At 64.8% G+C, this 57,544-nt stretch carries 48 protein-coding genes and 1 pseudogene (2 of these 49 only partly in view); 23 read left to right on the top strand and 26 right to left on the bottom strand.

What is annotated here, in order from left to right; genetic code table 11:
- Positions 1–363 carry the start of an acetyl-CoA hydrolase/transferase C-terminal domain-containing protein gene (locus tag HU230_RS05565; RefSeq protein WP_176532548.1) on the bottom strand. It extends 1,500 nt beyond the left edge of the window, so the window shows 363 of its 1,863 coding nt (coding positions 1–363); it begins with the start codon at positions 361–363; the stop codon falls past the left edge of the window.
- 242 nt (positions 364–605) lie between these two features.
- On the opposite strand from HU230_RS05565, the gene HU230_RS05560 reads away from it, so the two are divergent.
- Positions 606–2,024, top strand: coding sequence for a TolC family outer membrane protein (locus tag HU230_RS05560; RefSeq protein ID WP_176532549.1), 1,419 nt, complete (start codon positions 606–608; stop codon positions 2,022–2,024).
- Between the two features lie 138 nt (positions 2,025–2,162).
- Positions 2,163–3,131, top strand: coding sequence for an amidohydrolase family protein (locus tag HU230_RS05555; RefSeq protein WP_176532550.1), 969 nt, complete (start codon positions 2,163–2,165; stop codon positions 3,129–3,131).
- On the opposite strand, the gene HU230_RS05550 is transcribed toward HU230_RS05555, so the two are convergent.
- The 3 genes from HU230_RS05550 to HU230_RS05540 form a co-directional block, all read right to left on the bottom strand.
- Positions 3,124–6,258 (bottom strand): efflux RND transporter permease subunit, encoded by a 3,135-nt coding sequence (locus tag HU230_RS05550; protein ID WP_176532551.1) that lies wholly within the window; start codon positions 6,256–6,258, stop codon positions 3,124–3,126. The two genes, HU230_RS05555 and HU230_RS05550, sit on opposite strands and share 8 nt — an antisense overlap.
- Before the next feature lie 88 nt (positions 6,259–6,346).
- Positions 6,347–7,594, bottom strand: coding sequence for an efflux RND transporter periplasmic adaptor subunit (locus HU230_RS05545; RefSeq protein ID WP_176532552.1), 1,248 nt, complete (start codon positions 7,592–7,594; stop codon positions 6,347–6,349).
- Positions 7,595–7,745: 151 nt separating this feature from the next.
- Positions 7,746–9,137, bottom strand: a complete 1,392-nt coding sequence (locus HU230_RS05540; RefSeq protein ID WP_176532553.1) for a CoA transferase — start codon at positions 9,135–9,137, stop codon at positions 7,746–7,748.
- Between the two features lie 153 nt (positions 9,138–9,290).
- Here HU230_RS05540 and HU230_RS05535 point away from each other — a divergent pair, with 153 nt between their 5' ends.
- The gene (locus HU230_RS05535) at positions 9,291–9,578 is read left to right on the top strand and encodes a hypothetical protein (RefSeq protein ID WP_050626238.1); all 288 of its coding nucleotides are present in this window, start codon (positions 9,291–9,293) and stop codon (positions 9,576–9,578) included.
- A 275-nt stretch (positions 9,579–9,853) separates the two neighbouring features.
- Positions 9,854–9,934 (top strand): annotated as a pseudogene (locus HU230_RS43825) (3-ketoacyl-ACP reductase); the annotation flags it as partial.
- A 65-nt stretch (positions 9,935–9,999) separates the two neighbouring features.
- Here the strand turns inward: HU230_RS43825 and HU230_RS05530 are convergent.
- From HU230_RS05530 to HU230_RS05515, 4 genes are all read right to left on the bottom strand, one after another.
- The gene (locus HU230_RS05530; RefSeq protein WP_176532554.1) at positions 10,000–10,215 is read right to left on the bottom strand and encodes a hypothetical protein; all 216 of its coding nucleotides are present in this window, start codon (positions 10,213–10,215) and stop codon (positions 10,000–10,002) included.
- A 79-nt stretch (positions 10,216–10,294) separates the two neighbouring features.
- Positions 10,295–13,792 carry an error-prone DNA polymerase gene (locus HU230_RS05525; protein ID WP_176532555.1) on the bottom strand — a complete coding sequence of 1,166 codons (3,498 nt, stop codon included), beginning with the start codon at positions 13,790–13,792 and terminating at the stop codon, positions 10,295–10,297.
- The gene (locus HU230_RS05520; protein ID WP_420840842.1) at positions 13,789–15,567 is read right to left on the bottom strand and encodes a Y-family DNA polymerase; all 1,779 of its coding nucleotides are present in this window, start codon (positions 15,565–15,567) and stop codon (positions 13,789–13,791) included. The genes HU230_RS05525 and HU230_RS05520 overlap by 4 nt, the downstream gene beginning before the upstream one ends.
- Positions 15,461–16,252: an ImuA family protein gene (locus HU230_RS05515; RefSeq protein WP_176532556.1), complete on the bottom strand. Its 792-nt coding sequence runs from the start codon at positions 16,250–16,252 to the stop codon at positions 15,461–15,463. Before HU230_RS05515 ends, HU230_RS05520 begins: the two co-directional genes overlap by 107 nt.
- Positions 16,253–16,507: 255 nt before the next feature.
- On the opposite strand from HU230_RS05515, the gene HU230_RS05510 reads away from it, so the two are divergent.
- Both HU230_RS05510 and HU230_RS05505 read left to right on the top strand, forming a co-directional pair.
- On the top strand, positions 16,508–17,971 hold the full coding sequence (locus tag HU230_RS05510) for a UdgX family uracil-DNA binding protein (protein WP_176532557.1): 1,464 nt from the start codon (positions 16,508–16,510) through the stop codon (positions 17,969–17,971).
- Between the two features lie 593 nt (positions 17,972–18,564).
- Positions 18,565–20,187: an inorganic phosphate transporter gene (locus tag HU230_RS05505; RefSeq protein WP_176532558.1), complete on the top strand. Its 1,623-nt coding sequence runs from the start codon at positions 18,565–18,567 to the stop codon at positions 20,185–20,187.
- A 197-nt stretch (positions 20,188–20,384) separates the two neighbouring features.
- On the opposite strand, the gene HU230_RS05500 is transcribed toward HU230_RS05505, so the two are convergent.
- The gene (locus tag HU230_RS05500) at positions 20,385–21,293 is read right to left on the bottom strand and encodes a LysR family transcriptional regulator (protein WP_176532559.1); all 909 of its coding nucleotides are present in this window, start codon (positions 21,291–21,293) and stop codon (positions 20,385–20,387) included.
- Positions 21,294–21,430: 137 nt separating this feature from the next.
- On the opposite strand from HU230_RS05500, the gene HU230_RS05495 reads away from it, so the two are divergent.
- Both HU230_RS05495 and dapD read left to right on the top strand, forming a co-directional pair.
- Positions 21,431–22,612, top strand: coding sequence for a cytochrome P450 (locus HU230_RS05495; RefSeq protein ID WP_176532560.1), 1,182 nt, complete (start codon positions 21,431–21,433; stop codon positions 22,610–22,612).
- A 357-nt stretch (positions 22,613–22,969) separates the two neighbouring features.
- Positions 22,970–23,941, top strand: coding sequence for a 2,3,4,5-tetrahydropyridine-2,6-dicarboxylate N-succinyltransferase (dapD, locus tag HU230_RS05490; protein WP_176532561.1), 972 nt, complete (start codon positions 22,970–22,972; stop codon positions 23,939–23,941).
- Positions 23,942–24,263: 322 nt separating this feature from the next.
- Here the strand turns inward: dapD and HU230_RS05485 are convergent, their stop codons facing one another.
- On the bottom strand, positions 24,264–25,436 hold the full coding sequence (locus HU230_RS05485) for a M20 aminoacylase family protein (protein ID WP_176532562.1): 1,173 nt from the start codon (positions 25,434–25,436) through the stop codon (positions 24,264–24,266).
- 283 nt (positions 25,437–25,719) lie between these two features.
- Between HU230_RS05485 and HU230_RS05480 the strand changes: the two genes are divergently transcribed.
- Positions 25,720–26,145, top strand: a complete 426-nt coding sequence (locus HU230_RS05480) for a hypothetical protein (RefSeq protein WP_176532563.1) — start codon at positions 25,720–25,722, stop codon at positions 26,143–26,145.
- 111 nt (positions 26,146–26,256) lie between these two features.
- On the opposite strand, the gene HU230_RS05475 is transcribed toward HU230_RS05480, so the two are convergent.
- The 3 genes from HU230_RS05475 to HU230_RS05465 form a co-directional block, all read right to left on the bottom strand.
- A complete protein-coding gene (locus HU230_RS05475; protein WP_176532564.1) occupies positions 26,257–26,940 on the bottom strand; it encodes a pyridoxamine 5'-phosphate oxidase family protein in 684 nt (227 codons plus the stop codon).
- Positions 26,941–26,988: 48 nt separating this feature from the next.
- On the bottom strand, positions 26,989–28,326 hold the full coding sequence (locus tag HU230_RS05470) for an amidohydrolase (RefSeq protein ID WP_176532565.1): 1,338 nt from the start codon (positions 28,324–28,326) through the stop codon (positions 26,989–26,991).
- A 118-nt stretch (positions 28,327–28,444) separates the two neighbouring features.
- Complete coding sequence (locus tag HU230_RS05465) at positions 28,445–29,215, bottom strand: IclR family transcriptional regulator domain-containing protein (protein WP_176532566.1); 771 nt, start codon at positions 29,213–29,215, stop codon at positions 28,445–28,447.
- Between the two features lie 169 nt (positions 29,216–29,384).
- Here HU230_RS05465 and HU230_RS05460 point away from each other — a divergent pair, with 169 nt between their 5' ends.
- From HU230_RS05460 to HU230_RS05435, 6 genes are all read left to right on the top strand, one after another.
- Complete coding sequence (locus HU230_RS05460) at positions 29,385–29,876, top strand: MaoC family dehydratase (protein WP_176532567.1); 492 nt, start codon at positions 29,385–29,387, stop codon at positions 29,874–29,876.
- A gap of 11 nt (positions 29,877–29,887) precedes the next feature.
- Positions 29,888–30,337 (top strand): MaoC family dehydratase, encoded by a 450-nt coding sequence (locus HU230_RS05455; RefSeq protein WP_176532568.1) that lies wholly within the window; start codon positions 29,888–29,890, stop codon positions 30,335–30,337.
- A gap of 240 nt (positions 30,338–30,577) precedes the next feature.
- The gene (locus HU230_RS05450) at positions 30,578–31,885 is read left to right on the top strand and encodes an MFS transporter (protein WP_224943013.1); all 1,308 of its coding nucleotides are present in this window, start codon (positions 30,578–30,580) and stop codon (positions 31,883–31,885) included.
- A gap of 197 nt (positions 31,886–32,082) precedes the next feature.
- The gene (locus HU230_RS05445) at positions 32,083–33,702 is read left to right on the top strand and encodes a GMC family oxidoreductase (protein ID WP_176532570.1); all 1,620 of its coding nucleotides are present in this window, start codon (positions 32,083–32,085) and stop codon (positions 33,700–33,702) included.
- Between the two features lie 7 nt (positions 33,703–33,709).
- On the top strand, positions 33,710–34,612 hold the full coding sequence (locus HU230_RS05440) for an alpha/beta fold hydrolase (RefSeq protein WP_176532571.1): 903 nt from the start codon (positions 33,710–33,712) through the stop codon (positions 34,610–34,612).
- 86 nt (positions 34,613–34,698) lie between these two features.
- Positions 34,699–34,965, top strand: coding sequence for a hypothetical protein (locus HU230_RS05435; protein WP_176532572.1), 267 nt, complete (start codon positions 34,699–34,701; stop codon positions 34,963–34,965).
- Between the two features lie 108 nt (positions 34,966–35,073).
- On the opposite strand, the gene HU230_RS05430 is transcribed toward HU230_RS05435, so the two are convergent.
- Positions 35,074–35,481 carry a GFA family protein gene (locus tag HU230_RS05430; RefSeq protein WP_176532573.1) on the bottom strand — a complete coding sequence of 136 codons (408 nt, stop codon included), beginning with the start codon at positions 35,479–35,481 and terminating at the stop codon, positions 35,074–35,076.
- A gap of 239 nt (positions 35,482–35,720) precedes the next feature.
- On the opposite strand from HU230_RS05430, the gene HU230_RS05425 reads away from it, so the two are divergent.
- The 4 genes from HU230_RS05425 to HU230_RS05410 all read left to right on the top strand — a co-directional run bounded on the left by HU230_RS05425 (position 35,721) and on the right by HU230_RS05410 (position 38,436).
- The gene (locus tag HU230_RS05425) at positions 35,721–36,674 is read left to right on the top strand and encodes a metallophosphoesterase family protein (protein ID WP_176532574.1); all 954 of its coding nucleotides are present in this window, start codon (positions 35,721–35,723) and stop codon (positions 36,672–36,674) included.
- A 25-nt stretch (positions 36,675–36,699) separates the two neighbouring features.
- Positions 36,700–37,023, top strand: coding sequence for a cupredoxin domain-containing protein (locus tag HU230_RS05420; RefSeq protein ID WP_176532575.1), 324 nt, complete (start codon positions 36,700–36,702; stop codon positions 37,021–37,023).
- A gap of 94 nt (positions 37,024–37,117) precedes the next feature.
- Positions 37,118–37,675, top strand: coding sequence for a sigma-70 family RNA polymerase sigma factor (locus tag HU230_RS05415; protein WP_173641736.1), 558 nt, complete (start codon positions 37,118–37,120; stop codon positions 37,673–37,675).
- A complete protein-coding gene (locus HU230_RS05410) occupies positions 37,672–38,436 on the top strand; it encodes an anti-sigma factor family protein (protein ID WP_176532576.1) in 765 nt (254 codons plus the stop codon). Before HU230_RS05415 ends, HU230_RS05410 begins: the two co-directional genes overlap by 4 nt.
- A 146-nt stretch (positions 38,437–38,582) precedes the next feature.
- Here HU230_RS05410 and hpnO read toward each other — a convergent pair whose 3' ends face one another.
- Positions 38,583–39,974 (bottom strand): aminobacteriohopanetriol synthase HpnO, encoded by a 1,392-nt coding sequence (gene hpnO / locus HU230_RS05405; RefSeq protein ID WP_176532577.1) that lies wholly within the window; start codon positions 39,972–39,974, stop codon positions 38,583–38,585.
- Between the two features lie 102 nt (positions 39,975–40,076).
- On the opposite strand from hpnO, the gene HU230_RS05400 reads away from it, so the two are divergent.
- Complete coding sequence (locus HU230_RS05400) at positions 40,077–40,733, top strand: DUF2147 domain-containing protein (RefSeq protein ID WP_176532578.1); 657 nt, start codon at positions 40,077–40,079, stop codon at positions 40,731–40,733.
- Positions 40,734–40,820: 87 nt separating this feature from the next.
- Here the strand turns inward: HU230_RS05400 and hpnN are convergent, their stop codons facing one another.
- A complete protein-coding gene (gene hpnN, locus HU230_RS05395; RefSeq protein ID WP_176532579.1) occupies positions 40,821–43,436 on the bottom strand; it encodes a hopanoid transporter HpnN in 2,616 nt (871 codons plus the stop codon).
- A gap of 453 nt (positions 43,437–43,889) precedes the next feature.
- On the opposite strand from hpnN, the gene ispH reads away from it, so the two are divergent.
- Both ispH and hpnH read left to right on the top strand, forming a co-directional pair.
- Positions 43,890–44,816 carry a 4-hydroxy-3-methylbut-2-enyl diphosphate reductase gene (gene ispH / locus HU230_RS05390; protein ID WP_176532580.1) on the top strand — a complete coding sequence of 309 codons (927 nt, stop codon included), beginning with the start codon at positions 43,890–43,892 and terminating at the stop codon, positions 44,814–44,816.
- 45 nt (positions 44,817–44,861) lie between these two features.
- Positions 44,862–46,022, top strand: a complete 1,161-nt coding sequence (gene hpnH, locus HU230_RS05385; protein WP_176532581.1) for an adenosyl-hopene transferase HpnH — start codon at positions 44,862–44,864, stop codon at positions 46,020–46,022.
- 71 nt (positions 46,023–46,093) lie between these two features.
- Here the strand turns inward: hpnH and HU230_RS05380 are convergent, their stop codons facing one another.
- The 10 genes from HU230_RS05380 to HU230_RS05335 all read right to left on the bottom strand — a co-directional run bounded on the left by HU230_RS05380 (position 46,094) and on the right by HU230_RS05335 (position 56,744).
- On the bottom strand, positions 46,094–46,993 hold the full coding sequence (locus HU230_RS05380; RefSeq protein WP_176532582.1) for a Rossmann-like and DUF2520 domain-containing protein: 900 nt from the start codon (positions 46,991–46,993) through the stop codon (positions 46,094–46,096).
- Entirely contained in the window at positions 46,990–47,832 is an 843-nt protein-coding gene (locus HU230_RS05375; protein WP_176532583.1) for a class II aldolase/adducin family protein, read from the bottom strand. The genes HU230_RS05380 and HU230_RS05375 overlap by 4 nt, the downstream gene beginning before the upstream one ends.
- Positions 47,833–47,845: 13 nt before the next feature.
- Positions 47,846–49,534 carry an acyl-CoA dehydrogenase family protein gene (locus HU230_RS05370; protein ID WP_176532584.1) on the bottom strand — a complete coding sequence of 563 codons (1,689 nt, stop codon included), beginning with the start codon at positions 49,532–49,534 and terminating at the stop codon, positions 47,846–47,848.
- Entirely contained in the window at positions 49,531–50,175 is a 645-nt protein-coding gene (locus HU230_RS05365) for a TetR/AcrR family transcriptional regulator (RefSeq protein WP_176532585.1), read from the bottom strand. The genes HU230_RS05370 and HU230_RS05365 overlap by 4 nt, the downstream gene beginning before the upstream one ends.
- 391 nt (positions 50,176–50,566) lie before the next feature.
- Positions 50,567–51,322, bottom strand: a complete 756-nt coding sequence (locus HU230_RS05360; protein ID WP_420840841.1) for a phosphorylase — start codon at positions 51,320–51,322, stop codon at positions 50,567–50,569.
- The gene (gene shc, locus HU230_RS05355; protein WP_176532587.1) at positions 51,319–53,280 is read right to left on the bottom strand and encodes a squalene--hopene cyclase; all 1,962 of its coding nucleotides are present in this window, start codon (positions 53,278–53,280) and stop codon (positions 51,319–51,321) included. The genes HU230_RS05360 and shc overlap by 4 nt, the downstream gene beginning before the upstream one ends.
- A gap of 66 nt (positions 53,281–53,346) precedes the next feature.
- Positions 53,347–54,597, bottom strand: a complete 1,251-nt coding sequence (hpnE, locus tag HU230_RS05350; protein ID WP_176532588.1) for a hydroxysqualene dehydroxylase HpnE — start codon at positions 54,595–54,597, stop codon at positions 53,347–53,349.
- Positions 54,597–55,433 carry a presqualene diphosphate synthase HpnD gene (hpnD, locus tag HU230_RS05345; RefSeq protein ID WP_176532589.1) on the bottom strand — a complete coding sequence of 279 codons (837 nt, stop codon included), beginning with the start codon at positions 55,431–55,433 and terminating at the stop codon, positions 54,597–54,599. Before hpnD ends, hpnE begins: the two co-directional genes overlap by 1 nt.
- Entirely contained in the window at positions 55,430–56,308 is an 879-nt protein-coding gene (gene hpnC / locus HU230_RS05340; RefSeq protein ID WP_176532590.1) for a squalene synthase HpnC, read from the bottom strand. Before hpnC ends, hpnD begins: the two co-directional genes overlap by 4 nt.
- A 196-nt stretch (positions 56,309–56,504) precedes the next feature.
- Entirely contained in the window at positions 56,505–56,744 is a 240-nt protein-coding gene (locus tag HU230_RS05335) for a hypothetical protein (RefSeq protein ID WP_173641725.1), read from the bottom strand.
- A 405-nt stretch (positions 56,745–57,149) separates the two neighbouring features.
- On the opposite strand from HU230_RS05335, the gene HU230_RS05330 reads away from it, so the two are divergent.
- Positions 57,150–57,544, top strand: the 5' portion of a protein-coding gene (locus HU230_RS05330; RefSeq protein ID WP_176532591.1) for a hypothetical protein. It continues 109 nt past the right edge of the window; only the first 395 of its 504 coding nucleotides appear in the window; the start codon lies at positions 57,150–57,152; its stop codon lies beyond the right edge, outside the window.

Here is a 57,544-nt window from a genome sequence, read left to right as displayed (position 1 = left end):
GAATGGCTGATGCAGCCATTGCCCGGCGAGGAAGAAGAACTCGATCACCTTGATGTTGGGCGGAAGCGCGCCGCGATGCAGCGCCTCCGCATAGGCGAGATCCGGATAGAGGCCGAACAGGCGATCGATCACGGGACCGATGAAGCGCTGTTCGAGCAGGCTCTTCGGCTTCGGCTTTTCCAGCGTCAGCGCCGAGAACAGCGTCAGATTGATCGAGCGGTCGGCGACCGCCCGCGCGTACAGCGCGTTGACGATGTGGTTGGCCTTGCCGAGGCCGAGCGGCAGCCCCACCACAAGTTCGGTTCCGACGTCACGAACGATGTGCTCCGCGATCGCCTCGGGATCAGAGAAGAGTTTCGGCATCTGCGATGAACCCGGGGCAGGCAGGGGATGACCGGCATTGCTGAATCGGCGGCCGGCGGTTCGAACTTATACTTCATATGACAGTTGCGTTCGCCTGTGACGAACCGGCAACAGACAACGACCGAAATGATGTGCAGATGTCGCGTGGCGGTTTGCCTGTGGCGGCACCGCCCCGTAAACAGGTAGATGTGTCGACGGCATCGGCGAGGGCGGACTGCCGGGGTTTTGGTTTGCGGGATCACATGGTTGGGCGTGCCGCGAGGGTTGGTGACGTAGCGAGGCGCGTGCTTTTGTCGGGCATCGGCCTTGGCGCGCTGGCCTGCGCGCTGCTGACTGACACCGCAGCCCGCGCCGAGAGCCTGCCCGAAGCCATGGCCAAGGCGTATCAGACCAATCCGCAGCTCAATGCCGAGCGGGCACGCCAGCGCGCGACCGACGAGAACGTGCCGCAGGCGCTGGCCGGCTACCGCCCCCAGATCACCGCCGGCCTGTCGCTCGGCCTGCAGGCGGTGCGCGACCAGCTGCCCGGCAACGTGATCCAGGGCGCGACGCTGAAGCCCTGGCAGATCGGGGTCACCGTGACCCAGACCCTGTTCAACGGCTTCAAGACCGCCAACAGCGTCCGCGTCGCCGAGTTGCAGGTGCAGTCCGGGCGCGAGGCCCTGCGCAATGTCGGCCAGGGCGTGCTGCTCGACGCCGTCACCGCCTATACCAACGTGCTGGCCAATCAGACCCTGGTCGAGGCGCAGCGCGCCAACGTCGCCTTCCTGAAGGAGACCCAGGCGATCACCCAGCGCCGCCTCAATGCCGGCGACGTCACGCCGACCGATACCGCGCAGGCCGAGGCCCGGCTCAACCGCGGCCTGTCCGATCTCAACGCCGCCGAGGTCAACTTCGCGATCAGCCAGGCGACCTATGCGCAGGTGGTCGGCAGCGCGCCGTCGCAATTGCGTCCGGCCGAGACCATCGACCGGCTGCTGCCGCGCAGCCGCGAGGATTCGATCGCGCTTGCGGTGCGCGAGCATCCGGCCGTGATGGCCGCAGGCTTCGACGTCGACGTCGCCTCAACCTCGATCCGCGTCGCCGAGAGCAGCCTGATGCCGAACGTCACCCTGCAGGGCAGCGTCAGCCGCAGCCGCGACAGCGACCCCACGCTCGGCACGTTCGGGACCGACCAGGCCTCGGTGATCGGCCAGGTCACGCAGCCGATCTATGACGGCGGCACTGCGGCCTCGCAGACCCGGCAGGCCAAGGAAGTCGCGGCGCAGAGCCGCCTCGTGCTGGACCAGGTCCGCAATCAGGCCAAGACCGCCGTGGTCAGCGCGTGGGTCGCCAATGAGGGCGCCAAGATCGCGGTGTCGGCCTCCGAGTCCGAGGTGAAGGCCGCGGAGGTCGCGCTCGCCGGTGTGCAGAAGGAAGCCGCCGGCGGCCAACGCACCACGGTCGACGTGCTCAACGCCCAGCAGGATCTGATCACGGCGCGCGCCCGGCTGATCGGTGCGCAGCGCGACCGCGTGATCGCCTCCTACACGCTGCTCAGCGCGGTCGGACGCCTCGACGTCAAGACGCTCAATCTCAAGACGCCCGACTATCTGCCCGAGGTGCACTACCATCAGGTGCGCGACGCCTGGCATGGCCTGCGCACGCCGTCGGGACAATAGCCTTTGCGGAACCGTTCGCACCGCGAACCGGCCCTTTCCGCCCGCTCTCTCCGCCGATAACCTCCGCCCCCGCCGGCCATCAACAATGCCGGTGCGCGGAGTGCGCGCATAACAGCCGAGCACGCAGGGAGACGTCCAATGCTGACGCGACGCAGTATGATGCTGGCTTCCATCGCAGCGGGAGTGACCATGACTGGCAGCAACGCATTTTCCAAGGCATCGCAACCATCGACCCCGGTGAACTTCGACGTGCCTGCCGGCGCCTGCGACTGCCACACCCACATCCATGGCGACCCCGCGAAATTCCCGTTCTTCGCCGGCCGCGTCTACACGCCGGAGCCGGCCTCTCCGGAGGAGATGAGCGCGTTGCACGAGGCGCTGCATATCGAGCGCGTGGTGATCGTGACGCCGAGCGTCTATGGCCCCGACAATTCGTCGACCCTGTTCGGCATGACGGCGCGCGGTCCCACGGCGCGCGGCGTCGCCGTGATCGACGACAAGACCAGCGAGGGCGATCTCGACGCCATGCAGAAGGCCGGCTTCCGCGGCATCCGCCTCAACCTCGCGACCGGCGGCGTCAACGATCCCAATGTCGGCCGGCAGCGCTTTTCGGCCGCGATCGAGCGGATGAAGGCGCGCGGCTGGCACGTGCAGCTGTTCACCAGCCTCGCCATGATCTCGGCGATCAAGGACCTGGTCGCGGCAGCGCCGGTACCCGTGGTGTTCGACCATTTCGGCGGCGCCGAGGCCGCGCTCGGCACGAGCCAGCCGGGATTTGACGACCTGCTCGCGCTGGTCAAATCCGGCAAGGCCTATGTCAAGATTTCCGGCGCCTACCGCGCCTCCAGGCTCGCGCCCGACTATACCGACGCCGCGCCGCTGGCCCAGGCGCTGATCGCGGCCAATGCCGAGCGCATCGTCTGGGGCACCGACTGGCCGCACCCGGATTCGGTGACGCCCCAAGGCAAGAAGGTCACCGACGTGACGCCGCTGTACCAGATCGACGACGGCCGCCTCCTCAACCAGCTTCCGCTCTGGGCGCCGGACGCCGCGGTGCGCAAGGCGATCTTGGTCGACAATCCGGCGCGGCTCTACGGCTTTACCTGACGTTGTCCTTCGGCCGGCGCGAGAAGTAGGAGATCAGCACCGGCAGCGTGATCAGGATCACCAGCGGCGCCAGCATCATGCCGGTGACGACGACGATGGCGAGCGGCTTCTGCACCTGCGAGCCGATGCCCTCCGACACCGCCGCCGGCAACAGGCCAATGCCGGCGACGACGCAGGTCATCAACACCGGACGAAGCTGCAATTCGCCGGTGCGGATCACCGCGCGCATCCGGTCATAGCCCTCGTCGATCAGCTGGTTGAACTGCGACAGGATGATGATGCCGTCCATCACGGCGATGCCGAACAGCGCGATGAAGCCGATCGCCGCCGACACGCTGAACGGAATGCCCGAGATCAGCAGCCCGAGCACACCGCCGAAGATCGCCATCGGGATCACGCTCATCGCGAGCATGGTGTCGACCATCGAGCCGAAATTGAAGAACAGCAGCACCGCGATCAGCACGAGGCTGATCGGCACCACGATCGACAGCCGCTTGATCGCGTCCTGCAAATTGCCGAACTCGCCCACCCATTCGATACGCGAGCCGGGCGGCAACTGGACCTGCTCGTTGACCTTCTGCTGCGCTTCCAGGATCGCGCTGCCGAGGTCGCGATCACGCACCGAGAACTTGATCGGCAGATAGCGCTCCTGCTGCTCGCGATAGATGTAGGCCGCGCCCGAAATCAGCTTGATCGAGGCGACCTCGCTCAGGGGGATCTGCGTGACCCCGCCATTCGGATTCGTTGCCCCGATCCGCAGATTCTGGATCGCCTCCGCGCTCTTGCGATATTCCGGCGCAAGGCGGACGATGATCGGGAAGTGCCGGTCGCTGCCGGGTTCATAGAGATCGCCCGCGGTGTCGCCGCCGACGGCGACCTTGATCGTGGCGTTGATGTCGCCCGGGGACAGGCCGTAGCGCGCCGCCCGCGCGCGGTCGACGTCGATCTGGACGGTCGGCTGGCCGAGCGAGGTGAACACTGCGAGGTCGGTGACACCCTGCACGGTCGACAACACGGATTTGATCTTGTTGGCGGTGTCGGTCAGCGCCTGCAAATCGTTGCCATAGAGCTTGATCGAGTTCTCGCCCTTCACGCCGGAGACCGCCTCCGACACGTTGTCCTGCAGGTACTGCGAGAAGTTGAATTCGACGCCGGGGAACTTGTCTTGCAGCTGCGCGAGCAGTTGCGCGGTGAGGACGTCCTTGTCATGCGTGCCCGGCCATTCGCCGGCGGGCTTCAGCGGCGCGAAGAATTCGGCATTGAAGAATCCGGCGGCGTCGGTGCCGTCGTCGGGGCGGCCGTGCTGCGACACCACCGACACCACTTCGGGACGGCTGCTGATCAGCTTCCGCATTTCGTTGACATAGGCGTTGCCCTCCTGCAGCGAGATCGTCGGCGGCAGCGTGGCGCGGATCCAGAGATTACCCTCTTCCAGCTTGGGCAGGAATTCGAGGCCGAGGAACCGCACGAAGATGATCGTCATGACCACGAGGCCGGCCGCACCGGCCATCACGATCTTGCGGTTGGCGATCGCCCAGTTCAGCGCCGGAACGTAGATCGCATCGAGCCTCTTGACGATCCAGGTTTCGGTCTCGTGAATATGCGCCGGCAGGATGAGCGCGCTCAGCGCCGGCGTGATCGTGAACGTCGCCAGCAATCCGCCCGCCAGCGCATAGGCATAGGTTCGCGCCATAGGCCCGAAGATGTTGCCCTCGACGCCACCCAGCGTGAACAGCGGCAGGAACGCGGCGACGATGATGGTCGCGGCGAAGAAGATCGAGCGCGATACGTCGGCCGCCGCCGACAGGATCGCATGGCTCTTCATGCCCATCACCGTATCCTCGGAGATGTGGCTTCGCTCGTCTTCCGACAGCGCGGTAGTCTGCGACAGCCGCCGGAAGATCGCCTCCACCATGATCACGGTGGCGTCGACGATCAGGCCAAAATCGATCGCGCCGACCGACAGCAGATTGGCGGATTCGCCGCGCAGCACCAGGATGATCACGGCGAAGAACAACGCGAACGGGATCGTGGCGCCGACGATCAGCGCGCTGCGGAGATCGCCGAGGAATATCCACTGCAACAGCACGATCAGCAGGATGCCGACCACCATGTTGTGCAGCACGGTGTGGGTGGTGAGCTCGATCAGATCCTTGCGGTCGTAGATGCGCTCGATCTTGACGCCCGGCGGCAGGATCGAGGAATTGTTGATCTGGTTGACCAGTTGCTCGACGCGGGCAATGGTCGGCGAGCTCTGCTCGCCGCGGCGCATCAGCACGATGCCCTGCACGATGTCGTCGTCATTGTCGATGCCGGCGATGCCGAGCCGCGGCTTCTCGCCGATCGTGACGGCGCCGATGTCCCTGACCAGCACCGGATTGCCGCCTGATTGCGAGATCATGGTGTTGGCGAGATCGTCGATCGAGCGGATCAGGCCGACGCCGCGCACCACGGCCGATTGCGAGCCGATGTTCACGGTGTTGCCGCCGACATTGATGTTGGCGTTGGAAACCGCCTGCAGCACCTGCGGCAACGTCAGGCCGTTGGCGACCAGCTTGTTGAAGTCGACCTGGATCTCGTAGGTCTTGGTCTTGCCGCCCCAGCCGGTGACGTCGATCACGCCCGGCACTGCGCGGAAGCGGCGTTGCAGCACCCAGTCCTGCAGCGTCTTGAGGTCGAGCACGCTGTAGTTCGGCGGCCCCTTCAGCCGGTAGCGGAAGATTTCGCCGATCGGGCTGGTCGGGGAGATGCCGGGCTGCACGTTGCCGGGCAGCGGCGCGAGCTGCGACAGCCGGTTCAGCACCTGCTGCAGCGCCTCGTCATAGGTGTAGTCGAAGGAGAACTGCAGCTTGACGTCGGAGAGGCCGTACAGCGAGATGGTGCGGATGGTCTTGAGGTTCTTGATGCCGGCAACCTGGGTCTCGATCGGGATCGTGATGTAGCGCTCGATCTCCTCGGCCGAGAGGCCCGGGCTCTGCGTCACGATGTCGACCATCGGCGGGGTCGGATCGGGATAGGCCTCGATGTTGAGCTGCTTGAACGCAAGCAGGCCGCCGATGAAGACGACCACGAACATGGCCACCATCAAGTAGCGGCGATTGACGGCAAGGGCGACGAGGCGATCCATTCAGATCGGCACTTTCAACGGTGAGGATTTTTCTTGGTGAGCATGGTCGATCCGGAAAGCCGGTTTCCCCTTTTCCGGATCATGCGTCTTAAGTGCCAGATGCGGCGCGGTCGATGAAGAGGCTTCCCTTCGTCACGATCTGCTCGCCCGGCTTGAGATTGCCGGCGACCTCGACGAGGTCGCCATTGATGAGGCCGGGCTTGATCTGGCGCAGCTCGATGGTCTTGTCGTCGGCCTTCGCGACCCAGACGCGAACCTGGTCGCCCTCGTAGATCAGCGCCTGTTTCGGCACGCCGACCGCCGGGTGGTCGCCCTTCGAATACAGCGTCACATTGGCGAACATCTCGGGCTTCAGCCGATTGTCGGCGTTGTCGATGGTGGCGCGGACCAGGAGCCGGCGCGAGGTCGCGTCGATCGCGGCGGCGACATAGTTGACCCGCGCGTTCAGCACCTTGCCCGGCAGCGCCATCACGCTGAAGCTCAGGTCCTGCCCGACCGCGACATTGTCGGCGTCGGATTCGCGGACAAAGGCGATCAGCCAGACCGTCGAGAGATCGCCGATTACATAGACCGGGTCGCTGGCGCCGGTCGAGACATACTGGCCGGGGCCGGCCTTGCGCTGGACCACGGTGCCGCCGATCGGCGCGAACACCGTCGTCTCCGGATTGAGGCGGCCCTTCTGCTGCAAGGTCGTGATGGCTTCGTCGCCGAAACCGAGGATGTGCAGCTTGTTCTGCGCGGCCTCCAGCAGCGTCTGCGCCGAGCGCGCATCGTTCTGCGCCTGCACCAGCGCCGCTTGCGCAGTCTGATAATCCTTCAGCGGGATTGCCTTGCCCTCGGACAGGTCCTTGGCGCGCCTCTCCTGGATCTGCGCCAGGTCGAGCGCCGACTGGGCCTTGTTGAGGCCGGTCATCGCGGCGACGTAGTCGTTCTGCGCCTGCACGGTGTCGGCCGCTTCGATCACGAACAGCGGCTGCCCCTTCACCACGGTATCACCCGGCCGCACCAGGAGGCGGGTCACCCGCCCGGTATAGGGCGAGTAGACCGGGGTGGAGCGGTCCTCGTCGATCCCGATCTTGCCCTCGGTCACCAGTTCGGAGCGGAAGGTGTGCTCGGCCACGGTCTGCAAGGTCAGGCTGGCCCACTCGGCGGGCGATGGCGCATAGCGCGTGCCGCCCTTGCGGGACTGGCTGGAGACCTCCGACGGCGTCTGCTTGTCCGAGCCGAACCGGGTGTAGCCATAGGCGCCCGCGCAGGCGACCACCAGCACCGCCGTGGCCACGAGCAGGCGCGGGCGGCTAAAGCTCTGCATTCGCTTGGTAAACTCTTTCAGCATGCGGTCCGCGGGGTCGATCGTTGCAGCTTCCGGCGGGACAGCCCCAGCGGTGCGCTAATAGTGCCGATTTGGCGTTTCAAACAACCTAAAAATCGCACTTCGGCGGTGCGCGTCGTTAAAGTTCGGATAGCCTGAACGGCGACTGAACGTCTCATCCGGGAAACTCCGGGGGATTGCTGCCGAGCGGCATCGCCGGACGGGACCAATGGGCCGGGGTGCGCGACAGGATGGCGGCGTGCCGGACCGAACTCAGCGTGCCAAAGCCGGACGGAAGCCGCTCGATGTAGGGCTGCACCGCATCCGCCTTCAGATCCTCGGTGGCAAGGCCCCCTTCGAGCCGGCCGAGATTCCACAGCCAGCGCCCGGTTTGCGCCAGCGACACCCGGACATGCCAGCTGCCGCCCTCGCGTGCCTGGCGTGCCCTGGCCATCATGGCGCCGAACGCCATGAAGTATCCCGTGGCGTGGTCGAGCATCTGGGCCGGCAATTCCTTCGGTCCATCGACGCCGGCGGCCTGCCCCTCGGCATGATTGAAGCCGGTCGTGGTCTGCACTAGCGAGTCGAAGCCGCGGCGCTCCGCCCATGGACCGGCATGGCCATAGGCCGAGAGCGTCACATAGACGATCCCGGGATTGATGCGGGCCGCTTCCTCCGGCGAGAAGCCGAGCCGCGCAATCGCCTGGGGGCGATAGCCCTGCGAGAGAACATCGGCCTGCGCGACGAGACCGCGCATCACGGCGCGCCCCTCCTCGCTGCGCAGCTCGAGAAAGCTCGTCAGCTTGCCGCGGCCGGTGTCGATGGTGAGCCAGGGGATATCAGGCAGATCGGGACCGGAGATCAGCAGCACGTCGGCGCCATGCGCGGCGAGCGTGCGGCCGGCGACGGGACCCGCGATCACGCGCGACAGATCGAGCACCCGGATGCCGGCCAGCGGCCGCTTCCCAGCGGGCCACGGCCTTGGCGCAGCCTCGCCGATCTTCTCGATCGAGATCAGCGGCAGTCTTGCAAGTTCTCCCGCATGCGGCGTTGCTGACCACTCGTCATATGAGCGCATCAAGGCGACGACGCCGCCGGCCGCATAGGCCGCGGTCTCGAACGCCTCGCCGTCCCATTGCAGCAGCGCGGCCTGGACCTCGTCGCGCTCGGCGTTGCAGCCCAGCACCTTGCAGACGGCGTCGCGGTGATGCGGGAAATTGGTGTGCAGGCGGACGAAGCGGTTGTCGCGGACACGGTAGACGCCGGCGATCTTGTCCCAGGCCGGCGGCGGCGGCTTGTCGTCGACCCGCAGATAACGCTCGCTGCGGCATTCGACGACGGCATGGCGCATGTCGACCGCGACATCCTGCTGCTCGCCGCTGCGGGCTTTCCAGATCTCGGCCGCCGCAAGGCCCGCCGCGGCAATCGGTACCTGCGCCGCCGCTGCGACCCGAAACGACGACGGCAACTGCGGCTCGCTGCCGGTCAGCGTGACCGCATCGAGCGCGGACGGCGCGCCACCGGTGCCGGTCCAGACATCGGAAAGGATTTCACGGATGTCCTGCATGCGCATTCCTGTTTGCGATTATTCTATGCCCGAGCATGATGACAAAATGGCAATGCCCAATCTCAACCCGTATTTGGCATCATCTTCTCGGAAAACCGTTTCACACTTTTCCGGACCATGCCTTAGCTCTGCCCGACCCGAACAGGAGTTGCAATGGCTGCCATCGATCCCCTCACCGCCGGCGGCGTCTTCCTCGCGACCGCGGCGACCGACGCGGTCTACGTCATGTTCACCTCGGCGGTCGTCGCGCGCAAGCGCGTGCCGGCTGCGACCTGGAGCAGCGTCTGGTACGTGCTCTCCTCCTATGCGGTGATCAGCTACACCGAGAACTGGCTCTACGTCGCCTTCGCAGCGGCCGGCTCGTGGGTCGGCGCCTATGCGTCGATCACCTTCCTGCACCGCCCGCCGGGCGGACCGCCGGTGGGGGCCGCGGTGGAATAGCATGCAGCTGCCGAAGAATTCATCCGCTTGCGAACGCAAGACCGATCGGATGGCAGCCGGTTGTAAGCTTCGTGTAAGCATTCGCACGTAAGCCGCGGATGAGCACTCTCGCGGCGTGATCCGCCCGAGGTTTGCTTCGTGTGTCGCCCTCTCGTGAACAGAGGGCGCAGGGAAAGCCGGGTGCCGATCGCACCCATGGGCCCCGAGCAAAAGGTAGAAAGCTCGGGGGTAGGACCACAGGTGTAACCGGAGCAATCCGGCTTTCCCTGCGCGTGTTGGCGAGCCCGGCCTCCTCGTTCACGACCGGCTCGAACCTCGTCGTCGACGGCGCGATCTCGAACCGGGTGAATTTCTAGAGAGAAAGTTCGTAGAACCATAGGGCGGATTAGCCGAAGGCGTAATCCGCCCTCCGCTTCATGTGCTACGGGCGCATGAACGCGAAGTCCGTGTCAGGGTCGCAATTGTCGGCGACGAAGCGAAGCTCCGACTGGACGTCGGAGACGCTCCTGGCTTCAAGATATTTCGAGACGACGAGGCCAAGCAGCGAGCGGCAGAGGCTGTCTTGATCCAGCCCGGCCGCCTCCGCTTCGGCAAGTGCCGCTGAGAAATGAAGCTTCGCGATCTCGGCTGCGGACATCCCGGCCTCCTTTTTTCCTTTGTCTTACGGGAGCTCCGCGGTGCCTTTGATCTGCGTCAAATCGAGGCCCGCGCCGGCCTCAATGAAAATCCCGTGACGGCGGCAGGATGCGGACGTTGCGGGGGTGGCGGATCCTTTGCGGCGAGTTGTCGCCGTGATCGCGGCGATCGTCGTTGAGCGGCTCGATCAGCGCCGGGCCCGCCGGCACCGGGTGCTTGCTGCTGAGAGATTCGTTGGCGAGGCCGATCAGATCGTGGGAACGGTCGGTCATGCGCTGCGCCACCAGATGCGTCACGCCCTCGGGGCTGCTCTGGATATAGCCCTCGACCAGGATCAGGCGCGCACCCATCACCTCTTTCCGATACTGCTCCATCACCTTCGGCCACACCACGATGTTGGCGATGCCGGTCTCGTCCTCCAGCGTCATGAACACGACGCCCTTGGCGCTGCCCGGCCGCTGCCGCACCAGCACGACGCCGGCGCAGCTGACGCGGCGGCGGTCGTTGCTGCGGTTGATGGTGTGGCAGGCGACGACGCGCTCTCTGGTGAACATCTCGCGCAAGAATTCCATCGGATGGCCCTTGAGCGACAGGCGGATGGTCTGATAGTCGGCGACCACCTGCTCGGGACGCGGCATCTCCGGCAGCGGTTTTGCGCCCTCATCCGGCTGCTCGCGCGCGGTGGCGACCTCGAACAGCGGCAGCGGCACATCGTCGGGCAGCCGCCGCACCGCCCACAGCGCCTCGCGGCGATCGAGCCCGAGCGAGCGGAACGCATCGGCGTCGGCGAGCAGGATCAGCGCGCGCTTGGGGAGAGCGGTGTCACGGGCGAAGTCCTCCAGCGACGTGAACGGCCGGCGATTGCGCGCGGCGACGATGCGGTCGGCCCAGTCGAGTTCTTGCTTCGCCTCTCCCGCTTGCGGGAGAGGCCGCAGCGCGGATGCGCTGCGGGTGGGGGCTCTCTCCTCAGCGTGACTCGTGGAGAGACCCCCACCCCACCCCTCCCCCGCAAGGGGGAGAGGAAGCACAGCCTCTTTGTGGCTGGCCTGCATCCGCTTCAACCGCTCCTCGTCCTCATCCAGCCAATGAAAGCCGTCGATCTGGCGGAAGCCGAGCCGCACTGCGCAATGCTTCCCGTCGCGCTCCTCCAGCGTGTTCTGCGCAAAGCTGAAGGAGACATCGACCTCGCGCACCGTGACGCCGTTCTTGCGGGCGTCGCCGACGATCTGCGCCGGGGCATAGAAGCCCATCGGCTGCGAGTTGAGCAGGCCGCAGCAGAACGCATCGGGATGATGGTGCTTCAGCCATGAGGAGATGTAGACGAGCTGCGCGAAGCTCGCGGCGTGGCTTTCCGGGAAGCCGTAGGAGCCAAAACCCTTGATCTGGTCGAAGCAACTGCGGGCGAAATCCGGATCGTAGCCGCGCGCCACCATGTTGCCGACCAGCTTCTCCTCGTAGGTGCCGATGGTGCCGAGGTTGCGGAAGGTCGCCATCGAGCGGCGCAGGCCGTTGGCTTCCTCCGACGTGAAATGCGCCGCCTCGATCGCGATCCGCATCGCCTGCTCCTGGAACAGCGGCACGCCGAGCGTCTTGTGCAGGACATTGTAGAGCTCATCCGGTGAGCCGTGCTCGGGCGACGGAGCCGGATAGATCTCCTGCTCCTGCTTGTTCCGCCGCCTGAGATAAGGATGCACCATGTCGCCCTGGATCGGACCCGGACGCACGATCGCAACCTCGATGACGAGATCGTAGAAGGTGCGCGGCCTCAAGCGCGGCAGCATGTTCATCTGGGCGCGGCTCTCGACCTGGAACACGCCGAGCGACTCGCCGCGGCACAGCATGTCGTAGACTTCTTTTTCGTCCTGCGGGACCGAGGCGAGCTCCCAGCGCTTGCCCTTGTGGTCATCGATCAGGTCGAAGCATTTGCGGATGCAGGTCAGCATGCCCAGCGCCAGCACGTCGACCTTCATCATGTGAAGCGCGTCGACGTCGTCCTTGTCCCATTCGATGAAGGTGCGGTCGTCCATCGCGGCATTGCCGATCGGCACATAGGTGTCGAGCCGGTCCTGGGTCAGCACATAGCCGCCGACATGCTGCGAGAGATGGCGCGGAAACTCGATCAGCTCGGTGGCGAGTTCGACCGCGAGATTGATCATCGCATTCTTCGGGTCGAGCCCGGCCTGCCGCACCTGCATGTCGTTGAGGCCCTTGCCCCAGCTGCCCCACACGGTGTCGGCGAGTGCGGCGGTGACGTCCTCGGTCAGCCCGAGCGCCTTGCCGACGTCGCGGATCGCGCTGCGCGGGCGATAATGGATGATGGTGGCGATGATGGCGGCGCGGTGGCGGCCGTAGCGGCGATAGACATATTGCATCACCTCCTCGCGCCGCGAATGCTCGAAATCGACGTCGATGTCGGGCGGCTCCAGCCGCTCCTTGGAGATGAAGCGCTCGAACAGCAGATCGACCTTGGTCGGATCGACCGAGGTGACGCCAAGTACGTAGCACACCGCCGAATTGGCCGCCGAGCCCCGGCCCTGGCACAGGATGTTCTGGCTGCGTGCATAGTGCACGATGTCGTGCACGGTGAGGAAGTAATGCGCGTATTTCAGCTCGGCGATCAGCGCGAGCTCCTTGTTCAGGGTGGCGCGAAGTTTTTCGTCGATCGTGCCGCCGAAATATTTATCGACGCCGGCCCAGGTCAGGTCCTCCAGATGCTGCTGCGCGGTCTTGCCCGGCGGCACCGGCTCGTCGGGATACTGGTATTTGAGCTGGTCGAGCGAGAAAGAAATGCGTTTGGCAAAGCGCATGGTCTCCGCGATCGCATCCGGCAGATCGCGGAACAGCCTCGCCATCTCATGCGCCGGCTTGAGATGCCGCTCGGCATTGGCCTCGAGCCTGCGACCGACAGCCTCGATCGTGGTCTTTTCGCGGATGCAGGTCAGCACATCCTGCAACGGGCGGCGGGCGGGATGGTGATAGAGCACCTCGTTGGTAGCGAGCAGCGGCACGCCGGCATCAGCAGCGAGGCCATGCATCCGCGCGAGGCGGCGCCTGTCGTCGCCGCGATAGAGCAGGCTTGCCGCGAGCCAGACGCCATCGGCGGCACTGGCCTTGAGTTGCGCGAGCACATCGAGCGCTTTCTCCGCCTCGAACCGATGCGGCAGCGCCAGCACCAGGAGCTGACCTTCGGCGAAGTCGACGAGATCGGACAGAGCGAGACGGCAGTCGCCCTTCTCGATCCGCTCGATGCCGCCGCCGCGCTTGCCGCGGGTGAGCAATTGGCACAGCCGGCCGTAGGCGGCGCGGTCGCGCGGATAGACCAGGATGTCGGGCGTGCCATCGATGAAGACGATGCGGGCGCCGATCAGAAGCTTGGGCGGATGGGCGACCTTGTCGCTGTCGAGCTCCTTCCAGGCGCGCACCACGCCGGCCAGCGTGTTGTGATCGGCGAGCCCGATCACGGGAATCCCGAGTTCGCTCGCCTGATGCACATAGGCGCGCGGATCGGAGCCGCCGCGCAGGAAGGAGAAATTGCTGGTGATGCCGATCTCGGCATAGTCGGGCGCTGGCGTCGTCATGCGAACAGCCCGTGCACATACCAGTTGGCCGGGACCGGCTCGCCCGCCTCGTCGCGCAGCTCGCTCTCGTAGAGGCCGTCGCGAAAGATCCAGAAGCGCTGGCCCTCGGCATCCTCGACGCGGAAGTAGTCGCGCGTCAGCGCCGCGCCGTCCTGCTTCCACCATTCCATCGCGATGCGCTCGGGGCCTTCGACCCGCACCACCGCATGCAAGGCGCGCCGCCAGGTGAACTGGTGCGGCGGACCGTCCGGCACGCTCGCGAACGGCACCTTGATGGGCTCGGGCCGCTCGAACAGCCTGAGCGGTCGCAGCGGCGGCTCGCCGGCGACGCGGTCCGGCCAGGCGGCCGCGCTCGCCGCGGCCAGATGATGCTGCGCCGGCAGCACGAGCGCAGCGCGTTCGGGGATGTGGCTCTCGAGCGGCAGATGCACGACGACGCGTTTGCCCCCGATGCGGGCGGCGATGCGGTCGATCAGCGCCGAGATCTCGTCATTGCCGTGCACGGTGGTGTCGAGGTCGCGCTGCTGCTGCACCACGATCTCGGTACGCCCTGCGGCGAGGCGGATGAGATCGAAGCCGAAGCCGGGATCGAGCGGATCGTTGAGCGCATCGAGCCGCTCGCGGAACAGGCGGTCGATCATCTCCGGCCGCGTCACCGGACGCCCGGTCTCGACCATGATCGCGCGCACGGCGCCGTCGGTGCGGAAGAAGCTCGCTTCCAGCTGCCGCGCGCCCTTGCCCTGCTTGTCCATCGCCGCAACCAGCGTCTTGGCGAGGCTTGAGAGTGTCAGCGCGATCACGGTGTCGGTCGCGATGGGCTCGGGGAAACGTTTCTCGACGATGTAATCGGGCAGCGGCTTGCGCGGGCTGATCGGGGCATCGCCCTGCCCGAGCGCGTGGCCGAGCAAGGTCGTGAAATCAGCGCCGAACCGCGCCGAGATCTCATGCGGCGCGCGCGAGGCGACATCGCCGATGGTCTTCAGGCCGGCGCGGCGCAGGCCGGTGGTGACGGCAGGATCGGCGCCGAGCGCCGACACCGGCAGCGGGCCGACGGCCTCCGCCTCAGCGCCATCGGCAATGATCTGCCCCGAGGCGTAGCGCGTCAGCGTGCGCGCCGCGATCGAGGTGCCGGCAATCGCCGCGCTGACGGCAAAGCCGCGCCGGCTCAGCGCATTGATGACGATCTGCAGCAGCGCGCGCTCGCCGCCGAACAGATGCGCGCAGCCGGTGATGTCGAGGAACAGCCCGTAAGGCGGATCGAGCGCGACCAGCGGCGTGAAACGGTCGCACCAGTCGGCAATGTCGTTCAGCGTCTTCAGATCGGCGGCGGGATCGGCGTCGTAGACCGTGAGCTCCGGGCAGATCGCCCGCGCATTGGCGAGCGGCAGCCCGATCGACAGCCCGGCGCGCACCGCCGCTTCGTCGATCGCGTGCAGCAGGATCGCGTTGCGGTCCTTTGCGACCACGATGCTGGGGAGTTTTTGCACTGTTGTCGCTTGCAGCAGAAAGCGAAGTTCTTTCTTCGCCTCTCCCGCTTGCGGGGGAGGCCGGATCGCATCGCGAGATGCGATCCGGGTGGGGGCTCTCTCCTCAGCGGGACTCGTGGCGAGACCCCCACCCCAGCCCTCCCCCGCAAGCGGGAGAGGGAGCCCTACGACCTCCCGTGCATCAGCTTGCGAGACGGACTGCGCGAGCTTGCGCTTGATGCGGTCGATGGGCAGGCGTGGCAGCCACAGGCTGAGGATACGCCGACGGTTCACTGAATTGGCACTCATCACATTTCCATTCCATGATCCATCGCCCGACCGGGCCATGACGGTTGCGCACGAGTTCGGCCTCGAAGCGCGGCGCGCCCCAGGCGCAAGCCGCATTGCCGGGCGGCGAATGCGCCGCGCGCACGATCCAGCGCGTCTCCGCGGTCGAGGGGATCGCCGTCGCTGCGATCCGCAGCACCAGCGCGGTGACGCCGGAGGCTTGCGCAGCCAAGGTCAGTTTGCGGCTGGCGACGAGATCGAGCTGGCGCGCATGGCCCCAGATCTCGAGCACGACCGCGCCGAGCGCATCGCAGGCGAGCGCGTCGGCCGCGGTGCGCAGGCCGCTGTCGACATCGGCGGCACGCACGGTGACCAAGAGGCGCGGATCGAGGCCGAGTTCGGCGAGCCCGCGCATCGATAGCGCGCCGTTTTCGCGATCGGAAAAATCCTGCCGCACCCAGACCAGCGGCTTGCGCGCTGACACCCGCCCGGCGAGCCCGGCGATGAAGCCGGTCGCCGCGCCGCCTTGATGGCCGGCCGCGAACACCTCGTGCAGCGCGGCCGGTGCAAGCCCGCCGCGCAGCATCGCGTCCGCGCTCGTGTGTCCAAGCGCGATGCGATTCGGCATCGCCGCCTCCGATGGCGCCTCGATGCGCGCGATGCTGCCGCGCAGAGACGCAAGCGTACCCGTGCGTGCGCCATTCATTGCGCCGCTCCTTCCACCTGAAAATTTGAGGCCGTCACTGACCAGAACAGAGAACCAGGGACTGGCCCATTTGTTCATGATATGTTCTAATATAAAGCTAACAGGGCCCGCGGAGTCAATCGGATTGGTGAGCCCATCGATTCATGAATGGAATCAATGGGATTCAGCAGCCGCCGAACCGGATGGGCCCTGCTCTTCCGCAAGTCAGGCGCGCAGGCCCCCAAAATGGCGGCGTGACGGAAACGGAGCAACCGCATGCGTATCATCGTGCTCGACAACGACACCGATTTCGAGGGCTGGCGCAAGGCCGCGCGGCGATTGGCGCTGAATGATGTGAAGCCTGCGGAGGTCACGTGGACCGTACGCAAGGACGACGAACTGTCGTCAGCCTCCTGCGTGAATGACTTGCCCGATGCGCCACAGGCGCGGTTCAACGTGACAGCCATATTCGTCGAGCTTGCAAAGGCCGCGATCCTGCATCGCAACGACGAGCGCTTCGCCCTGCTCTATCGCCTGCTGTGGCGGCTGCGCAGCCATCACGATCTGCTCAGCGCAACTGATGATCCTGACGTCGCCGAGGTCCACGCGATGGCGCGCGCGGTCTATGGCGACATCGACAGGATGCACGCACAGCTCCGCTTCCGCGAGATCGGCCGCGAGCGGACGGCGCATTACGTCGCCTGGTTCGAGCCGGAGCATCGCATCGTCGAGCTCGCCGCACCTTTCTTCGCCGGCCGCTTCGCCGACATGCCGTGGTCGATCCTGACTCCCGACGTCTGCGCGCATTGGGACGGGCACGCGATCTCGATCTCGCCGGGCATCGCCAAATCCGAGGTGCCGAGCGAGGATCGGCTCGAGGAGGCTTGGCGGCGTCATGACAACGGCCTCTTCAATCCCGCACGGCTGAAAGTGATGGAGATGCCGCAGGCCTATTGGAGGAACCTGCCCGAGGACTCGATCATTAAGCCGCTGATCGAAGACGCCATGCGCATGACCAGCGGCCCCTTCATTGCACGCAAGGCGGCCGCGCCGCTGAAGCCGCAGGATGAGCCGATGGCCCGCAAGCAAGCCCGAGACAAACAAGTCAAAGACAAGCAGATCCAAGACAAACAAGCTCACGACACGATCGCTGCCTTGCGCGAAGAGGCCGCCGATTGCCGCGCCTGCCCGCTATGGAAGGACGCAACCCAGACCGTGTTCGGAGAAGGGCCACAAGACGCGTCGCTGATGCTGGTCGGCGAGCAGCCCGGCGACAAGGAAGATCTCGCAGGCCATCCCTTTGTCGGACCGGCCGGGCAGATGCTCGATCGCGCGCTTGAGAACGCCGGCATCGCGCGCGCCAAGGTCTACATCACCAACGCGGTGAAGCACTTCAAATTCGTGCCGCGCGGCAAGATCCGGCTGCACCAGAAGCCGGGCACGCCGGAGATCCGCGCCTGCCGCCAGTGGTACGCACGCGAGCTTGACGCCATCAGGCCGGAACTCGTGGTGGCGCTCGGCGCCACCGCAGCGCAGAGCGTGCTCGGCAAGATCACCCCGATCAACAAGAACCGCGGCCGCCTGATCGATCACGACGGAACCAAGGTGCTCGTCACCGTACACCCGTCCTACCTGTTGCGGCTGCCCGACGAGAAAGCCAGAGCGCTGGAATATCAGCGTTTTGTCGACGATCTGAAAATTGCCGCAGATCAGTTGCGCAATCCGGCCCGCGCGGCCTGAGTTGCGCCAAACCGGCGGAACCAGGGACAACACTTCAACGTGAAATTGTTTCTGGACGCTGACAAATACCTACAACCTTTAATTGATCCGTGGTACTGTGACATGTTCCATAGGTATCGGGCGTCATGTTCACGCCATGACGTACCTGAGGCGGGCGCACTGCACGGTTTGCTAGCCCCAATCGTGCGGCGCGCCACCTCATCTCGCAATCCTCCCTCCTCACTCACTCGTCCGCAGCACGCGCTGGATTTCTGGTTATTTGAATTCCTGGTTGCCAGGTTTTCCGGTGACCTCGATTCCCCGTGGCGTGGCTTCACGGGCCCGACGTCTCGCTGCCGGCGTCCTCACCTTCCACATGTCTCGCTCCGCGAAACCCGGACGGTGACCTCAGTCACGATCATTGCGCGATCGGTGATCGTCTGTTGCTGAAGATTGCCACGAGGCCGCGAAGGCCCGTGGACCTTCAATGCGTTGCACAACAATTCGGCGGGATGTCCACCGTCATGGGTGGGCCGGCTCATTTCGCGGGCCGGATTTCAATTGCCTGTCATATGCATCGATCAAAATCGGCGGCATTGGGACAGGAGTTTACCATGAGCGATATGGCGTTACCCGGCTCGATCGAGCCCGCCCTGAAAAAGGGACCGGACCTCGACAAGGGCTTTCATCCTCTGACCGGCGTCATCTATTTGGGCGTGGTTGCGGCCGCGCTGCTGTTTGTTGCCTACAGCATCTATGTCGACGTCGACGCCACCGGTACGCGCATCACCTCGTTCCTGCCCTACATCCTGCTGTTCGTCGCGCTGCTGATCGCGCTCGGCTTCGAATTCGTCAACGGCTTCCACGACACCGCCAACGCGGTCGCCACCGTGATCTACACCCGCTCGCTGCCGGCGCATGTCGCCGTGGTCTGGTCGGGCATCTTCAACCTGATCGGCGTGCTGCTCTCGAGCGGCGCCGTCGCGTTCGGCATCGTGTCGCTGCTTCCGGTCGAACTGATCCTGCAGGTCGGCTCCAGCGCCGGCTTTGCGATGGTGTTCGCGCTGCTGATCGCCGCCATCATCTGGAATCTCGGCACCTGGTGGCTCGGCTTGCCGGCCTCGAGCTCGCACACCCTGATCGGCTCGATCATGGGCGTCGGCATCACCAACGCGCTGCTGCGAGGCCGCGACGGCACCTCCGGTGTTGACTGGTCGCAGGCGACCAACATCGCCAAGGCGCTGCTGCTGTCGCCGCTGTTCGGCTTCGCGCTCGCCGCCGGCCTGCTCTACATCCTCAAGATCGTGCTGGCGCGCGCGACGCCGGCGCTGTTCGGCGAGCCGGTCGGCAACCAGCCGCCGCCGTGGTGGATCCGCGGCATCCTGATCCTGACCTGCACGCTGGTCAGCTTCTTCCACGGCTCGAACGACGGTCAGAAGGGCATGGGCCTGATCATGCTGATCCTGATCGGCACCGTGCCGACCGCCTACGCGCTGAACCGCGCGCTGCCCGCGAGCCAGATCGAGCAGTTCGCCGCGCATTCCACCTCGGCCAGCAAGGTCATCGAAGGCAAGGCCGCCGGTTACAATGTGATCGGCAATCCGCGCCCGGCCGTGACCAACTATGTCGCGCAGCACCAGATCAACGAAGGCACCTATCCGTCGCTCGCGATGCTGGTGCGTGACATCGGCCAGCAGGTTGCCCAGTATGGCTCGCTGGCCAAGTTCCCGGCCGACGCGGTCGGCAACACCCGTAACGACATGTACCTGGCGTCCGAGGCGATCCGCTTCCTGATGAAGGACAAGGAAGCCGAGCTGACTGCCGCCGAGGTCGCCACGCTGAACGAGTACAAGGGCTCGCTCGACAGCGCGACAAAGTTCATCCCGAGCTGGGTGAAGTTCGCCGTCGCCATCGCGCTCGGCCTCGGCACCATGGTCGGCTGGAAGCGGATCGTCGTCACCGTCGGCGAGAAGATCGGCAAGACCCACCTGACCTACGCGCAGGGCGCCTGCGCCGAGATCACGGCGGCCGCGACGATTGCGGCGGCCGACGGCTACGGCCTGCCGGTCTCGACCACACACGTGCTGTCGTCAGGCATTGCCGGCACCATGGCCGCCAACGGCTCCGGCCTGCAATGGTCGACGATCCGCAATATCGCGATGGCCTGGATGCTGACCCTGCCCGCCGCGATGATCATCTCGGGCTGTCTGTACTACGTGTTCTACCACGTGTTCTGATGCCGACACGCTTTCGGCGCGGCAACGCGCCGGGCAAAAGGCCCGCGCCATTGTTGCGGGCCTTTTCTTTTTTGGGTATTGCCGTCATTGCGAGCACAGCGAAGCAATCCATGCCTCCGCAAGTGACGTGATGGATTGCTTCGCTGCGCTCGCAATGACGAACAGGCTAGATAGAGCGCAAGCGTCACGTAGCTTGGTCAAGCCGCGCAAGCCTTGGCGACCTCCGCCAGCAGACCGCGCGCCCATTTGTGCAGGCCGGACTTGGCCGTCCGGGCGCTCCAATACATGTCGATCGAGATCGGCCCCCGGAACGGCAGCGACGCGACGTGCAGGCCGCCGCGTATCGCCCGCGCCAGGTGATGCGGGATCGTCGCAACGAGCCTTGTGCCGGCGACGATGCGCTCCAGACTGTCGTGGTTCGGAAGGCTGACCGCGGGCTCGATCTCGATCTCCCTCGCCTTGAGCGCCTCGAGATAAAGCGGCTGCCACTCGCCGCTATGGGTGATGAAGACGTGTTCGGCCTTGGCGTAGGCCGATAATGCGATCCGGCCGCGCGCCAGCGGATTGGCCGGATCCATCACGCAGACATAGTAATCGGTGAGGATATGGCGCCGGAAGAAGCTTTCGCCGACGACCCCGACCGGACCGAGCACGATGTCGCACTGGTTCTGCTTGAGATGGACGTCGCCATGGCCCGCGGCGTCGAGCAGCACGAGGCGGACCCGCGGCGCGCCGGCACGTAGCCGCGCACTGAATTGCGGGATCAGGGTCTGGCGTTCGTGATAGTTGCAGGAGATCGTCACGCTGCCCTGCGCCGTCGCCGGATCGAATTCGACCGGTGAGGCGAGCCCATCGATCTCGCCGATCATGTCCCGCGCCCAGCTGACCAGCGCCGCGCAGCGCTCGGTCGCCATCACGCCATTGCCGTTGCGGACGAACAAGGGATCACCGAGCGCGCCGCGCAGCCGCTCGACCGCATAGCTGATGGTGGACTGGTTGACGTCGAGCCGCTTGGCAGCCGCCGAGAACGACTGCAGGTCGTAGACCAGCACAAGCGTCCGCAAGGTCCCGATGTCGATCGGATCGATCGAGGAATTGGCCGCCACGCTGCACCTCCCGCCTTGCTGGCGGCCCAGCCTAGCACGATGTCATTGAATAATTCGATGGATGATATCGATCTCATCGAATTGAACGATGACGGCCCCAAGCGCTAGCCTTCGCAAAAAGCGCCCCGGGAGGACCAATGACCAGCACTGTGCCCGTCGTCACCGACATCGCGTATCAGGATCTGCTCGACGACCCCTATCCGATCTTCCGCCGCCTGGGCGAGCTGGCGCCGGCGGTGTTCGTCGAGCCCGCGAGGCTGACGCTGGTGACGCGGTTCGACGACATCGTGCGGATCGAGCGCGATCCCGCGACCTACTCGGCCGACAATCCCACCTCGCTGGTCAACAAGGTGATGGGGCCGACCTTCATGCGCAAGGACGGCGCCGAGCACGCGATCGGCCGCAAGGCGATCGAGCCCTCGTTCCGCCCGGCCACGATCAAGGAGTATTGGGCGCCGAAATTCACCGCGATCGCGCAAGAGCTGATCGATGACCTGTCCGCTGCCGATGAGCCCGATCTGTTCTCAGCGCTCGCCGCGCCGATGGCTTCGCGCAGCCTGATGACGATGATCGGCTTTCGCGCGATGCCGTGGCAGATCCTGGCCGACTGGTCGCAGGCGCTGATCGACGGCGCGGGCAATTACACAGCCGATGCCGGGATCGAGCGCAAGGCGATGCAGGCGAGCGCCGATGTCGACGCCGCGATCGACGCGGTGCTCGACGATCACCGCAGCCACCCCAATCCCTCGATCCTGTCCTCGATGGTCAACGCCGATCCGCCGATGCCGATCGAGGGCATCCGCGCCAACATCAAGGTGATCATCGGCGGCGGACTGAACGAGCCGCGCGATGCGATCCTGACCCTCGTGCTCGGTCTCCTGCAAAACCCGGCGCAGAAGGACAGCGTGCTGGCGCAGCCGGAACTATGGCCAGCTGCGCTCGAGGAAGCGGTGCGCTGGATCTCGCCGATCGGTATGTATCCGCGCCGCGTCACCCGCGATGTCGATCTTTCCGGCACCACGCTGCCTGAGGGCCTTCAGATCGGGCTCTGCGTCGGCGCGGCGAACCGCGACGGCAATCGCTTCGCCGAGCCCGATCGTTTTGACGTGACGCGACCGAAGCAATCGCATCTGGCGTTCGGCGCCGGACCGCATTTCTGTGCCGGCACCTGGGTGTCGCGGCTCACCGTCGGCAAGATCGTGGTGCCGATGCTGTTCGCGCGCTTGCCCAATTTGCGCCTCCGCGCGGAGGCGCCGCCTGTCGTCCGCGGCTGGGTGTTCCGCGGACCGGTGACGCTGCCGGTGCGATGGGATGCGTGAGGTCGTCCGGGACGCGGACTCATTAAGCTGCAGCCACGGCCTGATTGACGCGCGTTGAACGAAGGCAAGGTAGTCGGCGGCAAGCCTGCCTTAGCGCGTCGCTACCAGACATTGTTCGATCCCGTTGAAGAACCTCTCGACCCGGTTGCTTGGGAGTTTGAATCACGGGGATCCGGCAGGACGCAACGCTCTCGGCCCGGCCCCGGCCTACGGGCAGAAGCGGACATCACCCGTCGGCTCCCCCGCTCAATTCGTCGAAAATGGCCCAAAGCGGACGTGTTTGAGCGTGCAGAAGTTGCCAATTCCAGGAGAACTCGCGTATGCACTATGTGTAGGGTCGTAGTGTGAGCAATTTAAATGGCGATAGAGCTGAGGGGCGCGAGCGGCGAGGGATTTGCGACGATCGCCGTTGACGGTCGCGTGTTGGATTCCTGGTTCCTTCAGCTGCGCCTGGTCGCGGAGGCCGGCAACGCGGCAACGGTACGGCTGACGAAGGACGAGATCAACAGATCGTTGGGTGGGTCGGCAGACGGATATGCGCGACACGACGACGTCCGCAATGTCGACATCGTTCCAATCCGTACGGAAGTTGGCTCCCTTGCATCTGCGCCGACTGATGCGCACGACGCATATCTTCGACTCCATCTACTGAGCCACCGGCTCGTTCAGCCGAATTGCCTGAACCTTGATGGAATTTTCAGTCTGTTACCTAACGTTGCCTGGACGACCCTCGGTCCCTGTGAATGCTCCCGTGTACCGGAAGCACGACTGATGGCACGAAAGCGTGCGCTCGCGTTTGAGGTGACAGGCGTGGACAAGTTTCCGCGCATGACTGACTATGTAACGCCTGCGGACGTGAGAATTGCGGATGCGGATCGCGTAAGGCTCGGAGCCTACTTGGCTCCGGGCACGACCGTCATGCATGAAGGCTTTTGCAATTTTAATGCAGGTACGCTCGGTCCCTGCATGGTCGAAGGCCGGATAAGCGCTGGTGTGGTTGTGGGAAGCGGCAGCGACGTTGGTGGCGGAGCGTCGATCATGGGCACTCTGTCCGGAGGCGGGAAAGAGCGGATTACAGTTGGTGAACGCTGCCTGATCGGCGCCAACGCCGGTATCGGCATTTCATTGGGTAACGATTGTATCGTCGAGGCGGGCTGTTATGTCACGGCAGGCGCGCGCATCCTTTTGGAAGATGGCCGAGTGCTGAAAGCCAAAGAACTCTCAGGCCAGAAGGGCCTTCTGTTTCGTCGCAATTCCCAGAGCGGCGCTCTCGAGGCAACCAGACGCACAGAAAATTGGGACGGCCTCAACTCGCAACTTCACGGCTAGGCAGCTCACTCGAAGACGTCGCCGGCGACATGTGGCGCGTCAGCGACGTCGCCTTCTGGCCCCTCGCGTCATTTGCTGCTGCTGCACAAGGCGGCCGTTAGCGGAGCGCAGCGGACATCATGAGAACTCATGAGTACGCGCACTGGCTCGTCATTGCGAGCCAACGGGTCGCGCGAACGCGCGCCCGATGACAGGCTCCGCGAAGCAATCCATCTCTTCGCTCGCTGAAGCATGGATTGCTTCGTCGCCGCGCTCCCTTGCGCAAACGCTTCGCGTTTGTCGCAGGCAATGACGGTTGAATTTGCGACGCAGACAGCGTGCATCACGCCGCCAGCGCGTCCTCCACGATCTTCACGAAATACGAGGTGCCGTAAACGATCGCCTCGTCGTTGAAATTATAGGCGGGGTGATGAAGACCGGCGCTGTCGCCGTTGCCGCAGAAGATGAAGGCGCCGGGCCGCGCTTCCAGCATGTACGAAAAATCCTCGCCGCCCATCAGCGGCGGCATCGGATGCACGTTGCTGTCGCCGGCCACTTCCTTGGCGATCCGGGTCGCGAATTCGGTCTGCGACGCGTGGTTGACGGTCACGGGATAGCCGCGCTTGTAGTCGAGATCGATCCGGGCGCCGGTCAATTGAGCCACGCCTTTGACCACTTCGCCGATGCGCTTCTCGATCAATTGCCGGACCTCCGGGGTCAGGGTGCGGACGGTGCCGCGCAAGACCGCGGTCTGCGGAATCACGTTGCGGGCATTGCCGGCGTGGAATTCGCAGATCGAGATCACGGCGGAATCGAGCGGATCGACGCTGCGCGACACGATCGACTGCAGCGCGGTGATCAGTTGCGCGCCGACCATCACCGAATCGATGCATTTGTGCGGCCGCGCGGCGTGGCCGCCGAGCCCCTCGATGTTGATATTGACCTCGTCGGTGGACGCCATGATCGGACCGGAGCGGATCGCGAACGAGCCGATCGCAATCCCCGGACCGTTGTGCATGCCGTAAACCTGCTGGACGCCGAAGCGGTCCATCAGGCCGTCCTTGATCATGGCGGCCGCGCCGGCCCCACCCTCCTCGGCCGGCTGGAAGATCACGACCGCATCGCCGGCGAAATTGCGCGTCTCGGCGAGATAGCGCGCCGCGCCGAGCAGCATCGCGGTGTGGCCGTCGTGGCCGCACGCGTGCATCTTGCCCGGCGTCTTCGAGGCGTAAGGCAGGTTGGTTTCCTCGTGGATCGGCAGCGCGTCCATGTCGGCGCGCAGGCCGATCACCTTGACGTCGCCTTTGGCCGCCCCCTTCTTGCCCTTGATGACCCCGACCACGCCGGTTTTGCCAAGCCCGGTCACGACCTCGTCGCAGCCGAATTCCCGCAGCCGGTCGGCCACGAATGATGCAGTGCGGTGCACGTCATACAGCAGTTCGGGGTTTTCATGGATGTTGCGGCGCCAGGCCTGGATATCGGGTTGCAGATCGGCGACGCGGTTGACGATGGGCATGAGAATTCTGGCCTCAGAGGTTGGACGTAAGACTTGTCTAGCATGCAAGAGCCGGTCCACCCAACAGATGTGGCATGCCTCCGGCCTGGGTCCTGCATTCGCAAATAAGATGCCGAATGTGCCCAGGACATGGGGGCTGGGCGACCTTGCGTCCGTTCGCCAATGTCTGGCCCGACGGGATCGCATCCGACCAAAGCCCAATAGTGCCGGGGATTTCTCATGCGGATACTACTTCAGGTTTCCGCACCGAAATCCTCCAGCCTTCAAAGAAGGGCGCGGCTGCATGACGCCGGATCAAGCGGTCTTGTTCTCCACCGTCATCCTGCTGGTGCCGATGGGCTACTTCCTGCTCGCGGCTCCCGCGTTCCTGCTCGTGAAGCTCGACGTCCCGCCCGTCACCCGCCTGCTGCGCGGCATGTTCAATGCCTATTTCCTGGTGCTGACGGTCTCGGGTGTAATCGGGACGCTCGCCTTTGCCGCGGCGGGCCGGCCGGCCGTCGCGCTTGGCATCGCCTTGATCGCGGCGTTCGCGGTGCTGGCGCGCCGATGGTTCCTGCGGCGGCTCGATGCCGAGGCGAACGCGAGAGACCTTGGCGATCCCACCGCGGTGCGGCGGCTCCGCCGGCTGCATTGGGGCGGCATGCTGTGCAATGCGGTTCAGGTCTTCGTTCTGGTCGGCGGCATTCCCTATATGGCGCCGCTGCCTTGATCGGGCGTTGCTCCGCCGATCCCATATCCGCTTGGGGCGCGCAAGATTGGAAGCCGCGTCCGCTTTGCCCTCGAAGCGCGGCGCAGAGCAAGATCCGTTCTCGCCTGCTCGCTATGCGTCGCGTTTCCGATGCGGATCGTATTTCGAAAGTACGTCTTTGAGGTAATCCCGGCTCTTCCATTCCGGTGCGGGCGGCTCGTAGCCGGGCCGAGGAACGAACGGATTCGCCGCCACATCCGCTGACGCGCCCATCATGTCCGGAATGTAGCGCGGGCAATTCGGGAAGATTTCGCATTTGACGCTGACGACAAGCTTCGCACCATGATGCCGGGCAAGCGTTTCCGCGCCGTCGTGGATCGTTGCCTTGCCTCGGATGCGCGCGCGAAACGTCTTGCCGTCGAGGCGCACAAACAGCAACCCGACGTTCGGGTTGCGGTGAATATTGCCGAGCGTGCGGTACATGTTGTTGCCGTCATACTCGGGGTATTCAAGCGTGTCGGGCCCGGTGATCTTCACGAAGCCGGGATCGCCACAACGCATCGAACAATCGACATTGTCCTGATAGCTCGTTGCAATGAAAAAGAACCGCGTCTCCTCGATGAGCTTGCGCTCCTGTTCCCAGAATTCGAAGTGGAGGCGATGCTTCTCGAGGCCGTCGGCGACGCGACGACCGTCGAAGCGGTCCTGCAACTCACGCATTCCGTCGTGGTAGAAAGGGGCGCGAACGGGATCTGCCACAGGACTCCTCCAGCAAGTTGAGCAACCGATCTGCAAGTTTTTGCACGGCGAGAACATGCGGCGCAGCGGCAGCAGAATCTCCTGGGCGCGCCCGGCCGCAGGTGGCTAATTTCCTCGCGCCTGCCGGTCGAACGCGCTCAACACGGCAAGCGTCATGGCCTCGACGCCGGTCTTGATGGTCGGCTCCGGTACCGGCGCGAACAGCGGCGAGTGGTTGGTCGGCAATGGCGGGCCGCTGCCCGCCCGCGCCGCGGCGACGCGCTCCGGCTCGTAGACACCGATGTTGAAGAACATCGACGGCACACCGGCGCTGACGAATTCCGAATAATCCTCGCTGGGCGTGCCGGGCGGCGAGGTTGCGAACCTGTCGCCAAACGCCGCCTTCAGCACCTTTTCCGCCGTGCCGACCACGTCGGGATCGTTGATCACGGCCTTGGTCCCTTCGGCGAGGTTGATCTCAGGCTCCGGCGCATTCGACATGACGGCGACCGCCCTCGCCGTCCGCTCGATGCCTGCAAGCATTTTGGCGCGCACCTCGGGCTTGAAGGTGCGAATGGTGCCGAGCAGCACCACATCATCAGGAATGATATTTGACGCGGTGCCGCCGTGAATTGCGCCGATGCTGACCACGCCGAATTCGGTCGGGTCCTTTTCGCGGCTGATCACGCTCTGAACATCGACGACAAAGCGCGCGGCCATCATCACGGGATCGATCGTCGCCTGCGGTACCGCACCGTGCCCACCGCGGCCACGGAATTTGATGTAGAGGCCATCGGCGGCGGACGAGCCGATCCCGACGCGATAGCGCACTGTTCCGTAGGCGAACGGGCCATCGTGCAAGGCGAAGCCGAAATCCGGCTTTGGAAACCTCGTGAACAGACCATCCGCCAGCATCGCCTTGGCGCCCGCCACGATCTCTTCAGCCGGCTGGGCGATGAACATCAGCGTGCCGTGCCACTGGTCTTTCAGGCCGACCAGCGTCTTGGCCGTCCCCACCCAGCTCGCCATGTGGACGTCGTGGCCGCAGCTGTGCGCCACGAAGGTTTCCCGTCCCTGCCAGTTGGTCTTGTCGTGGCTGGCATAGGGAAGCCCGGTCTTCTCCTCCATCGGCAGCGCATCGAGCTCGGTGCGCACCATGATGGTGGGGCCCTCGCCGTTCCTGTGGATCGCGACCAGCCCGGTCTTGCCGACATGCTCCGTCACCTCGAAGCCCAGCGCCCGCATCTCGGCAGCCAGTTTGGCCGCGGTCTTCTCCTCCTGAAAAGCGATCTCGGGATGGGCGTGAAGATCCTTGTAGAGCGCGTCGAGTTTCGGATAGTCGGTCTCGACCGACTTCTCGATTGCACCCTTCAGCGCGACGACATCCAGTTCGGCATTGGCGCGGTGCGGCAATGAAGCGCAGAGCGCGGCGGACGCAAGCAGCGTGAGAACAATCTTGTTCATGGCAATCGCTCCAACCGAAACCCGGATATTGCATCCCGAACGCCAGGCCGGGCTCGGCTCCGCGATCTAAGCAGGCAAGGCGATTGGAAACAATGACTGATCGAGAGCGTGTGCGCGCCTAGCACGAGCTGAGCATCTGGCTGCGGATCTCCTGTGCGGTGCGGCGCAGCGGCAGCAGAAATTTCTTGCGCGCGCCGGCCTCGCTGACCGTGCCGGAGATCGTGTTGACGCTGAGCGCTGCGACCACCGCGCCGGCCGGATCGCGCAGCGGCACGGCGATGCCGCAGATCGCCGGATCAAGCTCGCCATCGACCCAGGCATAGCCGTCGCTCTCGACCCGCGCGAGCGATTCGCCGAGACGCTCCGGATCGGTCACGGTGCGCGGCGTGACCTGCTTGAAGCCGCCGGTCGCAAGATAGGCCTCGCGGGCGCCAGGCGGCAGCGCCGCGAGCATGACGCGGCCGAGCGACACCAGATGCGCCGGGAGGCGGCTGCCGACGCCGAGATTGGCCGACAGGATCCGCCGCGCCGGCAGGCGTAGCGCATAGACGATCTCGTCCTCGTCGAGCACCGCCATCGCGCAGGACTCCCCGATCTCGTTGCGCAAATTCTCCAACGCACGCTGCGCATGCGCCCAATAAGGCAGCGCATTGAGATAGGACAGGCCGAGCCCGAGCGCGCGCGGCCGCAGGCTGAAATAGCGTCCGTCGGAGGCGCAGTATTTCAGCGCCACCAGGGTCGCAAGAATGCGGCGCGCGGTGGCGCGGTTGAGACCGGCGGTGTCGGCGGCCTCCGCCAGCGTGTGCCGGCCCGGCGGCTTGCCGAGCGCCTCGATGATCGAGAAGCCGCGCGCGATCGCGCGCACGAAGCCGTCACTCTCTTTGCTCATGGCGTCATCTTGGTGGGGGCGTCGTCCTGCTCTTCACATCGCAGCCCGCATGGCTGCCTGCACATGACGCGGCGGTGCCCGCTTGTCAGGGGCTCCCGACCGCGCTAGCGTCAATTCACACAGCGAATGAACTGTTCGCTTGGCGAACTGCATAGCAGGAGGATTCTCGATGGCGCAAGCAGAAAGTTCTGCGGCCACCCCGTTCGAAACCGATTTCTGGAAGGACGCGAAGCTGCGCAAGGTGTGGGACGACATCGTCCCCGGCGAGCCGCGCAAGACGCTGCCCTACAAGCTGACGCAGGAGGCGATCGCGCTGTACTGCCGGGCGGTCGGCGAGACCAACCCGCTCTATCTCGACGAGACCGCCGCGAAGGCCGGGCCTTATGGCGGGCTGATCGCGCCGCCCGCGATCCATATCCTGTTGATGTTCGCCTGCACGCCGGCCGACGACTGGATGCGCTCGCCGGGTACCGTCAATGCCGGGCAGTCGTGGAGCTACAACATCCCTGCCCGTCCCGGCGACACCATCACCCTGCAGGCCCGCGCGCTCGACAAGTTCATCAAGCGCGAGCGGCTGTTCGTGGTGCACGACAACGTCTTCTTCAACCAGCATGGCGACGTGATCTGCTCGGGTCGCGGCCAGACCATCCGTCCGATGTAAGGAGGATCACGATGACCTCAGCGAATTTCGATGCTCTCAAGGCCGGCGATACCATCGACGGCCCCGCTTTCGCCGTCTCGCGCGAATCGATCCGCCTGTTCTGCGATGCATCGCTCGACTACAACCCGCTGCATCTCGACGACAACTACATGAAGGGCGACTTCGGCAAGACCAATTTCGGCGGCATCATCATGCATGGCATGAACAATTTCGGCCTGATCTCGCGCATGCTGACCGACTGGGCTCTGCCTGCCGGCGCGATCCATCGAAGGCTCGAGACGCGCTGGCTGAAGCCGGTGAAGCCCGGCGACACGATCCGCCCGGCCGGCACCATCAAGGCCAAACAGACCACCGCGAAGTCACGCTGGGTGCTGGTCGATGTCGCCGTGCAGAACCAGCGCGGCGAGACGGTCGCGGCCGGCGAAGCGATGCTGGAGTTTCCCAGCGCGAAGGCGAGCTAGCGGGACGATCGAGAGCGCGCGGCGGGCTCCGCTTCACCTCGCCTCGCCCCGCCTGCGGGGAGAGGTCGGAACGCATCGTCAGATGCGTTCCGGGTGAGGGGGAGCCTCCGCGGGCTCAGCCGCATTATGCGGAGACAGCCCCTCACCCCAACCCTCTCCCGGTAAGAACGGGGCGAGGGAGCCAACCGCCATCGTCGCGCTAAGCGACTCAACAATCAAAAGAATCATTTGGAGGTTTCAATGCAGGATGCGGCCCATTCGCGGCTCTATGGACGGTTCGCCTGGCGCCTGATCCCGTTCCTGCTGGCGTGCTACACGGTTGCGATCATCGATCGCTTCAACATCGGCTTTGCCAAGCTGCAATTCCTGCACGATTTGAACATTGATGACGCCGTGTTCGGGCTGGCCGCCGGCATCTTCTCGGTCGGCTATGTCGCGCTCGAAGTGCCGAGCAATCTGCTGCTGGTCAGGATCGGCGTCCGCAAGACGCTGCTGCGGATCATGCTGCTGTGGGGCGCTGTGACCGTGCTGCTCGCGCTGGTGCAGAACCAGTATCACCTCTATCTGCTGCGCTTCCTGCTCGGCGCCGCCGAGGGCGGCTTCTTCCCCGGCATCCTGTATTACCTGACGCTGTGGTTTCCGGACCGCGTGCGCGGCCGCATGACCAGCCTGTTCGTGATGGCGGTGCCGCTCGGCGGCGTCATCGCGGGACCGCTGTCGGGCCTGATCATGGATCACATGCAGGGCGTCCATGGCCTGCATGGCTGGCAGTGGCTGTTCATCCTCGAAGGCGTTCCCGCCGTGCTGCTCGGCATCGCCGCGTATCTTTATCTCGCCGACGGGCCACAGGCCGCGAACTGGCTCAGCGCCGACGAGCGACGGCTGGTCGCAAGCGATCTCGCCCGCGACCGCGCCGCCGTTCCCGGCACCACGCGCAGCTTCGTGGCGGCGCTGCGCGAGCCGCGCGTCTATCTCTTGTCCTTCATCTATTTCGCGTTCTTCTGCTCGCTCAACACCATCCTGCTGTGGACGCCGACGCTGCTCAAGCGCGTCGGCGTGGCGACCACCACCGAGATCGGCTGGCTGAGCGGCGCGATCTCGGTCGCCTCGGCGATCGGCATGGTCGCGATCGGCTACAGCTCCGATCGCACGCGGGAACGGCGCTGGCACGTGGTCTGCTGCGGTCTCGTCGCAGCGGCGTGCTTCATCGCCTTGCAGGCCGCGCAAGGCAGCATCCTGCTGACCGTGACGCTGCTCGCCATCGCCTCGATCGGCATCTTCGCGATTCTCTCCCTGTTCTGGACCATTCCGAACGCGATGCTGGAAGGCAGCGCCGCGGCGGGCGGTATCGCGCTGATCAGCGCGATAGGCTCGTTCGGCGGCGCGGTCTGCCCTGCCCTGATCGGCTGGATGAATGTCGCGACCGGGAGCATCTACACACCGCTCGCCCTGGTCGGCGCCGTGCTCGCGATCGGCATGCTGACGCTGATCGTCTGTGTGCCGCGGCCTGGACCCGAGGTCACGCTCGCCGAACCGAGCCGTCCCTGATCATCCAGCGCACGCCCGGCGCCGTCGGCCGGGCTTGTCTCGACCGGCTGCGTCTGGATAGAACTCGATTCTGACTCTGTCAGAACCGAGTTCTATTTTCTTGTATTGACGCGTTTTCTTCACGCGAACCGGGCTCCACTTCGCTCGAAAACGCTATAGAAGGACGTCAACAAAAGACGCTTGCCGGGAACGAGGACATGCCGCGAAGGCTCGAAGGTGATTTCGACTACATTATCGTCGGCGCAGGCACGGCGGGCTGCATCATGGCCAACCGCCTGTCGGCCGATCCGAAGAAGCGCGTGCTGCTGCTGGAAGCCGGCGGCAAGGACAATTGGATCTGGTTTCACATTCCGGTCGGCTATCTCTTCGCGATCGGCAATCCGCGCTCGGACTGGATGTTCAAGACCGAGGCCGAGCCCGGCCTGAACGGCCGCGCGCTCGCCTATCCGCGCGGCAAGGTGATCGGGGGCTCGTCGGCGATCAACGCCATGATCTCGATGCGCGGCCAGGCCGCGGACTACGATCACTGGCGCCAGCTCGGTCTCGCCGGGTGGAGCTACAGCGACGTGCTGCCGGCATTCAAGCGGCTGGAGGATCACTTCCTCGGCGAAAGCGAGCATCATGGCGTCGGCGGGGGCTGGCGCATCGAAGCGCCGCGGCTGTCGTGGCAGATCCTCGACGCGGTCGGCGATGCCGCCGAGGAGATGGGCATCAAGCGCATCCCTGACTTCAACACCGGCGACAACGAAGGCACCAGCTACTTCCACGTCAACCAGAAGCGCGGGCGGCGCTGGTCGTCGGCGCGCGGCTTCCTCAAGCCGGTGCTGAACCGCGGCAACCTCAGGCTCGAGACCGACGTGCTGGTCGACCGCCTGATCATCGAGAGCGGCCGCGCCGCCGGCGTGCTGTTCCGTCAGGGCAACGAGACGGTAGAAGCGCGCGCCAAAGGCGAAGTGATCCTCTGCGCCGGCTCGATCGGCACCACGCAGGTGCTGCATCGTTCCGGCATCGGCCCGTCCGAATGGCTGTCGCCGCTCGGCATCGACATCGTGGCTGACGTGCAGGGCATCGGCCACAATCTGCAGGACCATCTGCAGCAGCGCGCGATCTACAAGGTATCGGGCGTGCGCACGCTGAACGAGACCTACTACAACCTCGTGCGCCGCGGCCTGATGGGCCTCGACTACGCGTTCCGCCGCCGCGGGCCACTGACCATGGCGCCGTCGCAGCTCGGCATCTTCACGCGCTCGGATGCGACGCGCTCGCGCGCCAACATTCAGTTCCACGTGCAGCCGCTGTCGCTCGACAAGTTCGGCGATCCGCTGCATCGCTTCCCGGCAATCACGGTGAGCGCCTGCAATCTGCAGCCGACCTCGCGCGGCACGGTGCGGATCCGCTCGACCGCGCCCGACGACAAGCCGTCGATCGCGCCGAATTACCTGTCGACCGAGGACGACCGCCAGGTCGCGGCCGACGCGATCCGCACCACGCGCAGACTGATGAAGCAGAAGGCGCTGGAGAAATATCGTCCCGAGGAATTCCTGCCCGGCCCCTCGGTCGGCGACGACGACGCTTCGCTCGCCAAGGCCGCCGGCGACATCGGCACTACGATCTTCCATCCCGTCGGCACCGCGAAGATGGGAACGGCAAACGATCCGATGGCCGTGGTCGACGAGCGCCTGCGCTTCTACGGCCTCAACGGCCTGCGCATCGCGGATGCCTCCGTGATGCCGACCATCACCTCCGGCAACACCAACACGCCGACCGCGATGATCGCCGAGAAGGCCGCGGCGATGATCCTGCAGGATGCACGATAGAGCGACGATGAACTCCCGGAAGCGCATTCTCGTTGGCGATGCCGGCGCGCAGATCGCGCTGGCACGATGGGGCGAGCCGGCCTCCGGCAAGCCGCCGGCGCTGTTGCTGCACGGCACCGGCTTTGTCGCCGAAGTGTGGACCGAGGTCGCGGAAGCGCTGGCCGCCGACTACACCGTTTATGCGCTCGACCGCCGCGGCCATGGCCTGAGCCACAAGCCGCCGGCCGACCGCTACCATTTCCAGGATTTCGCCGACGATGTCTGCATGGTGGTCGAACGCCTCGATCTCCATGACATCTACGGCATCGGTCACAGCGCCGGCGCGACCGACCTGATGCTCGCAACGAAGCTGATGCCGGACCGCTTCGCGCGGCTGTTCGTGACGGAGCCGACCGCGATGGATCCGCGCGCGCCGCGGACCGGCGGCTTGAGCGAGATCGCGAATGCATCGGTGCAGGGCGTGCTGCGCCGCCGCGCCGAATTCGACAATGCCGACGATTTGTTCCGGCGATTGCGCGAAGCACCGGCGTTCGCGCCGTGGACCGAGCCGTCGCTGTGGGCCTATGTCCATCACGGTTTTGCGCGGCTCGGCGACGGCCGCATGCAGCTACGCTGCACGCCTGAAATCGAGTCGGCGCTGCTTGGGCCGATCTTCCAGGCCATGGAGCAGATCTACACCGGCGATGCGCGCGGCAATCCGTTCCCGTGGTTCTCCGATATCGCTTGCCCGGTCTGCATCGCCACGGCGCAGCAGTCATGGCCGGTCTACAAGGAGATGGCCGACCGCGCCGCCGTCCTGATCCCGCACGCCAGCCGCTGGACGTTCGAGAACGTCGGGCATTGCGTCGCGCAGGAGGCGCCGGGGTTGATGGTTGCGGCGCTCAGGGCATTTGACGCGCAAGCCGGGTAGCACCAGCCAAACGCCCGCCAAAAGAAATCGCCGTCCCCTTGCGGGGGACGGCGGAAGCCACTCACGCAGTACTGGAACGTTTATTAGTGTTCGCCGTGGTGCTCGGCGTGATGCCGGCTCGCCTCGGTGTGGTGATGCTGGGCATGGCTGGCGTGACCATGGGCGCTGTGCGCGTGATGTGCCGCCTTGTGGTGATCGCCGGCTTCGTGGTGCTTGGCGGCTTCGCGGTGATGACGCGCCGCGTGTTCGTGATGCTCAGCTGCCTTGTGATGATGCTCAACGCCTGCGTGGTCGCTCATGAAGATCTCCCGGTGTGGCGAATGAAGTCCGCCATTCTTATGCAGGAGCGCTGACATTATGCTGACGGCTGCAAGACAGCTTTGTTGCGGTTGTTCATCTATGTTGCGGGACCTCGCCATGTTGCGGCGCGCGTCAGCGCCGCTACGCACATCGGCCGCCGCTCATTCCGGCGGCGGAAAGCGCTCGACGGTCGGCAGCTCATGCGCCGCTTCCATCCAGCGCAGCCGCTCCGCGACCTGGATATGCATCGTGACTGGCACCGCATCGGGATCGTCATAGGTGCCGCTCTGGATGTCGATGAACCCGGGCAACATGTTGCCATTGGTGTAGAAAAGCCCGGTACCGCAGTTCGCGCAGAAATGCCGCCGGCCATGCTCGGAGGACCGGTAGATGCTGGGCTGCCCCTTGGTCACCTTGACCATGCCTTCTGCGACCATCACCCAGCCGACCATCGGCGCGCCGGCATGGCGCCGGCAATCGGTGCAATGACACAGCGCATGGACGACCGGTTTCCCGGTCACCTCGTAACGAATCTCGCCGCAGTGACAGCCGCCGGTAACGCCAGCCATGTTTTCCTCCGACCGATCAGTGGTTTGCCGGGTCGATAGCGTTGCAGGCCCCAAACTTTTAATGGCGCATCTTGCCCTTGCGTCCACCTGTCGCGCCGGCCGTATGGCTGTCCGGCTTTCCGGCTCTCACGAAATCGTCATCCCGACCCTCAACCCCCTCCAAAGCCCGGGAATAAACCCTTAGGCCCGCCGATCACCTTCCCGGAAACCCAATCCCTGGGCCCAACGGGAGACTTGCTATGAGCGGACACGATCACGACCACCACGATGAAGAGAAGGGCGTCAGCCGACGCAAGGTGCTGGAATGCATGACCTGGGCCGGCACCGGCGTACTCTGGACGGTTACCGGCGGCGTGCCGCATTCGCTCGGCATCGTCGGCTCGGCGGCCGCAGCCGAAGCGACCACCGGTATGACCTTCATGCAGATCAGCGACAGCCATGTCGGCTTCGACAAGCCGGCCAACCCGAATGCCATCGGCACGCTTGAGGAGGCCATCAACAAGGTTCGGGCGATGCAGGTCAAGCCGTCGTTTATGATCCACACCGGCGACATCACGCATCTGTCGAAGGCGTCCGAATTCGATGACGCCGATCGCATCATCTCGCAGGCCAAGCTCGACGTGCATTACGTGCCGGGCGAGCACGATTTCATCGACGAAGAGGTCAAGCTCTACAAGGAGCGTTACGGCAAGGGCACCAAGGGTCCGGGCTACTACTCCTTCGACGCAGGCGGCGTGCATTTCGTTGGCCTCGTCAACGTCGTCGACCTCAAGGGCGGCGGCCTCGGCAATCTCGGCAACGAGCAGCTGGAATGGCTCGAGAACGACCTCAAGGGCCGCTCGAAGTCGACGCCAATCGTGCTGTTCGCCCACATCCCGCTGTGGACGGTCTATCCGCAATGGGGTTGGGGTACCGAGGACGGCGCCCGCGCACTGGAGTACGTCAAGGGCTTCGGCTCGGTCACCGTGCTGAACGGCCACATCCACCAGGTGATGCAGAAGGTCGAGGGCAACGTCACCTTCCACACCGCGCGTTCGACGGCCTTCCCGCAGCCCGCGCCGGGTGCCGCCCCCTCGCCCGGCCCGATGAAGGTCGAGGATGCCAAGCTGCGCAGCATGCTCGGCGTCGCCAGCATCAACTTCAAGCAGAACAGCCAGCCGCTGGCGATCATCGACACACCGCTGCAGGGCTGAGGCACAAGGCTGAGGGAAGAGACCGATGAGTTCGATCAATCGACGCGATTTCGGTATAGCCGTGGTCGCGACCATGCTGCTTCCTGTCACGGCGGCCCGCGCCGAAGACGTCGCGGTCCACATCGACAACTTCTCGTTCGCGCCGAACCCGCTCGAGGTGAAGGTCGGCACCACCGTGACCTGGACCAACCGCGACGACATCCCGCACACCGTGGTGTGTGCGGGCAAATTCCGCTCCAAGACCATGGATACCGACGGCACCTTCTCGTTCACCTTCACGGAGCCCGGCGAGTACAAGTATTTCTGCTCGCTGCATCCGCACATGACAGGCAGTATCAAGGTTGGGTAACGTGACCAGCCATACAATCACAGCGATGCCCGGCCGGTGGCCCTCCGCCCCCGGCCGGGCACAAGCCGTCTCTCGACATGCCGGGCAGGACACGATGGTTGTCAAAGCGTCGCAAGACGATCCCGAAAAAGCGCGGCGCTTCCGCGAAGCCGCACTGCCGTACCTTGACGACGCCTATACCCTGGCACGCTATTTGTTGCGCGATGCCGCCGACGCCGAGGATGCGGTGCAGGAATGCTATCTGCGCGCCTACAAGCATTTCGACAGCTACCGTGGACCTGCGATGAAGCCGTGGCTGTTTGCGATCCTGCGCAATGTCTGCCGCGCCGAATATGCACGCCGCAAGACCGCCCCCACCGCGGTCGAGGAGCTGCCCGAGGGCGGCGATCAGACCCCGCTGTGGAACGAGGCGCCGGAGACACCGGAAAAGCAGCTGCTGCGTCGCTTCGACGGCGACACCGTGCGCAAGCTGGTCGCGGCGCTCGCCGAGCCGTTCCGCGAGACCTTTGTGCTCAGGGAAATCCAGAATCTTTCTTACCGCGAGATCGCCGATGTCGCCGCCGTGCCTGTCGGCACCGTGATGTCCCGCCTCGCACGCGCCCGCGCCATGCTGCGATCGGCCTGGCTCGCGGAACAGGAGCAAGTGAAATGAACTGCGAGGAGACCGAAGTGCTGGTCCACGCGCTGATCGACGGCGAACTCGATGCCGGCCATGCACGCGAAGTGGAAGCCCATATCGAGGGTTGCGCGCATTGCGCCGCCCTGATGAAGGAATATCAGGAGATCCGCCAGGCGATCGCCGAGAGCGATGTGCGCTACAAGGCACCGCTCGAGCTGCGCCGCAAGATCGAGAAGGCGTTGCCGCAGCCGCAGGCGGCGCCGACCCGGCGCTCGGTGCTGCGCGGCTTCGCGATGGGCTCCGCCGTGTCGGCGATGGCCGCGACGGGCCTCGTCGCGATCGTGCTCCGCAATGACGACGAGCAGCGCATCGAGAACGAGGTGGTGTCGGCGCATCTGCGCTCGCTGCAGGCCGGCCACCTGATCGACGTGGTCTCGACCGATCAGCATACGGTCAAGCCCTGGTTCAACGGCAAGCTCGACGTCTCGCCGCCGGTGATCGATCTCACCGCACAGGGCTTTACCCTGATCGGCGGCCGGCTCGACTACGTCAACGCCCGCGAGATCGGCTCCGTGGTCTACAAGCGGCGCCAGCACGTCATCAACCTGTTCGTGGCGCAGACCGCGAGCACCGAACGGAAGTCCGCGAAGATCTCGACCTTGCAGGGCTTCAACATCCGGCGCTGGAGCGACCGCGGCCTGAACTACTGGGCAGTCAGCGATCTCGGCGCCGACGAACTGACCGAGTTCGGCGACAAGTTCGAGGGCGCGATGCGCGCGAACAAGGAAGGGTGATTTGTAGATCGGTAGGGCGGGTTAGTAGCCAACGGGTCCGCGCAAAGCGCGGCCCGATGACAGGCTCCGCGTAACCCGCCGTCAGTCTCTCGTCGGCTGCATTACGCCTTCGGCCAATCCGCCCTATGCAGTGTGACTCTACGAGTTTACGCCGACTTGCGCACCGCGTTGTCGACCAACGTCTTGCCGAGCGACCAGATCGCGCCGGGCACCTTGTGGCTGCCGGCGATCACCTCGTCGAACGATCTTTCGATCCAGCTGCAGTCCTCTTCGGTGATCACGAGCGGCGGCAGCAGCTTGATGGTGTGGAGGCCGTGGCCGGCGACCTGGGTCAGGATCTTGTGATCCTTGAACAGCGGCACCGTGATCAGCTGGCAGAACAGACCCTTGTTGGCGGTCTCCAGCAGATTCCACGACGCCTTGAGCCGCAGCGATTTCGGCGGACCGAACTCGACGCCGATCATCAGGCCCTTGCCGCGGACTTCCTTCATCAGCTCATAGCCCGGCACCATGCGCGTCAGGGCAAGGCGCAGCTCGGCGCCGCGCTTGGCGGCGTTCTCGACGAGCTTCTCGGCCTTGATGACATCGAGCGTGGCGATGCCGGCGGCCATCGCCAGATCGTTCTTGGCGAAGGTCGAGCCATGCACGACGGCGCGGTCCATCTGGTTGAAGATCTTGTCGAAGATGTTCTTGCGCGTCAGCAGCGCGCCGATCGGCACGTGGCCGCCGGAGAGCGCCTTCGCCAGCAGCACCATGTCGGGCTCGATGCCCCAGTGCTCGATCGCGAGGAACTTGCCGGTGCGGCCGATGCCCGTCTGGATCTCGTCGGCGATGAACAGCGTGCCGTATTTGCGGCACAGCGCCAGTGCGCCGGGCAGGAACTCGTCGGTGGGCATGTTGACGCCCTTGCCCTGGATCGGCTCGACGATGAAAGCGCCGACCTGGCGCGACGACAGCGCCTTTTCGAGCGCCTCGAGATCGTTGTAGGGGATCGGGGTGCAGCCCGGCAGCAGCGGCTCGAAGCCGCTGCGGAAATTCGAATCATCGGTCAGCGACAGCGCGCCGTAGGACAGGCCGTGGAACGAATGCCCGCAATAGACGATACCGGGACGGCCGGTCGCGCCGCGCGCGAACTTGATCGCCGCTTCGACGGTTTCGGCACCGGAATTGGCGAAAAACACCTTGTCCAGATATGGGACATATTCCAGAAGCCGTTCCGCGAGCACGCCGGCGAGCGTAGAGACGTCGAGCTGCACCAGATTCGGCAGATCGGCGTCGAGCACGCTCTTCAGCGCCTTGCGCAGGTCCGGATGATTGCGACCAATCGCAAAAACGCCAAATCCGCTCAATAGATCGAGGTAACGAGCCCCCTGACGATCGAAGAGGTATTGGCCTTGCCCCTTCTGGAAGCCGACGTCATAGCCGATGGTCTTGAGGACGCGAACGAGCTGCTCGTTGAGGTGACGCGTGTGCATGGCACCGCGCTGCCCCTCGCGCTCCACAAAAATCTCGGAAACGTCTAAATTGGAACTTACCATTCGTTACATACGTCGGTTGATGGCCATCTCGTCAACTTAAAACGCTCGCTAGCGGCGTTTTGACCCCCGCTCGGATCGTCTAGTTAAGCACAGGTTTGGACCATGTTGCACTGCCCAAGAACTTTCGCGCGTACAATAGCCTTTTCAGGTTTATTTTTGGCCACCGTATTATCGCCGGCGCTTGCAGCGGACCCGACCGGCGACTGGAAGGTCGCAGACGGTGTCGCCACCATCCGCGTCGCCCAATGTAATGGCAGCATGTGGGGTGCGGTGTCCTGGGAAAAAACCCCCGGCGGCAAGGATAAGAACAATCCTGATCCCGCGAAGCAAAGCAGGCCGACGCTCGGCATGCCGATCCTGATCGACATGAAGAAGAAGGCCGGAACCGATGCGTGGGAAGGCCAAGTCTACAATGCGAAGGACGGCCAGCTCTACAGCTCGACCATCAAGCCCGTCGGCACCGATCAGCTCGAGATCCAGGGCTGCGTGCTCGGCTTCCTGTGTGGCGGCGAGACCTGGACTCGCGTTGGTCCGCCGATCCCGGTCAGCGTCGCCGGCAACCCGCCTGCCGCGGGCAGCCCTGCAGCGAAGGGAGCCCTGCCCAAATCGGCAGCGCCGCAGAAGACCACCGGCGCCGTGGCGCCTGCCACCAAGCCGGGTCAAAAGCAGGCAGCCACTGCCCCAGGCAGCGCCAATGCGTCTGCTGACGTCGTGGGCGATATCTGCCTGCTCCCCGACATCGCGCGACCGACGCATTGAGGGAAGCGAGCGGGCAACATCGCCCGCTGACATCGCGGCTTGGCGGCGGCTGCCGCCAAATCGGATCGAAAGCGGACCACGAACGCGTCAGGTGACGTCGTTGGCGATATCCTCCTCCTTGAGGGCCTCGCGCGGCTTGCCCATCAGCGCCGGCTGGAACAACAACACTGCCGCGAGCGTGGTGACGAGCGAGAGCGCGAGCAGCTTGCCCATGCTCGCGGTGCCGGGATGGCTGGACAGCCACAGGCTGCCGAACGCGGTCGCCGTGGTCAGCGCGCTGAAAAAGATCGCACGCGTCAGGCTCGACTGCAGCAGGTTTGTCCTGCCCTGCCGCCATGCCGTGACATAGTAGATCTTGAACGCGACGCCGACGCCGAGCAGCAGCGGCAGCGCGACGATGTTGGCGAAGTTGAGCGGCAGTCCGATCAGCACGCAGATCTCCAGCGTGACGATGCCGGCGACCAGGAGCGGCACCAGCGTCATCAGCACGTCGACGACGCGGCGCAGCGTCAGCCACAGCAGCAGGCCGATCGTGACCAGCGCCAGGATGCCGGCGTGGATGAACGCATTCACGATGACATCGCCCGACTTCAGGATCGAGACCGGCCCGCCGATCGCGGTCGGCTCGGCGGCGAGCACGGCGTCGGCAAAACGGCGCAGATTGTCGTTGTCGTTCGGATCGCCCTTCGGCTCGACCTCGACACGCATCAGGCCGTCCTTGGTCCTCCAGCTCTCGACCAGTTCCGGCGGCAGGTTCTGCAGCGTGACGGTCTGGGCCTGCAGCGTGTTGCGGAGCTGATCGAACACGATCTTCAACGGCGCAACGAATACGTCCTGGGCCTTGTCACGGATGGACTGGTTCGAATCGGCCAGCTTCTGCAGGGCGTCGGCGAGCCGGCGCGCGGCAACCGCGCCCGCCCCCTTGCCGTCGCCCGCGGTCCTGCGCAGGCTGTCGACCGAGCTCTTCAGCGACTCGACATTCTCCTGATCCGACGGCGCCGGATCGACCGAGTCGGGGTTGAGCGCGGGGCCGAGCGTCTTGGCAGCCTGCGCGATCAGCTTCAGCTTGGCCGGCTGATCATCAGGCACGAAGCTGTCGAGCGACATCACGCGCGACACTTCCGGCAGCTTCTCGAGCTTGGCCTCGATCTTCTTGGCGTCGGCCTCCGAGCGCGTCATCACGTTGATGGCGTTGGCGCCGGTGTTCGGATCGTTTCTCAGGTCGAGGAAGGTCGCGATCGATTCCGCGTGCTTGTTGCGCAGATTGATCGGGTTGAAGTCGAACTTCATGTAGTGCAGCAGCGGCAGGCCCGCGACCGTGACCAGGATCGTGCCGACGATGATCGGGACGCGATGCTTTTCGAGGAAGTGATCGAGCGGCGCCAGGAAGGCGTAGCCGACCGGCTCCTTCTCTCCAGGCGGATTGAGCAGGTCGAGCAGCGCCGGCAACACCGTGATGCTGGTGATGAAGGCCACCAGCATTCCGGCGCCGGCGATCTTGCCGAGTTCGGAGATGCCCTTGTAGTCGGTCGGCAGGAAGCACAGGAAGCCGGCCGCGGTCGCCATCGCCGCAAGCGACAGCGGCACCGCCGAGCGGCGCGCGGCGTTTTCCAGCGCCAGCGTCAGGTTGTCGTTCTTGTAGCGCTCGGAGCGGTAGCGGACGCTGAACTGGATGCCGAAGTCGACACCGAGGCCAACGAACAGCACCGCGAAGGCGATCGAGAGCAGGTTCAGCGACCCGACCATCATCAGGCCGACCGCCGTGGTGATGGCAAGGCCGATGAACAGGTTCACGAACACCGCGAAGATGATCTTGCCGGAATGCAGTGCCAGCCAGAGGATGATCAGCACGATCACCACGGTGCCGATGCCGTTGCGGATCGCGCCGTCCTGCACGGTGGCGTATTCTTCGTTGGCGATCGGCACGGGTCCGGTCAGGCGGACGCGCGCGTGATACTCGGTCGGGAATTTCAGGTCGGCCGCCGCCTGGCGGATCGCGTCGGTTGCGTCCTTGCCCGGCTCCAGCGCCGAATAGTCGATGATCGGCTTGATCTCGATGAAGGCGCGCTTGTCCGAATCGGTCAGCGGCTTGTCGCTGGTGAGCTCGCGCCAGGAGAAGGTCGCGTTGCCCTTGGCGAGGACAGTCTCGACGGTCTCGGAGATCAGGTTGAAGGGCGGAGCCGCATTGTCGAGCTTGACCTGTCCGCGCTTGACGCCGGCAAGCCCGGTCTCGAGCGCACCGGTCAGCCCGCGGATTGAAGGGTCGCCGGCCATGATCTCGATCAGCGGCGCGGCCGATTCGAGCTGGCCCGTGACCTTGCCGACCTCTTCGGTCGGCAGGAACAGCAAGCCGTTCTTCTCGAAGAATTCGCCGGAGCCAAGCGCGGTGATCGCCTCGAAGTTCTTCTTGTCGGCTTGCAGCTTCGCGGTGAGCGCCTTCGCGGCCGAGCTGGTCAGCTCGGGCGTCGCCGCCTCGACGACAGCCAGGATCAGCCGCTCGCGATCAAAGGCTTCCTCGAACTGGTTGTCGCGCTTGCGCCAATCCAGATCCGGCGAGATCAGCTTGTTGATGTCGGTGTTGATCGAGAAGTTGCGAGCCGTATAGAAGCCGGCGCCGATCGACAGCAGCACCGAGAGAATGACAACCGGAAGGGCAAAACGCGTACAGGTTCTAACAACGGAGACGACAATATTTGTCAGCACTTCGTTTCTTTCTAATCTCGGGGAAGCATGGCCGAAAACGCCCGCTCTGTAGCGGAGTTCCCGGGACCGATCTAATGTTGTTTTGGTTATCTTCCTCGACGAGATGGTGAGGAGGTTCCAAAGCACAGGAACGGCCACGAGTGGCCGGTATAGACCGCAGGAGTGGGCGATAAAGTGACGAACAAGTGAGGGAGACGGAGGGTCACAGGGCCCAAAATCCATACCATATTACCTCAACCGCCTCACTTGACTGGCTACTCATCCGCTCGAAGCGCTACCTTTTTGCCACAAATCCCTGTATTTCCATGCCCTTGAGGGCGCGGATCACGTGCAGGACCTGAGATGGTGCGGACATTGCAATGGAAGTTGCGGCGTCCGACCGCGTGGAGTGCGTCGCCGAACTGGCCGCAGGGCATGGAATGAGATTGGTGCAATTTGCGTAACGGACGACCTATGGAAGTGTTTCTTGCCCAGCCGCGCGGCTTTTGCGCGGGCGTTGTGCGCGCGATCGAAATCGTCGAACGCGCGCTGCAGAAGTATGGCCCGCCGGTCTATGTCCGCCACGAGATCGTTCACAACAAATACGTCGTCGAAAGCCTGAAGAAGAAGGGTGCGATCTTCGTCGAGGACCTGTCGGAAGTGCCGGCCAAGGCGGTGACCGTCTTCAGTGCCCATGGCGTCGCCAAGAGCGTCGAGGAGGAGGCGGAGGCCCGCGACCTGCCCGTGCTCAATGCCACCTGCCCGCTCGTCACCAAGGTCCACAACCAGGGCAAGCGCTACATCTCGAGGGGCCGCGCCCTGATCCTGATCGGGCATGCCGGCCATCCCGAGGTCGAGGGAACCATGGGGCAGGTTCCAGGGCCGGTCCTGCTGGTCCAGAGCGTTCAGGATGTGGCGGAATTGCGGCTGCCGACCGACGCCCCGGTCGCCTATATCACCCAGACCACCCTGTCGGTGGACGACACCAGGGACATCATCGCGGCCCTTCAGGCAAAATTTACAGATATTCAAGGCCCGGACATCAGGGATATCTGCTATGCGACACAGAACCGCCAATCTGCGGTAAGGGACCTAAGTAAGCTGGTGGACGTCATTTTGGTGGTGGGGGCCGCCAATAGTTCCAACTCGAACAGGCTTCGTGAGATCGGCACCGAGGTTGGTGTCGCGAGTTATCTCGTTGCCGATGGGAGCGAGCTCAACTCGGATTGGCTGAAGGATGCGAAGGCCGTCGGCATTACGGCGGGTGCATCGGCACCTGAAGTTTTGGTCGACGATGTCATCGAGGCCCTGCGGCGCATCGGACCGGTGTCGGTCTCGGTCGTTCCGGGCCGAGAAGAAAATATCGAATTCCGGCTGCCGGCCGAACTGACCGCGGGCTGATCTGAACCCACTTCCCTTTGATAAGTGCAGAAAGAAAATCGTCTAATGGCTATACCGTTCTTCAAGGAAATGCGTATCGGCGGTTATCTGATCAAGCAGAAGCTGCTTGGCCGCAAACGCTATCCGCTCGTGCTGATGCTGGAACCGCTGTTCCGTTGCAACCTCGCCTGCGTTGGCTGCGGCAAGATCGATTATCCCGATGCGATCCTCAATCGCCGCATGACCGCGCAGGAATGCTGGGACGCGGCCGATGAATGCGGCGCACCGATGGTGGCGATCCCGGGCGGCGAGCCGCTGATCCACAAGGAGATCGGCGAGATCGTGCGCGGCCTCGTGGCGCGCAAGAAGTTCGTCTCGCTGTGCACCAACGCGCTGCTGCTCGAGAAGAAGCTCGATCTGTTCGAGCCGTCGCCCTATTTGTTCTTCTCGGTGCATCTCGACGGCCTGAAGGACCATCACGACAAGGCGGTGTCGCAGAAGGGCGTGTTCGATCGCGCCGTTTCCGCGATCAAGGCAGCGAAGGCGCGCGGCTTCACGGTCAACGTCAACGCCACGATCTTCGACGGCCATCCGGCCGAGGAGATCGCCAAATTCCTCGACTTCACCACCGAGCTCGGCGTCGGCGTCTCGATGTCGCCGGGTTATGCCTATGAGCGTGCGCCCGACCAGGAGCACTTCCTCAACCGTACCAAGACCAAGAAGCTGTTCCGCGACGTCTTTGCGCTCGGCAAGGGCAAGAAGTGGAATTTCATGCATTCCGGTCTGTTCCTCGACTTCCTCGCCGGCAACCAGGAATACGAGTGCACGCCCTGGGGCATGCCGGCGCGCAACATCTTCGGCTGGCAGAAGCCCTGCTATCTGCTCGGTGAAGGCTACGCCAAGACCTTCAAGGAGCTGATGGACACCACGGATTGGGAGACCTACGGCACCGGCAAGTACGAGAAGTGCGCCGACTGTATGGCCCATTGCGGTTACGAGCCGACCGCGGCGACCGCTGCGATCAACAATCCGCTGAAGGCGATGTGGGTCGCGCTGCGCGGCATCAAGACCACTGGCCCGATGGCGCCGGAGATCGACATGTCGAAGCAGCGTCCGGCGCAGTACATCTTCGCCGAGCAGGTCCAGAAGAAGCTCTCGGATATCCGCCGCGACGAGGCTGAGGCCGCCGCTGCCAAGCAGCAACAGAAGGCTTCCACCGCCGCCTGATGCTCCATGTGAGCGGACAGCAGAAAGTTGAGGGGCCTCGGTTCAGCGAACCGGGGCCCTTTTTTCTTGGATCAGGATGCCGCCTGCTCTTGCCGGGTTCGCAACAGCAGCTGCTCGATCTCTGCGGCGCGCGAAGCGCTGAGTGTGCCACGCTCGATCCCGAGCGGGACGTTGCGCAGAGCCAGTTCGCGGTACAACGCGCCCGAGGCGGGAAAGCGCTCGTCCAGGGCCCGCAGGTGCTTGACGATCGTTCCAACGTCGCCGCGCGCCACGCAGCCACCCATGCCGTTGGCGAGGCCACCGTCGAGAACGGCCGCGACGGTGCCCCGCAGCAGCGGCATCATGGCGCGCAGCGCGTCGGCCTCGCTGGCGCCAAAGCTCTTCCAGAGCTCGACGCCTTCCTTGAGCAGCGAGATCAGGAACGGACCGACATAGTAGGCCGAGGCATGATAGAGCGCCCGCACGCCGGCCGGCAGCGCCAGCGGCTCGCAGCCGATGCTGGTGGCGAGCCGCTCGAGGTCGTGCCGGAAGTCGCCTTCCGCCTCGATGCCGACGGTGCATCCGCGCAGCCCTTCAAGCGCGACGTCGGGATTTGCAAACATCTGCATTGGATGAAATCCGCCGGTTGCGGCTCCCGCGGACCGCGCATGATCGAGCGCCGCCAGTTCGGTCGCGCCGCTGCAATGGACCACGCGGTGACGCGGCTCCCAGCGCAGACCGCGGCAGACCGGCAGGATCGCGTCGTCGCTCACCGTGAGGAAAACCATGTCGCAGCTGTCCACGACCTGTTGCGCGTCGGTCATCGGCCGTGCCGACGGGACGCGGGATCCGAGACGCTGCGCGGCATCGAGACCGCGGTTGTGAAAGGCCGCGACGTTCAGATCCGCGCGGGCGAATGCCGGTGCGAGCGTCTGCGCCACGCGGCCGGCGCCGATGAAGCCGATCCGCGACGCCGCCGGCGACGTGCTCATTGCGCGTAGCTCCCGTCGATGCGGTCGAGCCTGCGCCGCAGCGCCGGCCATTCCAGCAGCCCGTAACCGGCCTGCAGGTTTTGCGCCGCCTCATTCAGCACCGGATTGGTGTCGCGCTCATTGTCCAGCGTGATCTCGGTACCGGCAAAGCAGGTCACCGTGTTGCCGATCGCCAGCTCGCTCGGCGCGTGCAGCGGCCGGCCGCAGCCGAGCGCATCGACCTGGATCCGGCAGGCCTGCTCCAGCCAGTAGATCGCATTGAACGCCTGCGGAATCGTGTTGCCGCAGACCAGGAGGCCATGATTGCGCAACACCAGCGCGTTGTTGCGGCCGAGATCGGTGACGACGCGGTCGCATTCGTCGCGATCGATCGCCGGCCCCTCGAAGTCGTGATAGCCGATCCGCCCGTGAAACCGCATCGCCGTCTGCGACAGCGGAAGCAGCCCTTCGGCAAGCGTGCTGACCGCGGTCCCTGCCCGGGTGTGGGTATGCAGAACGCATTTCACGTCGGGCCGTGCGCGATGGATCGGGGCATGCAAATAGAACCCGGCCACGTTGACGTTGTAGCCGTGGTCGGGCTGCAGCAAGGTCCGCCCCTCGATGTCGATCTTGACGAGGCTCGACGCCGTGATCTCCTCGTAGAGCATGCCGTACGGATTAATCAGATACCGATCGTCATGTCCCGGGACCTGCGCGCTGATGTGGTTGTAGATCAGGTCGGTCATTCCATAGAGCGCGACCAAGCGGTAGCACGCCGCGAGATCGACCCGGGTTGCCCACTCCTCGTCTCCGACGATGGCCCTGACATCGTTGACGGCACAAGCTTCGGTCTGACGCATATGACAGGAACCCTTAATGACGGATGACGGAGGCGCGTTCGACGAACTTGCCAAGGCCTTCCGACGAAGGAAGCGCACCGAACACATGCATCCCATCCGCGCCAAGCCTGGATTGCACGAAGAGATCGGCCGCAGTGGCATCGCCGTGCCTTAACATCTCGGCCGCCTGCAACGCATGCGCCATGCGGGTGACGAGCGCCCGCGCATGCCCATCGTCCGGATATCGTGCCAGCAAGCGATCCGCGAGGTCGTCCGTGCAACGGTCATAGACCGCATTGAGGCCCCTGCTCGCGCGCAGTTCGTCGGCGAACGCGTCCCGGCAATTTGCATCCCGTTGCATGGCCCGCAGCACGTCCATGCACATCATGTTGGAGGTGCCTTCCCAGATCGAGTTCAACGGCGCCTCGCGATAGAGCCGCGCCATCGCATTCTCCATGATGAAGCCGTTGCCGCCATGCACCTGCAGGCACTCGTAGGTGAAAGCCGGCGCGCGCTGGCAATTCCAGAACTTCACCACGGGAGTCGCGACCCGCGCCAGCAGCCGTTCGTGGTCGCTCGTCTCCAGGCCATCGGTCGCACGCGCGACGCGAAATGCGCCAAGCATCGCCGCCTCGGTCTCGAGTGCGAGGTCGGCGAGCACATTGCGCTGCATCGGGAGCTCGGCCATCGGCTTGCCGAACGCGGTTCGCGTTTGCGCGTGGTTCAGTGCCAGGCTCAACGCCTGCCGCATCAGCCCGGCGGAGCCGACCGCGAAATCCAGCCGCGTCAAATGAGCATGCGAAAGGATCTCCGCGATGCCGCGGCCTTCTTCACCGACCAGGATCGACCACGTATCGTGATACTCGATCTCGCTCGACGCGTTCGAGCGGTTGCCGCACTTGTCCTTCAGGCGCTGAATGTGGATGCGGTTGGCGCTGCCGTCCGGCAAGAGGCGCGGCACGAACAGGCAACTGACGCCGGATTGGGTGCGGGCCAGCGTGTAGAATCCATCGGCGACCGGCACCGAGAAGAACCATTTGTGGCCGGTGATCGCATAGATCTCGCCATGCGCGCCGCGCTCGACGAAGCGCGCGGTGGTCTGGGTCTCACGCAGATCGGAGCCGCCCTGCTTCTCGGTCATCGCATAACCGATCACCGCCGCACGCTTGGCCTCGATTGGAAGCCGGCGTGGATCGTAATCCGCTGCCAGCGTTCGCTCCCGCCACAGACTGAATTGCGGCTTGCCGGAAAACCCGGCGATCGCGGCGTACGCCATCCCGGTCGGACACCCGACGCCGTTCTCGATCTGATTCCAGAGATAGCTCAGCGCCGCGCGCGCCAAATGGCCATGTGGCTCGGACGTCGACCAGGCCAGGCTATGGACCTCGCTCTGGAACGCCAGCGCCATCAATTGATGCCATGCCGGATGAAACTCGACCCAATCATTGCGGTTGCCGTACCGGTCATGGGTCAAGAGCTTCGGCTCGTACTCATTGGCAAGCCGCGCGGCCTCCTGCACAGCTTCGCTGCCGGCATGGGCTCCGAGCGCGGAAAGCCTGTCCTTCGCCCATGGCACCATCCTTGCGATCAGATCGCTCAACGCGCGGTCGTCATCGAACGCGTTGAAGCCTGTGGCTGGCCGCGCCTGATTGCGGACTTCATGGGTCGCGAACGCACTGGGTTTTGCTTCCGCGACGGCAACCGGCTGGACACGCGCATTCATGCGGAAACTCTCGATACAGGGGTCAATTCAGGCGCGGGATGGCGAAACAGCATGCGCGCGGAAAGCCCCGCGATCATCTGAGCGATCGCCTTTGCCGCGTCGGAGTCCGGGGCTGCTTCGGGCGCCAGCGGACCGACCAGCGCCTCCATGAAGGCGCCAGCCACGCAGGATGCCGCGACATTCGCATCGATATCGACGAACTCGCCGTTGGCGATGCCGCGCCGGACCAGCCTTGCGATCTGGTCGGCCAGGGCCGCCCGGTATTTCAGGCGCGCCGCATCGATCTCGGGCTCGCAGGGTTCGGCGATCAACGCATAGGCCAGACGGCGGCCGCGCATCGCCCGGACCGAGAAGGTGTAGATCGCGTCCACCAGACACTGGGACGCAGATCCCTCCGCCTCGACGACCGCGGCGACAACGGCCACCTCGCGCTCGGAAACCAGGGCGAGCACCTGCGCGTACAGGTCCGCCTTCGAGTCGAAGTAGCGATACACGCTGCCCGTGGCCACGCCGGCCCGTGAGGCGATCAGGGCGATCTGGGCGTCCTTCCACCCACTCAGCGCCACGGCGTCCCTGGCGGCATCCAGAATGCGGGCCTTGGTCTCGACGAGTTGGTTGAGGCGAACCGCCGCTATTGCCATAGTGAACCTTAATTCATGAATACAGGATCGTAATTCATACTCGGTCGAATAGCGGTATCTGTCAAGCATCCACGGGGCCGGTGCGAGGTCGCAGGACGGCGCGCGCCGCCTGCGTACGCTGCACCTGCAGGACCAATGATCGTCGGAAACTTGCCGTGCCACCCGCAGGCAGGGACAGGCCTCGAGGGGTCATCCGCCCGCAAGCCGGCAAATGCACGCCCGGCAGATCGCCCGCTGAACGCCCGGAACCGGACCGGCGTGGCATCAAGCCAAACCATCAGGCACCAAAGCAAAAGGGCCCGATCGCGATGCGATCGGGCCTCTACTTTTGAGCTTGGTTGTTTTGAGCTTGGTGCAGCGAGCCACGCCGTCCCGGCCCGGGACAGTTGGATCAGGCCGCCTTCGCCACCAGTACGTCGTCCACCGGCATCAGCACGTCGCTGCCGAGCAGGAAGCCGCGGCAGCTGCGCAGCGAGCGCAGCGCGCGATTGAAATCGATTCCGGTCGACACCAGCGCCCGCACCGTCCGCGGATTGCGCACGATGCCGCGCAGCACCTTGCGCAGGTCGATGTCGCCGTTCGGCTTCACCGCGGATTTCGCCAGCTCGGGCAGCGCCCGGTGCGCCGGATCGCTGATCACGCGCAGCGCGGCGAACGGAACGCCCGCCTTGGCCGCATACGCTGCCGCGATATGGCTTTCCATGTCGACTGCGGCTGCGCCCGTCATCGAGCGCAGGGCGGCCTTGCAGGCCTTCGCCGCGATCACCTGTTCGACGCCGGCAAGCCCGCCGCGGACGATCCTGCGGCGCTTCAGCGCGGCGCTGGCGATCATCTCTTCGTTCAGGGCGGATGCGGCCAGGAAACGGGTATCGCCGGACATCACTTCGGTCGCCACCACGACGTCGCCCGACTTCAGCGACGGATCGAGCCCGCCGGCCACGCCGAACGAAATCACGCCACGGAAGCTCGTCGGATCCAGCGTCGCCAGCAATTCACGCAGCTGCTGCGGATCGCTCGAGCTGCAGATCACGATCATGCCGGGACCGGCTGCGATGCGGGCCTCCTGCACCAATCCAGTCACAATCAATACCGGCCGAGGATCAATTCTACTGCCCACGGTCTCGGCGGCCCCCGCCTCAACAATCACATCCCGACCCCTACCACCCTGCTATTGGTGCTTCTCAAATTTCGATACCGCGCCAGCGCCCAGAGCGGAAAGAACTTCGAGTAGCCATGATATCGCAAGTAAAATACCCGCGGAAACCCCGTAGCTGTGTATCGCTGCTCGTCCCACAGCCCTTTTTCCGTCTGTGTTGCCTTTAGGTACTCCACCCCCCGCGCAACGGCGGGATTTTCGACCTCTCCGGCCGCCATCAATCCAAGCAAGGCCCATGCCGTTTGCGAGGAGGTCGACGGCGCAACTTCATAACCCTTGTAATCCAGCCGGTAACTGACGGCGTCCTCGCCCCAGCCGCCGTCCTGATTCTGGACTGACGCCAGCCAATCGACCGCTTTCCGAATCATCGGGTCGTTGCGATCGATCCCTGCGACATTTAGCGCGGAGAGCACCGACCACGTGCCGTAGACGTAATTCAGGCCCCAGCGGCCGTACCAGGAGCCCTCGGCGAGCTGGGTGCGGCGCAGATAGGCGATACCGTCGGCCATCGCCTTGTTGCTCTCGGCGGTCTCGCCGAGCTGGCCCAGCATCGAGATGCAGCGCGCGGTGACATCCTCGGTCGGCGGATCGAGCAAGGCTCCGTGATCGGAGAACGGGATGTTGTTGAGGTAATATTCGAGGTTGTTGACGTCGAACGCCGCCCAGCCGCCGTCGCGGCTCTGCAGCCCCTCGATCCACTCGCGGCCGCGCGCGATCGCCTCGTCATATTCCCTGGTTCCGCTATGGCGCCGCACGCGGTCCATCGCCATCACGACCACGGCAGTGTCGTCGAGATCAGGATAGTGATCGTTGTTGTACTGGAACGCCCAGCCACCGGGACGGACGTCCGGCGCCTTGACCGCCCAGTCGCCCTTCAGCTCCAGCACCTGGCGTGGCTTCAGCCAGTCGAGCCCCTGCTTGGCCTTGGCGAGCGTGTCGTCGCCGCCCGCTTCCTGCAACGCATGACAGGTCAGCGCGGTGTCCCACACCGGCGAGACGCAGGGTTGGCAATAGGCCTCGTGCTCGCCGACCACCAGCAGCTTGTCGATGCCGCGGCGGGTGACGGCGCGCGGCGGGAAACTCTCGTCCTTGCCGAGCGCCTCATACATCATGACGATGTTGGCCATCGGCGGATAGATCGCGCCCATGCCGTCTTCGCCGTTCAACCGCTCTTCGGTGAAGGCGAGCGCGGCGTCGATCGCGCGCTGGCGCAGGCGCTTCGGAAACATCGGCTCGATCACGCGCAGCACGGCGTCGAGCGAGCGGAACAGATAGAACCAGCTCGCGCTCTGATGCGGCGCCTTCGGCGCCATGCGGACCGACTTCGGATCTTCCAGGAACAGTTCGTCGATGCCGACGCCCTTCGGATTCTTGGCGCGCGGCTTCAGCGCAGCGAGCACCATCAGCGGCACCATGGTGGTGCGCGCCCAGTAGGAGATCTTGTTGATGTGGAACGGCGACCACATCGGCAGCAGCATGATCTCGATCGGCAGTACCGGCGTCGCGCGCCAGGTCACGACGCCATAAAGCGCAAGCAGGAAGCGCGTGAACACGTTGCTGCCCGAAGCCCCGCCGCGCGAACGGATCGCCTCGCGCGCCCGCACCATGTGCGGCGCGTCGACGGAATCGCCGATCATCTTCAGCGCGAAGTACGACTTCACGCTGGCGCTCATGTCGAACGGGCCGTCATGCACCAGCGGCCAGCCGCCATGCGCGCCCTGGACGCGACGCAGATAGTTGCCGAGCTTGGCCTCGAGCGCGGCGTCGACGGGCTCGGCCAGGTAGTGACGCAGCAGGATGTACTCGGCCGGAATGGTGCTGTCGGCCTCGAGCTCGAATATCCAGTGCCCGTCGGACTGGCGATAGCCGAGCAGCGCTTCGGTTGCCTTGGAGATGCTCTTCTCCAGCGCGACCGGATCGACTGCGACGCCGTGATCTCTCGAAAGCATTTCGCTCGATATCCTCTTCATTGCGGACCGGCTGATCGAAAGCCGCGGCCGCTTAACAGGTCGAATTTAACGCCTGGCCAGAACCAGATCTGCGGCGCGATCACCCGACCGCACCGACCCCTCGATGGTTGCCGGCAACCCGGTAGCAGTCCAGTCGCCGGCAAGGAACAGGTTTTTTTGCGCCGTCGTGGGCCCCGGACGCAGGGCGTTCTGCTCCGGCGTCGCCTCAAATGTGGCGCGGCGCTCGCGCACGATCTGCCACGGCGGCAAGTCGCCGGAAACGCCGGATGCCTTGCAGATGTCCCGCCAGATCGCCTGCGCGAGCTCCTCGCGCGGCATGTCGACCAGGCGGTCGCCGTTGCTGATCGTCACCGACAGCCGCTGCGGGAATGCGAACAGCCATTCCACGAGGCCGCCGACCACGCCGAGAATGGGCGCGGCGTCGCGCGGCGGATCGACGCGGAAATGCGCATTCACAATGGCGCGGAATTTGGTCGGGGTTTTCAGGCCGGGCAGCAGCGTTGCCGCGGCGCGCGGCGGCACCGCGAGCACGACGGCATCGTCGGCGGCCAGCGTGATCTTGTCGCCACCGCCGAAGTCGAGCTCGCTGATGCGATCACCCGACATGCCAAGCGTACGCAATTCGTGACTGAACTGGACGCTATGGCCCCGCTCCTGCAGCAGCTTCACGGCCGGCTCGATCAGTACCGAGCTCAGGCCGTCGCGCGCGATCAGCGGACGGCAGGCCTGCCCGCCGGCGAGCAGCGTCTCGCGCACGATGGCGCCGGCAAGCCCGGCCGAGCCCTCCGGCGGATCGACGTTCAGTGCGGCGAGCAGCAGCGGCTGCACCAGGCGGTCATACAGCGTGCCCTTGCAGGGAATCGTGTTGCCGACCAGCGCCTCGGTGCCGGCCCAGGCCAGCGGCGCCAATGCGAGATAATCGCGCAGGCTGGTGTCCGGGACGCGGCGCGCCTCGTCGAACACCCACAGCGGCAGGCGGGAATCGCCGAGGTCGAGCTGCCAGCGCTGGCCGGAGGCCAGGTCGACGAACGGAAACTGCGCGCGCGCAGGTCCCACGAGACCCGCCTCGGTGCCGATCGAACGCGCGTAGCTCAGCGCATGGCGGTTGCCCGACAGCAGCAGATGGTTGCCGTTGTCGATGGTGAGATTGGTGGCGGCGTCGAAATAAGAGCGGCAGCGGCCACCGGCCTGCTGCGTCGCCTCGTGGACGGCAACCTTGTAGCCGCCATTGGCGAGCCGCACGGCCGCGGAGAGGCCGGAAATACCGGCACCGATGATATGAACGGTCTTTTGCATCAGATGATCGCGTAACGAAGAAGAATGCCGATCTTGGCGGCCTTGGACACACGCACCGGCTCACGCGGAGCGGCGAAGCCGCGCGCGATTAAAAGATCGAGGATCGCGCGGTAGTATTTCGACATGATCCGCGGCGCGCGCACGGCGCGGCGCGAATTGCGCTTCATGATCTCGTCGGACTTCTGGAAGTGCATCTTGGCGCGCTCGGCAAGCGGCGCGCAGACTTTCGGTAGCGCGCGGTCGGCAGTGACGCGGGCCGGGTCGTTGTTGGTGATGCCGGCATGCCAGAGCCATTCGCGCGGCAGATAGAGCCGGCCGAGACCGGCATCCTCGTCGATGTCGCGCAGGATGTTGGTGAGCTGCAGCGCGCGGCCGAGATGGTAGGCGAGTTGGATGCCGTCTTCCTCGGGCAGCCCGAACACGCGCACCGACAGCCGGCCGACCGCGCTCGCGACGCGATCGCAATACAGGTCGAGCGTCGCAAGATCCGGCGCGCGGATGTCCTGCGGCACGTCCATCTCCATGCCGTCGACGATCGCGACGAAATCCTCGCGCTTCAGGCCGAAGGCCTTCACCGACCCGACATAGTCTTTCAGCCGCTCCGGCGGGTGCCCCGCATACAGCGCGTCGATATCGTCGCGCCACTGCTGCAAGGCCGCCAGGCGCTCCGGCCGCGGACCATCGGAATCGGCGATGTCGTCGACCTGCCGGCAGAAGCTGTAGATCTGGAACATCGCCTCGCGCTGCGCGTGCGGCAGGATGCGCATCGCGGCATAGAACGAGCTGCCCGACGCGGTGCTTCCGTAATTTGCGTTGGCCGCCGCCTCAGCACTCATGCCCCTGCCGCCGTCTTGGAGACCGCACGCCGTCCGATCGCCCGCCGCGCGGTCTCGCCGGCGACGCCGCCAAGGCTCTGCAACAGCAATTCGACCGGGCTCAGATGCACGCGCTCGCTGAGCGGGTCGCGCACCTTCAGCAGGTTGACGATCTTGTCGGCGAACGCCTGGATCACCGAGATCTCGAGCCCGAGCCGGAAATCCTTCACTTCGGCGGCGAGCGACTTGCTCTGGTCGAGCAGCGCCGCGGTGCGCAGCGCGAGCGCCTGCAGGCATTTGAGCAGGGCCGGCTGCGATTTCGCCTCGCCGAGCATCTCGACGGTCGCACCCGTAGCGGCCAGCGCATCGCGCGGCAGATAGACGCGGTTCAGATTCCGGTAGTCCTTGCCGCAGTCCTGCAGATGGTTGTTGATCTGCAATGCGGCGCAGAGCGCATCCGACGCCGCCCAGGTCGAAATATCCTCGCCATGCACGTCGAGCATGAAGCGCCCGACCGGCATTGCCGAGTAACGGCAATAATCGATCACGTCGTCCCAGTTTTCGTAGCGCAGCTTGGTGACGTCGAGGCGGAACGCCACCAGCACGTCGAGCGCATGCCGCGGCGGCATGCCGCGCTCGGCGAAGGCGCGGCGCAGGCTGACCGCTTCCTTCTGGCTATCGCCATTGCCGAGCAGCTCGGCCTCCATGAGGTCGAGATAGCGCAGCTTCTCCTCGGCCGGCAGCGTGCCGTGATCGGCGATATCGTCGGCGGTGCGGACGAAATTATAGAAGGCCAGGATCAGGGCACGATGCCGCGGATGAATGATCCACGACGCGACCGGAAAATTCTCGTCGCGGTGGGTCTTTCCGGATCGCAGGTCGCTCGCGGTGGTCATGGGAAATTTGGGCTACACTGGTCATGGCACGACGCAGGCGCGGACGGTCAGGCGCATGCGGGGGATTTGCGAGCCCCATATAGGGGAATACGCCACCAAAACCAATGCTATCTGTGACCGCCAGCATACGTAGCCGCGGCCGGCATGGCTGCCAGCCGCGGTGTCGATAGCGGTCCCTTGAGACCTGAATTCGGTCTTATTGGCCGTGGGTCTTCAGCACCTGGTCGCAGGCGGCGCTGATCTTGCTGCGGTTCTGCTGCAGGCAGGCGAGAATGGTGAAATCGCCCTGATCGATGACGGAGCGGCAGTGACGCTGCACGTCGCGCGTGCAGGCCTTCTGCTCATCGGGCGTACCGCCGCGCCCTTGCTGCTGGGCGAAGGCGCTGGACGAGAGCGGGATCGACAACAGGGCAACAGCCAGGAGAAATTTACGCATCGTATTCCTTCATTTCCGACAGCAGAAAATCTGTTCCCGAAACGCGTTTCGGCATGGCCGGGACGGATTTTGGGGATTGCAGACGCCACGTAACGCGGCAACGGATTGACGACAAGCACTGCTAAATGCGGCTAAATTTGCGGCGCTGTAAACCCCCGCCTAAGCTATTGATTCACAACAACGATTCATGCCATCACTTTGTCGCGTTTGGGTATTGCGGATCGCACTCGCGCAAAGCTAGATGCCATCAAGAGGGCAACGGTTTCTGATTCTGTTCGTTGACAACAGGGCTCGCGCGCGCAGCTTCTGTCGTTTGAACCTAACATTCTTGGGTGACACTAAACCTTCGACGCGGCGAGACGCTTTCTTGCGAAAGAGGCGTTGATTTTGATGGGAAAATTCACAATGAAACTGTTTGGTTCCAGCCCTTATGGTCAGGCCCTCAGAGCTGTGGGCGTCGGCGCCGCACTGATGCTGTCCGCCTCCGCAGTCCATGCCCAGGCCAATGGTCCATTTGCCGGTTTTGCCGGCTCGTGGACCGGAACGGGCACGGTGGCGTTGTCCAACGGCACGACCGAACGCATTCGTTGCAAGGCGGATTACAAGGTCGCGCCATCGGGCATGAACCTGAAGCAATCGCTGCATTGCGCGAGCGACAGCTACAAGTTCGACCTTTCCAGCGACGTCACCAGCCAGGGCGACCGGATCTCCGGCAACTGGAGCGAGGCAAGCCGCAACATCTTCGGCAATTTGCAGGGCACCGCGGGCGGCGGCCGGATCGACGTGTTTGTCGAGGCGTC

The organism is Bradyrhizobium quebecense, assembly GCF_013373795.3.
Classification (GTDB): Bacteria; Pseudomonadota; Alphaproteobacteria; order Rhizobiales; family Xanthobacteraceae; genus Bradyrhizobium; species Bradyrhizobium quebecense.
This window is presented reverse-complemented; position numbering and strand designations above follow the sequence as displayed.

What these genes read in the sequence shown, in the direction of transcription:
- shc (WP_176532587.1), bottom strand. Translation starts at nt 53,280, where the DNA reads ATGCTTTCGAGAGATCACGGCGTCGCAGTCGATCCGGTCGCGCTGGAG.
- HU230_RS05420 (WP_176532575.1), top strand. Translation starts at nt 36,700, where the DNA reads ATGAGTTCGATCAATCGACGCGATTTCGGTATAGCCGTGGTCGCGACC.
- HU230_RS05475 (WP_176532564.1), bottom strand. Translation starts at nt 26,940, where the DNA reads ATGTTCTCGCCGTGCAAAAACTTGCAGATCGGTTGCTCAACTTGCTGG.
- HU230_RS05550 (WP_176532551.1), bottom strand. Translation starts at nt 6,258, where the DNA reads ATGGATCGCCTCGTCGCCCTTGCCGTCAATCGCCGCTACTTGATGGTG.
- hpnH (WP_176532581.1), top strand. Translation starts at nt 44,862, where the DNA reads ATGGCTATACCGTTCTTCAAGGAAATGCGTATCGGCGGTTATCTGATC.
- HU230_RS05410 (WP_176532576.1), top strand. Translation starts at nt 37,672, where the DNA reads ATGAACTGCGAGGAGACCGAAGTGCTGGTCCACGCGCTGATCGACGGC.
- ispH (WP_176532580.1), top strand. Translation starts at nt 43,890, where the DNA reads ATGGAAGTGTTTCTTGCCCAGCCGCGCGGCTTTTGCGCGGGCGTTGTG.
- HU230_RS05555 (WP_176532550.1), top strand. Translation starts at nt 2,163, where the DNA reads ATGCTGACGCGACGCAGTATGATGCTGGCTTCCATCGCAGCGGGAGTG.
- HU230_RS05480 (WP_176532563.1), top strand. Translation starts at nt 25,720, where the DNA reads ATGACGCCGGATCAAGCGGTCTTGTTCTCCACCGTCATCCTGCTGGTG.
- HU230_RS05545 (WP_176532552.1), bottom strand. Translation starts at nt 7,594, where the DNA reads ATGCTGAAAGAGTTTACCAAGCGAATGCAGAGCTTTAGCCGCCCGCGC.
- HU230_RS05510 (WP_176532557.1), top strand. Translation starts at nt 16,508, where the DNA reads ATGCGTATCATCGTGCTCGACAACGACACCGATTTCGAGGGCTGGCGC.
- HU230_RS05505 (WP_176532558.1), top strand. Translation starts at nt 18,565, where the DNA reads ATGAGCGATATGGCGTTACCCGGCTCGATCGAGCCCGCCCTGAAAAAG.
- HU230_RS05425 (WP_176532574.1), top strand. Translation starts at nt 35,721, where the DNA reads ATGAGCGGACACGATCACGACCACCACGATGAAGAGAAGGGCGTCAGC.
- HU230_RS05540 (WP_176532553.1), bottom strand. Translation starts at nt 9,137, where the DNA reads ATGCAGGACATCCGTGAAATCCTTTCCGATGTCTGGACCGGCACCGGT.
- HU230_RS05380 (WP_176532582.1), bottom strand. Translation starts at nt 46,993, where the DNA reads ATGAGCACGTCGCCGGCGGCGTCGCGGATCGGCTTCATCGGCGCCGGC.
- HU230_RS05365 (WP_176532585.1), bottom strand. Translation starts at nt 50,175, where the DNA reads ATGGCAATAGCGGCGGTTCGCCTCAACCAACTCGTCGAGACCAAGGCC.
- dapD (WP_176532561.1), top strand. Translation starts at nt 22,970, where the DNA reads ATGGCGATAGAGCTGAGGGGCGCGAGCGGCGAGGGATTTGCGACGATC.
- HU230_RS05450 (WP_224943013.1), top strand. Translation starts at nt 30,578, where the DNA reads ATGCAGGATGCGGCCCATTCGCGGCTCTATGGACGGTTCGCCTGGCGC.
- HU230_RS05400 (WP_176532578.1), top strand. Translation starts at nt 40,077, where the DNA reads ATGTTGCACTGCCCAAGAACTTTCGCGCGTACAATAGCCTTTTCAGGT.
- hpnO (WP_176532577.1), bottom strand. Translation starts at nt 39,974, where the DNA reads ATGGTAAGTTCCAATTTAGACGTTTCCGAGATTTTTGTGGAGCGCGAG.
- HU230_RS05445 (WP_176532570.1), top strand. Translation starts at nt 32,083, where the DNA reads ATGCCGCGAAGGCTCGAAGGTGATTTCGACTACATTATCGTCGGCGCA.
- hpnC (WP_176532590.1), bottom strand. Translation starts at nt 56,308, where the DNA reads ATGACCACCGCGAGCGACCTGCGATCCGGAAAGACCCACCGCGACGAG.
- HU230_RS05470 (WP_176532565.1), bottom strand. Translation starts at nt 28,326, where the DNA reads ATGAACAAGATTGTTCTCACGCTGCTTGCGTCCGCCGCGCTCTGCGCT.
- HU230_RS05440 (WP_176532571.1), top strand. Translation starts at nt 33,710, where the DNA reads ATGAACTCCCGGAAGCGCATTCTCGTTGGCGATGCCGGCGCGCAGATC.
- HU230_RS05495 (WP_176532560.1), top strand. Translation starts at nt 21,431, where the DNA reads ATGACCAGCACTGTGCCCGTCGTCACCGACATCGCGTATCAGGATCTG.
- HU230_RS05530 (WP_176532554.1), bottom strand. Translation starts at nt 10,215, where the DNA reads ATGTCCGCAGCCGAGATCGCGAAGCTTCATTTCTCAGCGGCACTTGCC.
- HU230_RS05560 (WP_176532549.1), top strand. Translation starts at nt 606, where the DNA reads ATGGTTGGGCGTGCCGCGAGGGTTGGTGACGTAGCGAGGCGCGTGCTT.
- HU230_RS05430 (WP_176532573.1), bottom strand. Translation starts at nt 35,481, where the DNA reads ATGGCTGGCGTTACCGGCGGCTGTCACTGCGGCGAGATTCGTTACGAG.
- HU230_RS05455 (WP_176532568.1), top strand. Translation starts at nt 29,888, where the DNA reads ATGACCTCAGCGAATTTCGATGCTCTCAAGGCCGGCGATACCATCGAC.
- HU230_RS05460 (WP_176532567.1), top strand. Translation starts at nt 29,385, where the DNA reads ATGGCGCAAGCAGAAAGTTCTGCGGCCACCCCGTTCGAAACCGATTTC.
- HU230_RS05525 (WP_176532555.1), bottom strand. Translation starts at nt 13,792, where the DNA reads ATGACGACGCCAGCGCCCGACTATGCCGAGATCGGCATCACCAGCAAT.
- HU230_RS05370 (WP_176532584.1), bottom strand. Translation starts at nt 49,534, where the DNA reads ATGAATGCGCGTGTCCAGCCGGTTGCCGTCGCGGAAGCAAAACCCAGT.
- HU230_RS05335 (WP_173641725.1), bottom strand. Translation starts at nt 56,744, where the DNA reads ATGCGTAAATTTCTCCTGGCTGTTGCCCTGTTGTCGATCCCGCTCTCG.
- hpnD (WP_176532589.1), bottom strand. Translation starts at nt 55,433, where the DNA reads ATGAGTGCTGAGGCGGCGGCCAACGCAAATTACGGAAGCACCGCGTCG.
- hpnE (WP_176532588.1), bottom strand. Translation starts at nt 54,597, where the DNA reads ATGCAAAAGACCGTTCATATCATCGGTGCCGGTATTTCCGGCCTCTCC.
- HU230_RS05535 (WP_050626238.1), top strand. Translation starts at nt 9,291, where the DNA reads ATGGCTGCCATCGATCCCCTCACCGCCGGCGGCGTCTTCCTCGCGACC.
- HU230_RS05375 (WP_176532583.1), bottom strand. Translation starts at nt 47,832, where the DNA reads ATGCGTCAGACCGAAGCTTGTGCCGTCAACGATGTCAGGGCCATCGTC.
- HU230_RS05485 (WP_176532562.1), bottom strand. Translation starts at nt 25,436, where the DNA reads ATGCCCATCGTCAACCGCGTCGCCGATCTGCAACCCGATATCCAGGCC.
- HU230_RS05415 (WP_173641736.1), top strand. Translation starts at nt 37,118, where the DNA reads ATGGTTGTCAAAGCGTCGCAAGACGATCCCGAAAAAGCGCGGCGCTTC.
- HU230_RS05520 (WP_420840842.1), bottom strand. Translation starts at nt 15,567, where the DNA reads ATGAGTGCCAATTCAGTGAACCGTCGGCGTATCCTCAGCCTGTGGCTG.
- HU230_RS05515 (WP_176532556.1), bottom strand. Translation starts at nt 16,252, where the DNA reads ATGAATGGCGCACGCACGGGTACGCTTGCGTCTCTGCGCGGCAGCATC.
- HU230_RS05465 (WP_176532566.1), bottom strand. Translation starts at nt 29,215, where the DNA reads ATGAGCAAAGAGAGTGACGGCTTCGTGCGCGCGATCGCGCGCGGCTTC.